General features: G+C 71.7%; 54 protein-coding genes, 1 tRNA gene and 1 pseudogene (1 of these 56 running past the window's edge). 24 read left to right on the top strand and 32 right to left on the bottom strand.

Annotation, left to right across the window (positions count from 1 at the left end):
* A protein-coding gene (locus IDM40_RS05590; protein ID WP_193120830.1) for a nuclear transport factor 2 family protein crosses the window boundary here: on the top strand, window positions 1–190 show its 3' portion. The gene continues 167 nt to the left of window position 1, outside the view; 190 of the gene's 357 nt are visible here — the last part of the coding sequence; the start codon falls outside the window, past its left edge; it ends in the stop codon at window positions 188–190.
* A gap of 70 nt (window positions 191–260) precedes the next feature.
* On the opposite strand, the gene IDM40_RS05595 is transcribed toward IDM40_RS05590, so the two are convergent.
* The 4 genes from IDM40_RS05595 to IDM40_RS05610 all read right to left on the bottom strand — a co-directional run bounded on the left by IDM40_RS05595 (window position 261) and on the right by IDM40_RS05610 (window position 4,766).
* Entirely contained in the window at window positions 261–1,565 is a 1,305-nt protein-coding gene (locus IDM40_RS05595) for a pyruvate dehydrogenase complex dihydrolipoamide acetyltransferase (RefSeq protein WP_193120831.1), read from the bottom strand.
* Window positions 1,566–1,576: 11 nt separating this feature from the next.
* A complete protein-coding gene (locus tag IDM40_RS05600; RefSeq protein ID WP_193120832.1) occupies window positions 1,577–2,593 on the bottom strand; it encodes an alpha-ketoacid dehydrogenase subunit beta in 1,017 nt (338 codons plus the stop codon).
* A 15-nt stretch (window positions 2,594–2,608) separates the two neighbouring features.
* The gene (pdhA, locus tag IDM40_RS05605) at window positions 2,609–3,712 is read right to left on the bottom strand and encodes a pyruvate dehydrogenase (acetyl-transferring) E1 component subunit alpha (protein WP_193120833.1); all 1,104 of its coding nucleotides are present in this window, start codon (window positions 3,710–3,712) and stop codon (window positions 2,609–2,611) included.
* Window positions 3,713–4,088: 376 nt separating this feature from the next.
* Window positions 4,089–4,766 carry a GntR family transcriptional regulator gene (locus IDM40_RS05610; RefSeq protein ID WP_193120834.1) on the bottom strand — a complete coding sequence of 226 codons (678 nt, stop codon included), beginning with the start codon at window positions 4,764–4,766 and terminating at the stop codon, window positions 4,089–4,091.
* 725 nt (window positions 4,767–5,491) lie between these two features.
* Between IDM40_RS05610 and IDM40_RS05615 the strand changes: the two genes are divergently transcribed.
* The 9 genes from IDM40_RS05615 to IDM40_RS05655 all read left to right on the top strand — a co-directional run bounded on the left by IDM40_RS05615 (window position 5,492) and on the right by IDM40_RS05655 (window position 16,080).
* Window positions 5,492–6,253, top strand: coding sequence for a phosphatase PAP2 family protein (locus tag IDM40_RS05615; RefSeq protein WP_193120835.1), 762 nt, complete (start codon window positions 5,492–5,494; stop codon window positions 6,251–6,253).
* A gap of 113 nt (window positions 6,254–6,366) precedes the next feature.
* Window positions 6,367–7,251, top strand: a complete 885-nt coding sequence (locus IDM40_RS05620) for a LysR family transcriptional regulator (RefSeq protein WP_193120836.1) — start codon at window positions 6,367–6,369, stop codon at window positions 7,249–7,251.
* 135 nt (window positions 7,252–7,386) lie between these two features.
* Window positions 7,387–7,671: a YciI family protein gene (locus IDM40_RS05625; RefSeq protein ID WP_193120837.1), complete on the top strand. Its 285-nt coding sequence runs from the start codon at window positions 7,387–7,389 to the stop codon at window positions 7,669–7,671.
* The gene (locus tag IDM40_RS05630) at window positions 7,668–8,744 is read left to right on the top strand and encodes an alcohol dehydrogenase catalytic domain-containing protein (RefSeq protein WP_216630389.1); all 1,077 of its coding nucleotides are present in this window, start codon (window positions 7,668–7,670) and stop codon (window positions 8,742–8,744) included. The genes IDM40_RS05625 and IDM40_RS05630 overlap by 4 nt, the downstream gene beginning before the upstream one ends.
* Complete coding sequence (locus tag IDM40_RS05635; protein WP_328806946.1) at window positions 8,741–10,351, top strand: FAD-dependent oxidoreductase; 1,611 nt, start codon at window positions 8,741–8,743, stop codon at window positions 10,349–10,351. The genes IDM40_RS05630 and IDM40_RS05635 overlap by 4 nt, the downstream gene beginning before the upstream one ends.
* Before the next feature lie 27 nt (window positions 10,352–10,378).
* Window positions 10,379–12,355 (top strand): oxidoreductase, encoded by a 1,977-nt coding sequence (locus IDM40_RS05640; RefSeq protein ID WP_216630390.1) that lies wholly within the window; start codon window positions 10,379–10,381, stop codon window positions 12,353–12,355.
* The gene (locus tag IDM40_RS05645; protein ID WP_193120838.1) at window positions 12,352–13,470 is read left to right on the top strand and encodes a Gfo/Idh/MocA family protein; all 1,119 of its coding nucleotides are present in this window, start codon (window positions 12,352–12,354) and stop codon (window positions 13,468–13,470) included. The genes IDM40_RS05640 and IDM40_RS05645 overlap by 4 nt, the downstream gene beginning before the upstream one ends.
* Complete coding sequence (locus IDM40_RS05650; protein ID WP_216630391.1) at window positions 13,460–15,208, top strand: FAD-dependent oxidoreductase; 1,749 nt, start codon at window positions 13,460–13,462, stop codon at window positions 15,206–15,208. The genes IDM40_RS05645 and IDM40_RS05650 overlap by 11 nt, the downstream gene beginning before the upstream one ends.
* 44 nt (window positions 15,209–15,252) lie before the next feature.
* Complete coding sequence (locus tag IDM40_RS05655) at window positions 15,253–16,080, top strand: sugar phosphate isomerase/epimerase family protein (protein WP_193120839.1); 828 nt, start codon at window positions 15,253–15,255, stop codon at window positions 16,078–16,080.
* A gap of 80 nt (window positions 16,081–16,160) precedes the next feature.
* Here the strand turns inward: IDM40_RS05655 and IDM40_RS05660 are convergent, their stop codons facing one another.
* Genes IDM40_RS05660 through IDM40_RS05670 form a run of 3 tightly spaced genes read right to left on the bottom strand, consistent with a single transcriptional unit; the run spans window position 16,161 to window position 19,230 of the window.
* Window positions 16,161–17,759 carry a tripartite tricarboxylate transporter permease gene (locus tag IDM40_RS05660; protein WP_193120840.1) on the bottom strand — a complete coding sequence of 533 codons (1,599 nt, stop codon included), beginning with the start codon at window positions 17,757–17,759 and terminating at the stop codon, window positions 16,161–16,163.
* Window positions 17,756–18,232: a tripartite tricarboxylate transporter TctB family protein gene (locus tag IDM40_RS05665; protein ID WP_193120841.1), complete on the bottom strand. Its 477-nt coding sequence runs from the start codon at window positions 18,230–18,232 to the stop codon at window positions 17,756–17,758. Before IDM40_RS05665 ends, IDM40_RS05660 begins: the two co-directional genes overlap by 4 nt.
* Window positions 18,229–19,230 carry a tripartite tricarboxylate transporter substrate binding protein gene (locus tag IDM40_RS05670; protein ID WP_193120842.1) on the bottom strand — a complete coding sequence of 334 codons (1,002 nt, stop codon included), beginning with the start codon at window positions 19,228–19,230 and terminating at the stop codon, window positions 18,229–18,231. The genes IDM40_RS05665 and IDM40_RS05670 overlap by 4 nt, the downstream gene beginning before the upstream one ends.
* Window positions 19,231–19,609: 379 nt before the next feature.
* Between IDM40_RS05670 and IDM40_RS05675 the strand changes: the two genes are divergently transcribed.
* On the top strand, window positions 19,610–21,670 hold the full coding sequence (locus IDM40_RS05675) for a heavy metal translocating P-type ATPase (RefSeq protein ID WP_193120843.1): 2,061 nt from the start codon (window positions 19,610–19,612) through the stop codon (window positions 21,668–21,670).
* A gap of 160 nt (window positions 21,671–21,830) precedes the next feature.
* Here IDM40_RS05675 and IDM40_RS05680 read toward each other — a convergent pair whose 3' ends face one another.
* From IDM40_RS05680 to IDM40_RS05720, 9 genes and pseudogenes are all read right to left on the bottom strand, one after another.
* Complete coding sequence (locus tag IDM40_RS05680; protein ID WP_193120844.1) at window positions 21,831–22,625, bottom strand: polyphosphate polymerase domain-containing protein; 795 nt, start codon at window positions 22,623–22,625, stop codon at window positions 21,831–21,833.
* The gene (locus tag IDM40_RS05685; protein WP_193120845.1) at window positions 22,622–23,230 is read right to left on the bottom strand and encodes a DUF4956 domain-containing protein; all 609 of its coding nucleotides are present in this window, start codon (window positions 23,228–23,230) and stop codon (window positions 22,622–22,624) included. Before IDM40_RS05685 ends, IDM40_RS05680 begins: the two co-directional genes overlap by 4 nt.
* A gap of 126 nt (window positions 23,231–23,356) precedes the next feature.
* Complete coding sequence (locus IDM40_RS05690) at window positions 23,357–24,016, bottom strand: response regulator transcription factor (RefSeq protein ID WP_193120846.1); 660 nt, start codon at window positions 24,014–24,016, stop codon at window positions 23,357–23,359.
* Window positions 24,013–25,623, bottom strand: a complete 1,611-nt coding sequence (locus IDM40_RS05695; RefSeq protein WP_193120847.1) for a sensor histidine kinase — start codon at window positions 25,621–25,623, stop codon at window positions 24,013–24,015. Before IDM40_RS05695 ends, IDM40_RS05690 begins: the two co-directional genes overlap by 4 nt.
* A complete protein-coding gene (locus tag IDM40_RS05700) occupies window positions 25,613–25,981 on the bottom strand; it encodes a hypothetical protein (RefSeq protein ID WP_193120848.1) in 369 nt (122 codons plus the stop codon). The genes IDM40_RS05695 and IDM40_RS05700 overlap by 11 nt, the downstream gene beginning before the upstream one ends.
* A gap of 74 nt (window positions 25,982–26,055) precedes the next feature.
* Window positions 26,056–26,940: a DMT family transporter gene (locus IDM40_RS05705; protein ID WP_235997351.1), complete on the bottom strand. Its 885-nt coding sequence runs from the start codon at window positions 26,938–26,940 to the stop codon at window positions 26,056–26,058.
* 178 nt (window positions 26,941–27,118) lie between these two features.
* Window positions 27,119–27,862, bottom strand: a pseudogene (locus IDM40_RS05710) (ABC transporter ATP-binding protein); the annotation flags it as partial.
* Window positions 27,863–27,864: 2 nt separating this feature from the next.
* The gene (locus IDM40_RS05715; RefSeq protein ID WP_407939931.1) at window positions 27,865–28,707 is read right to left on the bottom strand and encodes an ABC transporter permease; all 843 of its coding nucleotides are present in this window, start codon (window positions 28,705–28,707) and stop codon (window positions 27,865–27,867) included.
* Window positions 28,700–29,494 (bottom strand): ABC transporter permease, encoded by a 795-nt coding sequence (locus IDM40_RS05720; RefSeq protein WP_193120851.1) that lies wholly within the window; start codon window positions 29,492–29,494, stop codon window positions 28,700–28,702. Before IDM40_RS05720 ends, IDM40_RS05715 begins: the two co-directional genes overlap by 8 nt.
* Before the next feature lie 361 nt (window positions 29,495–29,855).
* Here IDM40_RS05720 and IDM40_RS05725 point away from each other — a divergent pair, with 361 nt between their 5' ends.
* The 6 genes from IDM40_RS05725 to IDM40_RS05750 all read left to right on the top strand — a co-directional run bounded on the left by IDM40_RS05725 (window position 29,856) and on the right by IDM40_RS05750 (window position 35,722).
* On the top strand, window positions 29,856–30,848 hold the full coding sequence (locus IDM40_RS05725; RefSeq protein ID WP_193120852.1) for a dihydroxyacetone kinase subunit DhaK: 993 nt from the start codon (window positions 29,856–29,858) through the stop codon (window positions 30,846–30,848).
* A 38-nt stretch (window positions 30,849–30,886) separates the two neighbouring features.
* Window positions 30,887–31,516: a dihydroxyacetone kinase subunit DhaL gene (dhaL, locus tag IDM40_RS05730; protein ID WP_193120853.1), complete on the top strand. Its 630-nt coding sequence runs from the start codon at window positions 30,887–30,889 to the stop codon at window positions 31,514–31,516.
* A 123-nt stretch (window positions 31,517–31,639) separates the two neighbouring features.
* Complete coding sequence (locus IDM40_RS05735; RefSeq protein WP_193120854.1) at window positions 31,640–32,815, top strand: DUF418 domain-containing protein; 1,176 nt, start codon at window positions 31,640–31,642, stop codon at window positions 32,813–32,815.
* Window positions 32,816–32,931: 116 nt separating this feature from the next.
* Window positions 32,932–33,771, top strand: coding sequence for a L,D-transpeptidase family protein (locus IDM40_RS05740; RefSeq protein WP_193120855.1), 840 nt, complete (start codon window positions 32,932–32,934; stop codon window positions 33,769–33,771).
* 393 nt (window positions 33,772–34,164) lie between these two features.
* Entirely contained in the window at window positions 34,165–34,986 is an 822-nt protein-coding gene (locus tag IDM40_RS05745) for a hypothetical protein (RefSeq protein WP_193120856.1), read from the top strand.
* Between the two features lie 388 nt (window positions 34,987–35,374).
* A complete protein-coding gene (locus tag IDM40_RS05750) occupies window positions 35,375–35,722 on the top strand; it encodes a hypothetical protein (RefSeq protein ID WP_193120857.1) in 348 nt (115 codons plus the stop codon).
* Between the two features lie 39 nt (window positions 35,723–35,761).
* On the opposite strand, the gene IDM40_RS05755 is transcribed toward IDM40_RS05750, so the two are convergent.
* The 4 genes from IDM40_RS05755 to IDM40_RS05770 form a co-directional block, all read right to left on the bottom strand.
* Window positions 35,762–36,199, bottom strand: a complete 438-nt coding sequence (locus IDM40_RS05755) for a thioesterase family protein (RefSeq protein WP_193120858.1) — start codon at window positions 36,197–36,199, stop codon at window positions 35,762–35,764.
* Window positions 36,196–37,185 carry a 3-hydroxyacyl-CoA dehydrogenase NAD-binding domain-containing protein gene (locus IDM40_RS05760; RefSeq protein ID WP_193120859.1) on the bottom strand — a complete coding sequence of 330 codons (990 nt, stop codon included), beginning with the start codon at window positions 37,183–37,185 and terminating at the stop codon, window positions 36,196–36,198. Before IDM40_RS05760 ends, IDM40_RS05755 begins: the two co-directional genes overlap by 4 nt.
* A 31-nt stretch (window positions 37,186–37,216) precedes the next feature.
* A complete protein-coding gene (locus IDM40_RS05765) occupies window positions 37,217–38,119 on the bottom strand; it encodes a BKACE family enzyme (protein ID WP_193120860.1) in 903 nt (300 codons plus the stop codon).
* A gap of 154 nt (window positions 38,120–38,273) precedes the next feature.
* The gene (locus IDM40_RS05770; RefSeq protein WP_193120861.1) at window positions 38,274–39,158 is read right to left on the bottom strand and encodes a TetR family transcriptional regulator C-terminal domain-containing protein; all 885 of its coding nucleotides are present in this window, start codon (window positions 39,156–39,158) and stop codon (window positions 38,274–38,276) included.
* Between the two features lie 294 nt (window positions 39,159–39,452).
* On the opposite strand from IDM40_RS05770, the gene IDM40_RS05775 reads away from it, so the two are divergent.
* A complete protein-coding gene (locus IDM40_RS05775) occupies window positions 39,453–41,039 on the top strand; it encodes a BCCT family transporter (RefSeq protein ID WP_407939932.1) in 1,587 nt (528 codons plus the stop codon).
* A 207-nt stretch (window positions 41,040–41,246) separates the two neighbouring features.
* Here the strand turns inward: IDM40_RS05775 and IDM40_RS05780 are convergent, their stop codons facing one another.
* From IDM40_RS05780 to IDM40_RS05790, 3 genes are read right to left on the bottom strand one after another with little or no spacing between them, the layout of a single operon-like run.
* The gene (locus IDM40_RS05780) at window positions 41,247–41,492 is read right to left on the bottom strand and encodes a hypothetical protein (protein WP_193120862.1); all 246 of its coding nucleotides are present in this window, start codon (window positions 41,490–41,492) and stop codon (window positions 41,247–41,249) included.
* A gap of 36 nt (window positions 41,493–41,528) precedes the next feature.
* Window positions 41,529–42,338, bottom strand: a complete 810-nt coding sequence (locus tag IDM40_RS05785; protein ID WP_328806947.1) for a MerR family transcriptional regulator — start codon at window positions 42,336–42,338, stop codon at window positions 41,529–41,531.
* 20 nt (window positions 42,339–42,358) lie between these two features.
* A complete protein-coding gene (locus IDM40_RS05790; RefSeq protein ID WP_193120864.1) occupies window positions 42,359–42,889 on the bottom strand; it encodes a VOC family protein in 531 nt (176 codons plus the stop codon).
* A 194-nt stretch (window positions 42,890–43,083) separates the two neighbouring features.
* Between IDM40_RS05790 and IDM40_RS05795 the strand changes: the two genes are divergently transcribed.
* A complete protein-coding gene (locus IDM40_RS05795; protein ID WP_193120865.1) occupies window positions 43,084–43,425 on the top strand; it encodes a hypothetical protein in 342 nt (113 codons plus the stop codon).
* Window positions 43,426–43,562: 137 nt separating this feature from the next.
* Window positions 43,563–44,066 (top strand): GNAT family N-acetyltransferase, encoded by a 504-nt coding sequence (locus IDM40_RS05800; protein WP_235997353.1) that lies wholly within the window; start codon window positions 43,563–43,565, stop codon window positions 44,064–44,066.
* 31 nt (window positions 44,067–44,097) lie between these two features.
* Here IDM40_RS05800 and IDM40_RS05805 read toward each other — a convergent pair whose 3' ends face one another.
* Window positions 44,098–44,412: an ArsR/SmtB family transcription factor gene (locus IDM40_RS05805; protein ID WP_235997355.1), complete on the bottom strand. Its 315-nt coding sequence runs from the start codon at window positions 44,410–44,412 to the stop codon at window positions 44,098–44,100.
* A 169-nt stretch (window positions 44,413–44,581) separates the two neighbouring features.
* Here IDM40_RS05805 and IDM40_RS05810 point away from each other — a divergent pair, with 169 nt between their 5' ends.
* Genes IDM40_RS05810 through IDM40_RS05825 form a run of 4 tightly spaced genes read left to right on the top strand, consistent with a single transcriptional unit; the run spans window position 44,582 to window position 49,583 of the window.
* The gene (locus tag IDM40_RS05810) at window positions 44,582–46,186 is read left to right on the top strand and encodes an ABC transporter substrate-binding protein (RefSeq protein ID WP_193120868.1); all 1,605 of its coding nucleotides are present in this window, start codon (window positions 44,582–44,584) and stop codon (window positions 46,184–46,186) included.
* Window positions 46,183–47,214 carry an ABC transporter permease gene (locus IDM40_RS05815; RefSeq protein WP_193120869.1) on the top strand — a complete coding sequence of 344 codons (1,032 nt, stop codon included), beginning with the start codon at window positions 46,183–46,185 and terminating at the stop codon, window positions 47,212–47,214. The genes IDM40_RS05810 and IDM40_RS05815 overlap by 4 nt, the downstream gene beginning before the upstream one ends.
* Window positions 47,207–48,946, top strand: coding sequence for an ATP-binding cassette domain-containing protein (locus IDM40_RS05820; RefSeq protein ID WP_193120870.1), 1,740 nt, complete (start codon window positions 47,207–47,209; stop codon window positions 48,944–48,946). Before IDM40_RS05815 ends, IDM40_RS05820 begins: the two co-directional genes overlap by 8 nt.
* Window positions 48,930–49,583, top strand: coding sequence for an ABC transporter ATP-binding protein (locus IDM40_RS05825; protein WP_193120871.1), 654 nt, complete (start codon window positions 48,930–48,932; stop codon window positions 49,581–49,583). The genes IDM40_RS05820 and IDM40_RS05825 overlap by 17 nt, the downstream gene beginning before the upstream one ends.
* Here the strand turns inward: IDM40_RS05825 and IDM40_RS05830 are convergent.
* From IDM40_RS05830 to IDM40_RS05865, 8 genes are all read right to left on the bottom strand, one after another.
* Window positions 49,530–50,369 carry an urease accessory protein UreD gene (locus IDM40_RS05830; RefSeq protein WP_235997357.1) on the bottom strand — a complete coding sequence of 280 codons (840 nt, stop codon included), beginning with the start codon at window positions 50,367–50,369 and terminating at the stop codon, window positions 49,530–49,532. The genes IDM40_RS05825 and IDM40_RS05830 overlap by 54 nt on opposite strands.
* 10 nt (window positions 50,370–50,379) lie before the next feature.
* Window positions 50,380–51,081: an urease accessory protein UreG gene (gene ureG, locus IDM40_RS05835; protein WP_193121022.1), complete on the bottom strand. Its 702-nt coding sequence runs from the start codon at window positions 51,079–51,081 to the stop codon at window positions 50,380–50,382.
* A gap of 52 nt (window positions 51,082–51,133) precedes the next feature.
* Window positions 51,134–51,829, bottom strand: coding sequence for an urease accessory UreF family protein (locus IDM40_RS05840; RefSeq protein ID WP_193120872.1), 696 nt, complete (start codon window positions 51,827–51,829; stop codon window positions 51,134–51,136).
* Between the two features lie 8 nt (window positions 51,830–51,837).
* Window positions 51,838–53,547 (bottom strand): urease subunit alpha, encoded by a 1,710-nt coding sequence (locus IDM40_RS05845; protein ID WP_193120873.1) that lies wholly within the window; start codon window positions 53,545–53,547, stop codon window positions 51,838–51,840.
* Window positions 53,544–54,062: an urease subunit beta gene (locus IDM40_RS29000; RefSeq protein WP_193120874.1), complete on the bottom strand. Its 519-nt coding sequence runs from the start codon at window positions 54,060–54,062 to the stop codon at window positions 53,544–53,546. The genes IDM40_RS05845 and IDM40_RS29000 overlap by 4 nt, the downstream gene beginning before the upstream one ends.
* Entirely contained in the window at window positions 54,059–54,361 is a 303-nt protein-coding gene (locus IDM40_RS05855; protein WP_193120875.1) for an urease subunit gamma, read from the bottom strand. The genes IDM40_RS29000 and IDM40_RS05855 overlap by 4 nt, the downstream gene beginning before the upstream one ends.
* A 389-nt stretch (window positions 54,362–54,750) precedes the next feature.
* On the bottom strand, window positions 54,751–55,491 hold the full coding sequence (locus IDM40_RS05860) for a MerR family transcriptional regulator (protein WP_193120876.1): 741 nt from the start codon (window positions 55,489–55,491) through the stop codon (window positions 54,751–54,753).
* 156 nt (window positions 55,492–55,647) lie between these two features.
* Window positions 55,648–55,723, bottom strand: a tRNA-Arg gene (locus tag IDM40_RS05865).
* Between the last annotated feature and the right edge of the window lie 194 nt (window positions 55,724–55,917).

Here is a 55,917-nt window from a genome sequence, read left to right on the forward strand (position 1 = left end):
GATCGCCGACGGCCGCCACGAGATCATCGAACTGGTGGAGGACGACGGGGCCGTGGCCGTCCGGGGCACCTTCGAGGGAACCCTCAAGGACGGCAGCGCGGCGACCGCGGAGTTCGCGGACTTCTTCACGCCCTCACCCGACGGGCTGTTCCACCGCCGGACCTCCTACTTCCACGCCCCCCTGATCTGACGTCCCCCGCCCCGAACACGACGGACGCCCCGGCCGCGGTGGCCGGGGCGTCCGTGTGCACAGGCAGGACCTACAGAATGATGCGCATCGGCTGCTCGAGGATCTCCGCGAGTTCCTTCAGGAACGCGGCACCCACGGCACCGTCCACGGCGCGGTGGTCCACCGACAGCTCCACCGAGATGCGGTTGCGCACCTCGACCTCGCCGTCGACCACGACCGGCTCCTGGCGCATCGCACCGACGGCCAGGATCGCGGCCTCCGGCGGGTTGATGACCGCCGAGAAGCTGTCCACGCCGAACATGCCCAGGTTGGACACGCTGAACGTTCCGCCGCTCATCTCCTGCGGCTTGAGCTTGCCGTCACGGGCCTTGCCGGCCAGCTCACGCGTGTTCGTGGAGATGTCGGACAGCGTCGCCTTGTCGGTGTCGTGCAGCACCGGGACGACCAGGCCGGCGTCCACGGCCACGGCGACACCCACGTTGATGCGGTTGTGCTGCAGCAGCTTGTCGTCGACCCAGGAGGAGTTGACGGCCGGGTGCAGCTTCAGCGCCGTCGCGCAGGCCTTGACGATGAGGTCGTTGAAGCTGACCTTCACGCCGGTGTCGGCCAGCTGGCCGTTGATCTGCGTACGGAACGCCTTGAGCGCCTCGGCGTCGATCGTGCGGCGCAGGTAGAAGTGCGGCACGGTCTGCTTGCTCTCGGTCAGGCGGCGCGCGATGACCTTGCGCATGTTGCTGACCTTGAGCTCCTCGGAGTCGCGGCCGTCGTCGAACGACTGGCTCGCGGCCGGGGCAGCGGCCGGCTTGCTCTCCTGCGGGGCGGCCGGGGCCTGCTCCTCGGCGGGCTGACCCTCCTTGGCGGCCGCCTCGATGTCGGCGCGCACGATACGGCCCTTGGGGCCGGAACCCTGGATCGCGTTGATGTCCAGGCCGTACTCCTTGGCCAGGCGCCGGGCCAGCGGCGAGGTGCGCGGGCGGTCGGCCGGGCCGGACCCGCTCGGGGCCGGGGCCGCCTCGGTCTCCGCCTTGTCCTCGGCCGGCTCCTCGGCCTTCGGCTCCTCGGCGGGCTCCTCCGCCTTCTCCTCGGCCTTGTCCTCGGAGGGCTGGGCGCCGCCGCCGGACTCCTCGGGAACCGCGTCCGGGGAGTCGCCCAGGATGCCGATGACCTCACCGATGGGGACGGTGTCGCCCTCGGAGACGTTCTGCTTGATCAGGTAGCCGTCGTCGAAGGCCTCGTACTCCATGACGGCCTTGTCGGTCTCGATCTCGACCAGCACGTCACCGGACTCGACCTTGTCGCCGACCTTCTTGACCCAGCTGCTGATGACGCCTTCCTCCATGGTGTCGGAGAGGCGCGGCATGTGGATCTCGCTCATTGGTACTCCCTCTACCCGACCCGTTTGCCGACGGCGCTCAGGGTCTCCTTGATGGCGGTGCTGATCGACTCCACGCCCGGCAGCGCGGCGGTCTCCAGCGGCTTGGCGTACGGCATGGGCACCTCGGCCATGGCGACCCGGCGCACCGGGGCGTCCAGGTAGTCGAAGGCGCCCTCCTGGATCGACGCGGCGATCTCGGCACCGATGCCGTAGGTCAGCCAGTCGTCCTCGCAGATCACCGCGGAACCGGTCTTCTTCACCGAGTCCACGAAGGTCTGTCGGTCGAGGGGGCGGAGGCTGCGCAGGTCGACGACCTCGACGCTGATGTCCTCCTCTTCCTGGAGCTTCTCGGCGACCTGGTTGGCCACCGTCGCCATGCGGGAGTAACCGATGAGGGTGATGTCGGAACCCTCGCGCGCGATCCCGGCGCAGCCGATGGTGGCGACGTTGTCGTTCTCCGGCTCGGCGTAGTCGTCGGGGACCTCGCCCTTGGAGTTGTACAGCCCCAGGTTCTCCAGGAACAGCACCGGGTCGTCGTCGCGGATGGCCGCGCGCAGCATCGAGGAGGCCTCGGCCGGCGTGCTGGGCGCCATCACCTTGAGGCCGGGGATGAAGGAGTAGAACAGCTCGATGTTCTGCGAGTGCGTCGCACCGAGCTGCTGGCCGCCGCCGCCCGGGGTACGGATGACCATCGGCACGCTGGTCTGCCCGCCGAACATGCCGTAGATCTTGGCGGCGTGGTTGATGATCTGGTCGATCGCGATGAGCGAGAAGTTGATCGTCATCAGCTCGACGACCGGGCGCAGGCCGAGCATGGCCGAACCGACGGCCGCGCCGACGAAGCCCTCCTCGGCGATCGGGGTGTCGCGCACCCGCTTGGGGCCGAACTCGTTGAGCAGGCCCTCGGTGATCTTGTAGGAGCCCTCGAAGAGACCGATCTCCTCACCGACGACGTAGACGCTGTCGTCGCGGACCATCTCGGCGCGGAGCGTGTCCCGTAGAGCCTGGCGATAAGTGATCACAGACATGTGTTGTTCTCTCTCCTAGTCCGCGAACACCGGGTCGGCCGGCATGCGCCGCGACTCGTTGGGCACCGGGGTGGCGTACGTGTAGTCGAAGAGCGTGGAGACGTCCGGGTGGGGGCTGTTCTCCGCGAAGTCGGCGGCCTCGGCGACGCGCTCCTTGACGGAGGCGGCGATCTCCTCGCGGCCCTCCTCGCTGAGCACGCCGGCCTTGGTGAGCTCGTCGCCGAAGATCGCGACCGGGTCGTTCTCCTTGGCCCGGGCCTCGTCCTTCTGCTCCTGCGTGCGGTACTTGGCAGGGTCCACGACGGAGTGGCCCTTCATGCGGTAGCTCCAGGCCTCCAGCAGGAACGGCGTCTGCTCCTCGCGGGCGCGCTCGACCAGCCGGGTGGCGGCGTCGCGCACGGCCAGGACGTCGCGGCCGTCGACGCGCTCGCCCTCGATGCGGAACGCGGAGCCGCGCTTGTACAGCTCGGGCTCGGCGGAGGACATGTCGACGGTGGTGCCCATACCGGTGAAGTTGTTGATCACCACGAACACGACCGGCAGGTTCCAGAGCTTGGCGATGTTGAGCGTCTCGTGCCAGGCGCCGATGTTGGTGGTGCCGTCGCCCATCTGGCACATGACGACGTCGTCGCTCTCCCGGTAGGAGACGGCCAGCGCCGCACCGGCGGCCAGGGGCACCTGCCCGCCGACGATGCCGTAGCCGCCGAGCATCCGGGTCTCGGTGTCGTACATGTGCATGGAGCCGCCCCAACCCCGGGCGACACCGTCCTGGCGACCGTAGAGCTCGGCCATGACCCGCTTGGGGTCCATGCCCTTCTCGATGGCGTAACCGTGGTCGCGGTAGTTGGTGTAGAGGTAGTCGGTCTGCCGCAGGGCCGACATCAGGCCGACGACGGTGGCTTCCTCGCCCAGGTTGAGGTGGCAGTAACCACCGATCCGGGCCTGGGTGTAGGCCTGGGAGGTGCGCTCCTCGAACCGGCGGATGAACAGCATCCGGCGGTAGTAGTCGAGCAGGACGTCTGGGTTCTCGTTGGCGATGCCGGAGGTGTCCTTGCGACTGCGCCGCTTGGACCCGGAGGCCTTGGCGGAGCCGCCCTTCGGCTTGGCCGTGTCAGCCATGGTGTGCCTTTCTTCGTACGAGAAGACCTGGTGCCCCGTCCTGTGGGCCGGGGGTCCAGGTTCGCCGTGGCCCGCGGTCGTACGTGGCCGTGGCGTGTGCCGCCGCCTGGCTCAGATGGAAGCGGCACGATGTGGCTGGTGCGGGCACGCGCCGTGGGAACCGTGGCCGGTGTCTTCCCCGGCGCGGCGATCGCGGGTCGGTGTGTTCTTGTCTCGACCGGACCCGTGACCGCATTGCTTCCCGGTCTCCGGTGCCCTATTCAGTGTGACGTGCGTCGCGCACACTCTAATGACTGATCGATGATCGATCAATACGAGTTTACGGCAGATGACCGATTTTCGGGTGACGGGGCAGGTCAGAGCGCGGTGCCCCAGGTCACGGTGTCTTCTCCGTGGAGCGCATGGCCGCCTCGACGTAGTTGAGGACGTGGTCGCTGAGCATCTGGCCCACCTCGGGGTCCCGGTTCCGGAAGGCCTCGGCGATCTGTGCGTGGTCGACGGCCTTGGCGTGCAGCTCCATGTCGAGCCAGCGCACCGACAGGGCGGTCCACACCTCCACGCCCAGCGACTCCCAGGTGTGCATGAGCACGCTGTTGTCGGCGGCGCGCACGACCTCCCGGTGGAACTCCACGCTGTGCCGGATCTGCTCGGCGACGTCACCGCGCGCCGTTGCGGCCTGGAGAGCCTCGACCTCGCGCTCGAGGGGGGTGGGGTCGCCGGCGAGGGTGTCGGCGGCCAACTGTGCGGCGACCAGCTCTAGACCGGCGCGCACGGGGTAGATCTCCGCCATGTCCTGCACACCGAAGGCGCGTACACGTGCGCCCTTGTTCGGCACGGTCTCGATGAGGCGCAGGGTCTCCAGCTCGCGCAGAGCCTCGCGGACCGGTGCCTGGCTGACCTTGAGCTCCGTGGCCACGCGGCGTTCGACGATGCGCTCACCCGGTTTCCAGCGGCCGGACAGCAACCCCTCGACCAGAACCTGCCGGATCTGTTCCCGCAACGGCTCCCGCGCCAGTTTCGAGGGGTCCTCCGGCAACTGTGGGAGGTCGACCATCCAGGTCCCTTCCGTCGCTCGGTCCGCCCGCGGTCGACGCGGGGGCCGGTTGGGTGAGTGTCGTACAAGCTCTCTGAAGAGTGCCACACGGCCGTGTGGTGAGGAGACGTCCGGGTGTGCTGCGCTCACGAAAGCATCACGGAAAGGTATCGTGGGGGTCAACATGGTGCCGTGGTGCGGTGCTTCCCGGTCCGCCCGCGGGGGGTGGCGGGCGGGGTGTGGCGCACGACGCCGCCTCGGAGCGGAGGGCCCGGGTAGTCTCGACTGTCGGCAATATCCACACAATGCCGTGCGAAATGTGACCAACGCTACGGCGATGCAACAGGCGAGAACGCGTTGACCTGCGCGTACGGAACAGGTGTGTCAGGTGCGCACGCGGGCGCGACTCGGCACCAGAGAAGGCCTCGGAAGGCCGCGGCGACGGGCAGTCACGAACCACGTGAACCGGTCGCCGGGTCCGGTCGTCGAAGAAGAGGGAACGGGTGTTCGGCCCGCATCCCCGTGCGGTCGGCCACCCCGAGGACGTCAGATCAGGATCGAAAGCCGCGGCTAGCCCGTCCCCCACACGCTTGCGCCACAGGCCAGCCCACGACGTGTGAGACAGCACCGAGTACATGACGCATTCTTCGCGGACCCGACATTCGCGGTCCCCACAAGCCACCCGACCACGTGACGGGGCCAGACGCCGCCCCGCCCCGGGGCCCTACAGCGGACCCATCCCGGTCGTGCGGACCAACGAGTTCGCCCCCGGGCCCCCGATCGTGCGCACGGTCAAGTGGCCCAGCGTCAGTGAGATCGCCTGGGGCATGGCCTCGGACCGCATCGCGATCATCCTGGCCGTGGGGCTCATCGTCATGACGATGCTGGCCGCCGGGCCTCTGCACCCGGTCGACCACTTCCTCAACAGTTTCGAACGGCCGCTCTGGGACCACATACGTGAGCCGCTCATCTACTCGCTGGACAACCTGGCCTCGCGTTACAGCGCGCTGCCGGTCCTGGGCGTGGTGGCGCTGCAACTGGCTTACTGGCATCGCAGCTGGCGGCCGATCGTGCTGGCCGCGGTCGGCGTCGTGGGCATGATGTCGCTGGTGTCGGTGATGAAGCTGGCCATCCACCGGGGCCACGCCAAGTACGGGGAGGCGGAGTTCTTCTCGGGCCCGGGCAACGTGGCGTTCCCGTCGGGGCACGGGGCGAACGCCATCCTCATCTACGGGCTGGTGCTGTTCCTCATCATCCGGTTCGGGGCGGCGAGGCCGCACGTGATCCGGCGCCTGGCGTACGCGATCGTGGTCATCGCCCTGGTCCAGTCGACGGTCTCGATCTACCTGACCTTCCACTGGTTCTCCGACCTGGTCACCGGCATGGTCGCCGGCGGGTTGGCGCTGAGGTTGACCATCCGGCTCGACCGGATGATCCCGCACGGCCGCACCGTGGAGTGGTGGCCCTGGTACGGGCGCAGACCCGAGAACGAACCCGTCGAGAACTGACGAGCGGCGCAGCAACGGTGCCCGTCCGGCCCCAGGGCCGGGCGGGCACCGTCGTGTGAGCTGGAGTACTGTTGCGCCGGTCCGGCACGGGAGCGACCCTGCGAGGTGGGGACATGGAGATTCGCTGGATCGAGGCCTTCATCACCGTGGCCGAGGAGTTGCATTTCGGCAGGGCCGCGGACCGCATGCACATGGCACAGTCCCCGCTGAGCCAGACCATCAAGAAGCTGGAACGCCACCTGGGCGCCGTGCTGTTCGAACGCAACACCCGGTCGGTGGCGCTGACCTCGGCCGGGCACGCGTTCCTGCCGCACGCCAAACGGGTCGTGCGGGAGATCGACCTGGCGCACCGGGCCACCCGTTCGCTGGAGGGCGAGGTCTACGGCCGGGTCACCATCGGGTTCTCCGGGGCGCTGAACCACCGCACCCTGCCGCCGCTCACCCGTGCCCTGCGGGCCCGCTACCCGCGCATCGACCTGCGGCTCGTCGACCGGGTCGTCACCCACGACGCCATGCAGCTGCTGCACCAGGGCCGTATCGACCTGGCGTTCGTGGGCATGCCGCTGGCCGAGGACGGCATGGAGGTCAGGGCGATCAGCGAGGAGGAGTTCGGTGCGGTGCTGCCGACCGATCACCCCTTGGCCGGCGAGGACAGCATCGACCTGGCCGATCTGGCCGGGGAGGACTTCATCATGCTGCCCCCGCAGGCGGTCTCGCGTGAGCTGGTGGTCAGCGCCTGCCTCGACGCGGGGTTCCGTCCCAGGCAGGGCCAGGAGGTCGTGGATCCGTACCTGATCCTGTCGTTCGTCGCTGCGGGGCTCGGGGTCTCCCTGGCGCCGAGCTGCCTGAGTCTGATCATGCCGGAGGGTTCGGTCTTCCGCCCCCTGCGAGGGAAGGCACCGCGGTTGCGCAGTGGGATCGCGTGGAACCCGGAGCACCCGACGGAAGGGCTGCGCGCGCTGCTGTCGGTGGCCGATGACGTGCTCCCCACGCCGTGAAGCACGCACCTCCCCAAGATAAAGAGCGATCAGCGCTTAGTTCATGACGAATTGAGTGTTGGACACACATGATCTCCCGGGGTCACGATCAGTGCGACGTGACCGGCTCCACACGGACCCAACGGGAGAGCACCGATGAACACCTACGCGGTCGTCTACACCTACGGCGGGGACCCCTCCGCACGCGACCAGCACCGCCCCCGGCACAAGGACTTCCTGGCCCGGCTGCACGAGGACGGCCGGCTGCGGGTCTCCGGCCCCCTCGCCTCCGAGGGCAGCCCCGGCGCCCTGCTGATCATCGAGGGAGAGTCGGCCGAGGACGTCGCCCGCCTCATGGACGGTGACCCCTTCCAGCGGGAAGGGCTCATCGCCTCACGCAGCATCGACGAGTGGACCATCGTCTTCGGGGGGATCCGTTGACCTCCCCCGCGACCACACCCGCCCCCGTCCCCACCTCCACGATGCGGGTGGCCCGCACGGTCACCGGCGAACAGGTCGAGATCCAGGAGGCCCCCGTTCCCGCCCCCGGGCCCGGTGAGGCCCTGGTGCGGGTCCACACCGTCACCCTGTGCGGCACCGACCTGCACATCTGGGAGGACGACTACGCCACGGAACTGCCCATCGTCCAGGGGCACGAGTTCGTCGGCACCGTGGAGTCCCTGCACGACCCCGGCAGCGGGCCGAACCCCGGAACCCGTGTGGCCGTCTCCCCGATGGTCACCTGCGGCACCTGCCATGCCTGCACCATCGGGCGCCGTAACGCCTGCGCGCACTTCTCCGCCCTCGGCTGTTACCAGGACGGTGCCCTCGCCGAGTACATCGCGGTACCGGTCCAGGACCTGCACCCCGTTCCCGACGGCCTGCCCACGGAGCTCGCACCGCTGGCCGAGCCCCTCAGCATCGCCCTGCAGGCCGTGCGCCGCGGGCGCCCCGAGAGCGGCGAGCGGGCCCTGGTCCTGGGTTGCGGCCCCATCGGCCTGCTCAGCACCCTCTGTCTGACCTCCCTCGGCGTGGAGGTCGTCGCCGCCGACACCCACCCCGGGCGCCAGGCCTTCGCCCGCGAGTTCGGTGCCACCGACACCCTGCTCGTCGACCCGGACCGCGGACTCGACACCGACGCCGTCCGCGCCTGGGCCGGACGCTACGGCCCTCCGCTGGTCATCGAGGCAACCGGCGCCCCGTCGAGCCTGGACTCCGCGCTCGACGCCGTCGCCAACGCCGGCCGTGTCGTCGCCGTCGGCATCTCGGACCGCACCACCGAACTGTCGCTGCGTGTCCTGCCCGCCAAGGACCTCGACCTCCTCGGCAGCCGCAACAGCCAGGACCTCATCGGGGAGGCACTCGAGCTGCTGACCCGGCACACCGGGGCGGCCCGCGCCCTGGTCACCCACTCCTTCCCCCTCGACCGGATCTCCGAGGGGTTCGAGGCGATGCGCTCGCGCACGGAGCTCGTCGGCAAGGTCGTGATCCGCATGCCCGGGGGTGAGCGGTGATCACCGAGCACCGGAACCTGGACACCGCCTACGACACGGTCGTGCTCGGCAGTGGCGCCTCGGGCCTGGTCGCAGCGGTTCGCGCCGCGCGGGGCGGACGCCGGGTGCTGGTCCTGGAGAAGGACGAGCGCCTCGGCGGGACCTCGGCCGTCGGAGGCGGTGTCATGTGGGTGCCCGGAAACCACCTCATGTCCGAGGGCGGATGGCACGACACCCGCGAGGGCGCCGCCGCATACCTGCACGCCGCCACCGACGGGTACATGGACGCCGAGTGGATCGACTGGTACCTGGACACCGCGCCCCGCGCCGTCCGGTTCCTCACCGAGGAGGCGGGGATCCGGCTGCGCGCGCTCGGCCGCCCCGACTACCACCAGCATCTGCCCGGTGCGGCGAGCGGGGGCCGAGGTCTGGACAACGACCCCTTCGACCCTGGACCGTACGAAGGCCTGGTCGAGCTGGTGCGGCCGCCCACGTACCTCCCGCCGATCAGCATGGCCGAGCGCGACGCCCTCCAGGGCGAACCCGTCGACCCCGGCCTGCTCGAACAGCGCCGCCGAGACGGCCTGCGCACCATGGGCGGCGCCCTGGTGGGGCGGCTCCTGGTCGCCGCCGCCGAGGCCGGGGTTCACGTGGCCAACCGCGCCCGTGTGACCGGGCTCGAGCGCACGGACGGAGGGGACTGGCAGGTCGAGAGCGCTGCGGGCACGTTCACCGCTCCCGACGTGGTGCTGGCCTCGGGCGGTTTCGAGTGGAACCCCCGGTTGCGGGCGGCCTTCCTCGCCTTCCCCGTCACCCCCATCAGCGCACCCAGCAACGAGGGCGACGGCCTGGAACTGGGGATGGGCGCCGGAGCCTCCCTCGACCTCGTGCGCGCGGTCTGGGGCGTGCCGGTCATCACCCCGCCCGATGCGCGCTACGACGGCAGGCCCTCGGGGCGCATGGGCAACGTCGAGATGACCCTCCCCGGTTCGGTGACCGTCAACGCCGCCGGTCGGCGCTTCGTGAACGAGGCGGTCAACTACCACGACGCCAACCGGGTCTTCGGCAACGTCGAACCCGGGACCGGCAAGCTCGCCAACCAGCCCGCCTGGCTCGTCATGGACCACGAGTACCTGCGCCGCTACTCCGTGGCCGGGTCCGTACCTGGCCGGGTCGAGGACTGGATGACCACCGCCGACACCCCGCGCGGGCTCGCCGAGGCGTGTGGCATCGACCCCGCAGGGTTGGAAGCGACGCTCGAGCGGTTCAACGCCGACGCACGTGCGGGTGTGGACACCGAGTTCGGACGCGGGGGCAGCCCGCAGGACCGCCACCTGGGCGACCCCGACAACACCCCCAACCCCTGCCTGCGCCCCGTGGAGCACGGCCCCTTCCACGCCGTCCCGATCTCGGCCGGCGTGCTCGGAACCGCGGGCGGCCTCGCCGTGGACACCAGGGGTCGTGTGCTCGGCGCCGACGGACACCCCCTCGAAGGGCTGCACGCCGCCGGCAACGTGTCCGCCTCCGTCTTCCGCGACGCCTACCCGGGCGGTGGGGCCACGCTCGGTTCCGCCGTCACCAGGGGGTTCGCCGTCGGGGAGCACCTCGCTTCCCGCGCACGTGTGTGAACCCGCCCCCGGACCCCGAGGAGAGCCTTGAGCCCCACACCCCTCACACCGGCACCGCTCCGCCTCGGCTCCGTGACCCTGCGCAACCGCCTGGTCTCGGCGCCGATGGAACGCAACTACTGCACCCCGGAGGGGCACGCCACCGATCAGTACGTGCACTACCTCGCCGCCCGCGCCCGCGCCGGCGTCGCGATGGTGACCACGGAGGCCACCTTCGTGCGCCAGGACGGAAAGGGCCGCACACACCAGCTCGGCGCCCACGACGACCTCTGTGTCCCAGGTCTGCGCCGCATCGCCGACGCCCTTCACGCCGAGGGCGCGCTGATGTGCTGCGAGCTCAACCACGGTGGGCGGACCGCGCAGTCGGCCCTGACCGGCCGGCCCAACGTCGCGCCCTCCCCGGTACCGTGCCTGCCCGCGGGCGGTGAGACCCCGCGGGAACTGACCGCCGACGAGTGCCGCGAACTCGCGCGCGACTACGGGCGCGCCGCCGAACGCTGCGTGCGCGCCGGCGTCGACGTGCTCAGCATCCACGCCGCGCACGGGTACCTCGTCCACCAGTTCATGTCCCCGATCAGCAACCACCGCACGGACGAGTTCGCCGCGCCCGAACGCTTCCTCGACCTTGTCGTCGACGAGGTGCGCGCCGCCGCTCCCGGCATCACCCTGGGGATCCGGGTCTCGGTGCTGGAAGGGCCCGAGGACGGGCTCGGCGCCGAGGACACCCTGGCGGTCCTGCGCCGCGCCAGCCTGGACCGCGTCGATTTCCTCGACCTGTCCGCAGGCAGTTACGAGGCCGGCGAGTGGATCGTCCAGTCGGGGGAGTGGCGCCCCGGGCTGCTCACCGAGTACCTGGAGCCCTACCGCGAGTTCGGCCTCCCGCTGGGTCTTGCCGGGCGTCTGAACAGTCCCGGGGCGGTCGAGGAGGCGCTTGCCGCGGGCGCGGACTTCGTCAGCCTCGCCCGTGCCCTGCACGCCGACCCCGGCTTCGCGACCGCCTGTCTGGAGGGCACCCCTTACCGCCCCTGTATCGCCTGCAACGTCTGCATCGACAACCTCGGCCTCGGCCAGGTGGCCTGCTCGGTCAACCCCGAGGTCGGGCGCGGCGGGGTTCCGCTCCCCTTCCCCGAACCCGCGGCGCCCGCCGCGGCCACGGTGGTCGGGGGAGGACCGGCCGGGATCACGGCCGCTCGTGAACTCGCCCGCGCCGGTCTGCGTGTCACGCTCCTGGAGCACCACGAGGACCTGGGCGGCGACCTCACACTGGCCGCCCGGATGAAGTCCCTCCCGGACTTCGGCAGGTTCCTGGAGTGGGCCCCGGCCGAACTCGACCGGCTCGGCGTCGACGTGCGTCTCGGCCGGACGGCCGACCCCCGCGGAGTAGCCGACACCGCCCCGGACCTGGTCGTCGTGGCCACCGGGGGCCGCCCCCGCGCAGCCGACACCGACCACGGGACGGACGTGCGCGATTGGCTGCGCGGCCACCAGGATCGGGAACTGCCCGGCCATGTCACCGTGTGGGGCACCGACGCGGTGGCCATGAGCACCGCGGACACCCTCGCCGACCGGGGATGCCGGGTGTTGCTCCTGGGCGAGGGCGACGAGATCGCGCCCGAGGCCGGCCGCAGGGCCAAGATCCTCGCCCTGCCACGCCTGACCTCCGCGCCGGAGGTCGGTATCCACCTGCGCACCCGCCTCCTGGCCGCCGACGGTGAGCACGTGGAGGCGGAGGGCGAGGACGGCCGTGTCCTGCGTCTGCCCGCCCCGGGCCCGCTGTTGCGATCCCGCGGCCTCGCCCCCGACGAGGACGCCGTCGCCCTGGTGCCCGAGGGGATCCCGTACGCCCGAGTGGGGGCCGCGGACGGGCGGGGCGCGACCCTGCGCGAGGCCGTGTGGAGCGGGCACGACGCCGCGCACTCCCTGCTCGGCCTCCTCGGCTCCCGGCCCACCGCGGGCACCGGGGCCGACCCCGACGACACAGCCCGGAGAGGGGCCCTGCGATGAACCACGGAACACCACTGCGTTTCGGCATCATCGGCTGCGGCCGGATCGCCGCGAACCACGCCCTCGCGCTCGCCGGACACCCCGGTGCTGAGGCCGTGGCCTGTCTCGACGCGGACCTCGCACGCGCGGACGGGTTCGCCCGCGAGCACGGTATCGGGCACGCCGTCTCCACCCCGGAGGAGCTGTACGGGCTCGGCCTCGACGCAGTGGTCGTGTGCACCCCGCACCCCCACCACGAGGAGGCGGTCGTCCGCGCCGCCGGCCACGGCGTCCACGCCCTGTGCGAGAAACCGATCGCGGTCGACCCTGCGGCCGCCGACCGCATGATCGCGGCGGCCGGCGCGGCCGGGACCACCCTCGGTGTGGTCTTCCAACGCCGTCTGTGGCCCGCGGCGCGGCGCATCCGCGATGCCGTCGACGACGGGACCCTCGGCCGTCCATTGGCCGGCGAGGTCCGGGTACGCCTGCACCGCCCGGCCGAGTACTACTCCGCCGACCCGTGGCGCGGACGTTGGGACACCGACGGAGGGGGTGTGCTGATGACCCAGGCCGTCCACCAGATCGACCTGCTGTGCTGGTACATGGGCACACCCGTCGCCGTCGCCGGGCTCACCGCCACACAGAAACACGGGGACCACATCGAGGTGGAGGACACCGCCGCGGCGGCCCTCTCCTTCGCCTCCGGTGCCGTCGCCACCGTGCACGCCCACACCGTGGGGTCCGAGAACCTCGGCAATCTCGTCTCGGTCACCGGCGAGTCCGGCGCGACCGCGTCCCTGCTCGAGTACCCCGAGGGCGGAGAGGGTGCCATCGACCTGTGGACCGCCCCGGGGCAGCGCCACACCGCCGACGGGTACGCAGACGCCTCCGCCGCCACACCGGACCTCGCAAGCATCAACGCGGGGCTGCGCCCGTTCCACTCCCTCCAGATCGCCGACTTCGTCTCCGCCCTGAGGGAAGGCCGTGACCCCGCGGTGACCGGCCGCGAAGCACGCGACTCGCTCGCCGTCGTCGACGCCGTCTACACCTCCTGCCGCACCGGCAGGACCGTGCACCTGGACCGGGGCGGGCCCGACCCGCTGCCCCGGACCGCAGAGGAGGACCGTGAGTACTGACATCACCGCCGAACAGCAGGAACGGGACTGTGACGTCCTCGTCGTCGGCTCCGGTGCGGGCGGGCTCGCCGCCGCCGTCACCGCCGCCTGGCACGGGCGCGACGTCGTGGTGGCCGAGAAGGAACCGGTCCTCGGCGGGGCGACGGCGTGGTCCGGCGGCTGGATGTGGGCGCCCGGGAACCCGGTCTCCCGCGAGGGAGGCAACACCGAGTCCGCCGACGGTCCCCGCACCTACCTGCGCCACGAACTCGGCGATTACTACGACGAGGAGCGGGTGGAGGCCTTCCTGGAGGCCGCACCCCGCATGGTCTCCTTCTTCCGCGACCACACCGAGCTGCAGTTCGTGGACGGCGCCGCGATCGCCGACTTCCACGGCCACACACCGGGTGCGGGCACCGGCGGGCGTTCCGTCGGCCCCGCTCCCTACAGCTCACGCCGGATGCCCCGACACCTCGTGCGCCGGATGCGTCCTCAGCTGTACGCGACGTCCTTCCTGGGCATGGGCATCATGGCCGGGTCCGACCTCCAGTCCTTCCTGCACTTCCGGCGTTCGCCCGAGGCGTTCCTGCACGTGGCCCGCCGGGTGACCCGGCACGTGTTCGATCTGCTGCTGCGCGGGCGCGGTACCCAGCTCGTCAACGGACCCGCCCTCGTCGGCCGGCTGCTGACCTCCGCCGACCGGCTCGGTGTGCGCCTGCTGACCGGGTCCCCGGTCATCGAGCTCACCACCGCGCCCGACGGCCGGGTCACCGGCGCGGTCGTCGCCGGCCCCGAGGGGAAGACCCGGTACCGGGCCCGCCACGGTGTGGTCCTGGCCTCCGGCGGGTTCCCGCAGGACCCCGCGCGCCGCCGGGAGCACTTCCCGCGTACCCCTACCGGCGAGGAGCACTGGAGCATGGCTCCCGCGTCGGCCTCGGGCGACGGTGCGGACCTGGCCGGTACGGTCGGCGGCCGGTTGCGCACCGACGTCCGGTCGGCCGTGGCCTGGTGCCCGGTCTCGCTCGTGCGCTACCCCAACGGGGCCGTGGGCCGGTTCCCGCACATCGTCGACCGCGGCAAGCCCGGGCTCATCGGGGTGCTCGCGAACGGCCGCCGCTTCGTCAACGAGGCCGACGGTTACCACGACTACGTGGCCGCGATGGTCGACGCCGTCCCCGAGGGCGAGGAGGTCGCGTCCTGGCTCGTGTGCGACCACCGGTTCCAGCGCCGCTACCCCTTCGGGATGAGCAAACCCTTCCCGGTCCCGGTCGCGCCCTACGTGCGCTCGGGCTACCTGCGCAAGGGCCGCACCGTGGAGGAACTGGCCGAACGCTGCGGCATCGACCCCGAGGGCCTGCGGCGCACCGTCGACGCGTTCAACACCCACGCACGCAAGGGTGAGGACCCCGAGTTCGGACGCGGCGGGACCCCGTTCAACCAGCGCTCGGGCGACCCGGAAGTGGGGCCCAACCCCAGCCTGGCGCCGCTCGACCGAGGCCCCTTCTACGCGATCAAGGTCCTGCCGGGCAGCTTCGGGACCTTCGCCGGCCTGGACGTCGACACCCGCACCCGGGTGCTCGACGGTTCCGGAACGCCGGTCCCCGGGCTGTACGCCGCCGGGAACGACCAGGTCAGCGTCATGGGCGGTGCTTATCCCACCGGTGGTATCAACCTCGGCCCGGCGATGGCCTCCGGGTACACGGCCGGAACCGCGGTGGCCGCCGACGAAGCGGCACACACGGACGGGGGCGCAGGGTGAGCGCACAGGCGGACACAGGGGCGACGGGCGAGAGAGGGCGAACGATGGAGCAGTGGACGAAGGAACTGACCCTGGCCGGTTACGGTATCCACTCCTCGGTGGACTTCGGTGAACGCGTGCGTGCTGCGGCGGCGGCCGGCTTCACCGGTCTGGGCCTGCGCGCCGAGGACTACCGGAGCGCCCTGGCGCAGGGTTGGACCGACGACGGCATCGCCGCACACCTGGCCGAGCACGATCTCGCCCTGACCGAGGTCGAGTACGTGACCGGGTGGGGGAGCGACACCGAGCGGGACGCTGCCCAGCGGGAGAAGGAAAGCACGGTCTTCCACATGGCCCGCCGGTTCGGGGTGGCCCACGTCAACGTCGGGCTCCTGGAGAGCTTCGACGAGGACACCGTCGCGCGGGCCCTGCGGGACCTGTGCGACCGGGCGGGCGAGTTGGTCGTCGGCGTGGAGTTCATGCCCTACAGCGGGATCCCGGACGTGCCCTCGGCGCTGCGGGCCATGGACCGCAGCGGACGGGAGAACACGGGGCTCATCGTCGACGCGTGGCACTGGGCCCGGTCCGGTTCCACCGCGGCGTCGTTGGAGGGACTGGACCCCGGACGTGTGGTGTCCGTTCAGCTCTGCGACGTCCTGGCAACGCCCATGGAACCGATGCGCACCGAGTCCCTGCACCACCGTGTGCTGCCGGGGCAGGGCCACGGCGACGTCGCGGGCATGCTGCGCGCCCTCGACGCCCATGGGATCGACCCGGGGCTGGTGAGCGTGGAGGTCATCTCCGACGAGCTGGCCTCGCACGGTCCCCGGGAGGCGGCCCGCGCCGCGCACGGGGCGGCGCTGGCGGTCCTGAGGGAGACCGTGCACCGGTGACCCGGTGAGGGATGCCGGAAGGGGCGCCGCGGCCGTACCGGTCGCGGCGCCCCTTCCGTGTGCGGGCCGTGCGGGGTCGGTCAGGCCGGGTCCCGGCCCGAGCCGGGTTCGTGCCCGGTGCCTTCCGTGTCCTGGAGCCCGTCCACGGTCCGGGTCTCCTCCTGGGCCGGCGGTTCGTGCCCGTCCCCCTCGGCCTCGGTGCCGCTGGGAGAGCGGACCGCGCGGCGAACGGCGAAGCCCACCGACAGCACGATGAGCGCGCTCAGCACCAGGGGGATCGGTTCGAGCAGCCACCCGAAGCCGCCGTCGTGGATGATCATGGTGCGCCGGTACCCGCTCTCTGCGATCGGCCCGACAATGAGCCCGATGACCATGGGCGCCAGCGGGAACCCGAACTTGGTCATGAGGTAGCCGATCACCCCGAAGACCACCATGACGAGTACGTCGAAGGGGTTCGAACGCACGGCGAACGCACCGATCATCGACAGCACCAAGACCGTCGGCCACAGGTAACGCGTGGGGATCCCGGTGATGAGCCGCGACCACAGCCCCGTCCCGAGCAGGCCGATGACGAGCATGACGAGGTAGGTCAGCAGGAAACCCACGAAGATCCCGTAGACCAGCTCGGGGCTGCCGGTGAAGAGCTCCGGTCCTGGACGCAGCCCGTGCACGGTGATGGCGCCGATGAGCACGGCGGTGGTGACGTCGCCGGGGATGCCGAGCGTGAGCATGGGGACCAGCGCCCCGGCCGTACCGGCGTTCTTCGCGGTCTCGGCGGCGGCGATCCCGCGGGGTTCGCCCTTGCCGAACCGGCGCTTGTCGCGGGCGGCGCGCTTGGCCTCGTTGTAGGCGACGAACGCCGAGATGTCCCCTCCGGTGCCCGGGATGATCCCGATGATGAAGCCGATGGGCGAGGACAGAAGGATCGGCGGGGTGATACCTCGAAGCCAGGACAGGGTCGGCCGGAACTTCTGCACGGCCGCCTGCCCCAGGGTGCGTCCCCGGGAGCGTTCGAACTGCACGAAGGCCTCGGAGACCGCGAAGAGCCCGATGAGGACCGGGATGAACCCGATACCTGCGGCCAGGTTCGGGTCGTCGAAGCTCAACCGCGGGTAGGCCTGGATGGTGTCGAGGCCGATCAGGGCCAGACCGACGCCGAGCACACCGCTGATCAACCCCTTGACCAGGCGGTTCTCCGAGACCGAGGCGACAACGGTCAGGGCGAGCACGGCCAGCAGGAAGTACTCGGCCGGGCCGAAGGCCAGCGCGATCCCGGCGAGCAGGGGCGCGAACAGGCCCAGGGCGACCACCCCGGCCAGACCGCCCAGCGACGAGGCCACCACGGAGATGCTCAGCGCCTCCGCGGCCCGGCCCTGTTTGGCCATGGCGTTGCCGTCCTCCACGGTCGCCGCCGAGGCGGGCGTGCCGGGCGAACGGATGAGGATCGCCGGGATCGACCCCGCGTAGACCGCACCGCCGTAGATACCGAGCAGGAGCATCATGCCGGGAAGCGGATCGAGCGAGAACGTGAACGGCAGCAGGACCGCGACCCCGACCGTGGCCGAGATCCCGGGCAGGGCACCCACCACGATGCCGACGAGGCAGCCCAGCACGATGAAGATCAGGACACCGGGGTCGAGGACCGCGTCGATGCCGATGAGCCAGTTCTCGATGTTCATGCGGCCCCCAGGAGAGGAAGCCCGCTCAGGAGGCCGGTGGGCAGGAAGACCTCCAGGAGCTGGGCGAAGAGCAGGTGCAGGCCCACGGCGACCCCGGCCGACACGGCGGCGATCGCGACGGGGCGGCGGACGCCGATGAGCAGGAGTGCGGCGGCCATGAACCCGGTACTGGCGAGCACGAACCCGATCGGTTCCAGCAGCAGCGCGTAGACCAGGGACAGCAGGGCGATCGCACCGACCTGGACCAGCCCGCCGGTGTCAGGCAGCGGGCCGGAGCGTTCCGGACGCCAGATCAGGGCGAGGGAGAGCAGACCGAGGACGACCGCGACGATGCGCGGAAGTGCGGCCGTTCCTGGGTCGTGTTCCTGGCCTGGCGGCGGGAAACCGAAGCTGAGGGCGAGGAGGGTCGCGGACAGGGCCAGCAGGATCACCCCGATGACCCGGTCGCCCCGGGTGGTCGCGGCGGCGTTCACAGATGCTCCTCCTCCGGCGCGAGGCCGAGCTCCTGGACGGTGCGGCCGTAGAGTTCGTGCTGGTCGTCGAGGTAGGAGTCGAAGTCCGGGCCGTCCCGGAACTCCTGGTCGAGGTTCTGGGCGGCCATCCACGCGGAGAAGTCCTCGGCCCCCTGCGCCTGTCCCAGGCATTCGGTGAGGAACCCGACGCGTTCGTCGGGGGTGCCGTTGGGGGCGACCACGCCGAGGATGGCGCCGCTGTCCCACTCCAGTCCCTGATCGGCAAGGGTCGGGGTGCCGGGGAAGACCTCCTCCTGGCCTGTCGTGGCGAGGGCGCGCAGGTCACCGGACTCGATGTAGGGGGCGATCTCGGCGGCGCCGACCGCGACCATGTCGGTCTGGTCGCCGAGGGCGGCGGTGATGGCCGGCGCGGAACCGTCGAAGGGGACGTTGTCCATGCCCTCCTCCACGCCCGCCTCCATGGCCATGCCGGAGAAGGAGACGTGGTAGACCGACCCCGTTCCGGCGGTGGCGATCTTGACGCCGTCGTCGCCTGCCGCGTCGAAGACCTCGTCCAGGTTCTCCAGGGGCGAATCGGCGGGCACGGCGAAGACGTCGGGTTGGTAGCTGTACTGCATGACGCCGCGCAGGTCCTCGGGCCCGATGTCGGAGACGCCCAGGTGGCCGAGGATCGCCAGTTCCATGCCGATGATCCCGAGGGTGTGGCCGTCGGGTTCGGCCTCGGACATCGCCTGGTAACCGACGGCCCCGATGCTGCCTTCCTGGTTGCGGACGATGATGTCGGTCCCGCAGGTCTCGCGCGCCTCGGCCACGAGCAGGCGGGCGGTCTGGTCGCCGCTTCCTCCCGGGGGCCAGGGGACGATGAGCTCGATGCTGCGGTCGGGGAAAGCGCCCTCGTTCTGCGGGACGGTGCAGGCGGTCGCGGCCAGGCCGAGGGCGAGGAGCGCGGCCGCGAAGGACCGTGGTGTGCGCCGGGGAGGGCGGGGGTGTGGGCTCATACCGTCCTTTCGCCGGTGACGGCGGGGATCGTGCTGGTGGACGAGGGGTCGCGCGACGTCTCGCTGGACTGTAAGGCGCGTCACATCACATGACAAGGGCGTGAATTCCCGGAAACGTGGCTGGTGAGAGCGGTTCTCGGGGTCCGTGTGCGGCGAAAGAGCAGGTCGCGGGGCCCAGTTGTGCGTTTTACGCATGACCGTGCGGAATATGAACTCAGTGCAAGACCGGAAGTGAATCGCGGCGGGTTCAGTTGTCCCGGGGCTTGTGGGGGGAATACCCCTTGGGGGTATATTGCTCAAGGTGGCGGCACGCCGGACAGGCCGACGTCCGATCGCCGGATACCCCCTATGGGTACGTTGACGCCGGAGGGAGACACCCATGAGCGCAGGCGAACACGGGACACACCAGCCCCACGACCACGGAGAACACGACCACGCCGGTCACTCGGGGCACGAGGGGCACGGACACGGAGGGCACGGGGACCACGCCGCGATGTTCCGCGTGCGGTTCTGGTGGAGCCTCGTGCTCGCCCTCCCCGTGGTCCTCACCAGCCACATGATCGCCGGGTGGGCCGGATACGAGGTCCCCGGATCCCTGGAGTGGGTGCCGCCGGTGCTCGGCACCGTCGTCTACCTCTACGGCGGATGGCCGTTCCTCTCCGGGGTGTGGCCCGAACTCAAGGACCGCCGGCCCGGGATGATGACCCTGGTCGCGATGGCCATCACCGTCGCGTTCGGCTCCAGCCTCCTCGCGAGCTTCGGCGTCGTCGGCATGCAGCTCGACTTCTGGTGGGAGCTCGTCCTGCTCGTGGTCGTCATGCTCCTCGGCCACTGGCTCGAGATGCGCGCCCTCGGGCAGGCCTCCGGCGCGCTGGAGGCGCTCGCCGCGCTCCTGCCCGACCGGGCCGAACGCCTGGGCGACGACGGTGAGGTCACCGAGGTCGCCGTCGCCGACCTGCAGCTGGGCGACACCGTCCTGGTGCGCTCCGGCGGCCGGGTCCCCGCCGACGGAACCGTCGTCAGCGGGCGCGCCGCCTTCGACGAGTCCATGATCACCGGCGAGTCCGCCACCGTCACCCGCACCGACGGCGACCGGGTCGTCGCCGGCACCGTGGCCACCGACTCCGCCGTGCGTGTGCGCATCGACGCCGTCGGCGACGACACCACGCTCGCCGGGATCCAGCGCCTGGTGAGCGAGGCCCAGAGCTCGCGCTCCCGCTCCCAGGCCCTGGCCGACCGCGCCGCCGCGCTCCTTTTCTGGTTCGCGCTCGGCGCCGCCGTCGTCACCTCGGTGGTGTGGACCTCGCTCGGGGAGGTCGGATCGGCCGTCGAACGCACCGTCACCGTGCTCGTCATCGCCTGCCCCCACGCCCTCGGGCTGGCGATCCCGCTGGTGATCGCGATCTCCACGACGATGTCCGCGCGCAACGGGATCCTGGTCAAGGACCGTCTGGCGCTCGAACGCACCCGCCTCGTCGACACCGTGCTCTTCGACAAGACCGGCACGCTCACCAAGGGCACCCCGGCGGTCAACGGCACCGCCGCCGTCGCCGGACACACCGAAGAAGCCGTGCTGGCCCTGGCCGGTGCGGTCGAGTCCGACTCCGAGCACCCGCTCGCCCGGGCCGTGGTCCGCGCCGCGGGTGAGGCGGGCGGCGTTCCGCGTGCGAGCGGGTTCGAGTCCCTGACCGGACGCGGCGTACGCGCCACCGTCGACGGGCGCACCGTGCACGTGGGCGGCCCGTCCCTGCTGGCGTCGATGGACCTGAACGAACCCGCCGACCTCGTCGAACGCACCGACACCTGGCGCTCGCAGGGCTCCACGGTGCTGCACGTGGTCGACGACGGCGCCGTCGTGGGCGCCCTGGCCCTGGCCGACGAGGTGCGCCCCGAGTCGGCCTCCGCCGTCCGGCAACTCCAGGAACAGGGCGTGCGCGTGGCCATGGTCACCGGCGACGCCCGCAACGTCGCCGACGCCGTCGCTGCCCGCCTGGGCCTGGACGAGGTCTTCGCGCAGGTCCTGCCCGACCAGAAGGACGCCGTCGTGCGCGACCTGCAGGACCGCGGGAACCGGGTCGCCATGGTCGGGGACGGGGTCAACGACGCGCCCGCCCTGGCCCGTGCCGACGTCGGTATCGCCATCGGTGCCGGCACTGACGTGGCGATCGAGTCCGCCGGGGTGGTGCTCGCCTCCGACGACCCGCGCGGGGTCGTGTCGGTGCGCACCCTGTCCCGGGCCGGTTACCGGAAGATGCTGCAGAACCTCGTCTGGGCCGCCGGGTACAACCTCGCGGCGGTGCCGTTGGCCGCCGGTGTGCTCGCCCCGATCGGCTTCGTGCTCGCGCCGGCCGTCGGTGCGGTGCTCATGAGCCTGTCCACGATCATCGTGGCGCTCAACGCCCAGCTGCTGCGCCGAGTGGACCTGCGTCCGGCCGACTGATCCGGGCCGCCCGCGCGTGATCGTCCGCACAGCGGGAAGACCGTTGCCGTCGCGGGGCGCCCTTCGTGGCGGGAGGCGTTCCCCGCGGCCGGGCCACCGTCCCGATCGGATACGGGACGGTGGTCCCCATGTGCGCCGGACCTGCGGCGTGAACCGGGTTTCACGTGAAACACGCGGAGGGCGTGCGTTCGATCGGGCCGGCCGGCTCCAGGCAGGAGGCCGCGGCCCGGCCCCAGCGGTTCCCGCGCATCCGGGGTTCGAGCGCGGCCACGGTCGCCGCGTACTTGCTGAAGGAGACCTCCCGGAACCCGTGTGCGTGCAGACGCCGTTCGGTCGAGGTGAGCCCGCCGCGCGTCTTGACCTCCAGCAGCACCACCCCGGGGCGCATCCGCACCTCGCGGCCGCCCCGGCGCCCCACGAGCTCGGTGTCCAGGGTCAACCGTTCCGTGCCGGAGAGCGTGACCAGGGTCGTGCGCCGGTAGTCGGTGACCGCGGTCGGCGCCACGGTCTCCGGTACCCCCAGCCCGTACCCGCCCAGCGTCGTGTCGAGGAAGGCCCTGGAGGCACGGGGCAGCACGTGGGTCGGCCCGTCGTGGTCGACCCGCACCTTGTCGGTGAGGCCCCGCACGCCCTTGAGCTTGACCTCGAACAACCGGGTGTCGGTGTCGACGTAGGAGCGCACGCGTGCCTTGTAGCGGCGGCGCCGTCCCTGCCGGTGGTCGCGGAAACTGCGCAGGTCGGGGGTGTCGAAGTAGGTGGAGGAGTAACGGAAGGAGTCAGCGCCGCCGATGGTCAGGACGCCGATCTCCTCACCGTTCTCGGCCAGGACCGCGGGCAGTGCGTCGGCCGGGACCAGGTACTTGCGGCAGACCCGGGTGACCAGGGAGGCGTGGGTGTTGATCTCGTCGAGGGAGAGCGGGGTGGGGGAGAGGTCCCCGAGCAGTCCGGTGTTCATCGACCGCCCATCCAGGCCGGGAGCGACAGGGTCAGGGTGGAGCCGGTCGAGGGCACCGGCGCGGAGCGGGGTTCCTGGTAACGCGCGTCCACGACCATCAGGTCGCGCACGTAGTCGACCTCCGTGACGAGCACGTGCTGGACCTTGCCGCGCAGCCGCCGTTCCAGCTCCTGGCGCAGCGCGGTCTCGTCCTCGATCACCACGTCGAGGGTGACGACCCGGCGCCGCGACCGTGCGATCAGGCCCGGGTGGTCGGCGACGTACATGACGCCGAGCATGAGCGCGTTCAGGCCCAGCATCGTCCAGGGCGCGGGCGCGGCCACCGCGTTGATGAGGCCGAGGGCGATCGCGGTGAAGTAGTAGCCGATCTCGCCCTGGCTGATCGTGTCCGAGCGCAGCCGCAGGATCGACAGGACACCGAACAGGCCGAACCCGACGGCGAGGCCGACCTCCTTCATGGTCAGCATCGCCACGACGGAGAAGATGCCCACGTTCAGGGCGACGTAGGCGAGCACGAGGTCCCGCCGGCCGTGGCGCCGGAAGTACAGGACGTAGGACAGGACGAAGATCGCGGTCAGGTCGACCGCCAGAGCGAACCAGATCATGGCCACCATCATGCGAACGCCCGGTGAGCGGTCCATGAGCCCCACATGAGGGGACCTTCATCTTCTCCGGGCGGTCCTGTCACGCACGTCATCGCCCCGGGGCGGAGCGGGTCGCGGCCGTGCCCCTCACCCGGTGAGGCGGTATCCCATCCCTCGTACGGTGCTGATGCGCTCGGCCCCGACCTTGCGCCGCAGCGCGCGCACGAACACGTCCACCACGTTCGAACCCGGGTCGTGGTCGTAACCCCACACGTGGGAGAGCATCTGCTGGCGCGAGAGCACCTGGCCCTCGTGCCGCATGAGCAGCTCCAACAGCGCGAACTCGCGTGCGGTCAGGTCCACCGTGCGCTCCTGCACCGAGACCCGGCGGGTGCGCAGGTCGAGCGAGAGTCCGCCCGCCTCGATCACGGTCAGGTCGGTGGTGCGTTCGGCACGCATGCGCAGGCGCACACGCGCGAGGAGCTCCTCGAACCGGAACGGCTTGGTGACGTAGTCGTCCGCGCCGATCTCCAGCCCCGTCACCGTGTCGTGCACCCCGTCGCGGGCGGTCAGGATCACCACGGGAACGTCCGTTCCCAGCGCCCGGATGCGCCGCAGCACGTCGAACCCGTCGGTGTCGGGCAGCCCGAGGTCGAGCAGCACCAGGTCGAAACCGCCGGTGACGGTGTAGTCGACCGCCGCCGCCCCGGTGCCCACCACGGTGGTGGTGAACCCGCTGGCGGTCAGGCCCTTGCGGACGAACGAGGCGATGCGCTCCTCGTCCTCCACGATGAGGATGCGGCTCACACGTGCTCCCTTCGGGACTGGGTGGTGTCGGGCACGACCAGGGTGAACGTCGACCCGGACCCGGGCGCCGAGCGCAGGTCCACGCGCCCGTGGTGGGCCTCGGCGATGGCACGGACGATGGCGAGCCCCAGGCCCGCGCCGCGTTCCCCGCGGGGGGTACCGCCGCGTGAGAACCGCTGGAAGATGCGGCCGTGCTCGGCGTGCGGGATCCCGGGGCCGTCGTCGGTGATCCAGAACAGCGCGCTGCCTTGGTGCACGGTCGACCCGATGCTGATCGTGCCGCCAGGCTGCGTGTGGCGCACCGCGTTGGCGGCCAGCTGCACCATCGCCTGGGTGATGCGCTGCGGGTCCAGGTGCCAGGTGGCGTCGCCGATCGCCTCCAGGCGCCAGTCGCGGTCGCCCAGACCGCGGATCTTGGCGTCGATGTCGCTGGTCAGTTCGGCCAACGACACCGTGGCCGGGTGCAGGAAGTCGGGTTGCTGGGCCTTGGCGAGCAGCAGGAGGTCCTCGACGATCCGGCCCATGCGGTCGAGCTCGTCGGTGACCAGCCGCACGACCTCGCGGCGTTCCTCGGGGTCGTCGCCCATGAGCTCGAGGTGCCCGCGCACGATCGTGATGGGTGTGCGCAGCTCGTGCCCCGCGTCGTCGACGAACCGGCGCTGCTCGGTGAAGGCGCCCTCCAACCGGTCGAGCATGCTGTTGAACTGCTCGGCGAGGGAGGCGATGTCGTCGCGTCCGCCGGTCACGTCGATGCGCCGGGTGAGGTCCTCCTCGGTGATCTGCGCCGCCGCCTGCCGTACCTGCTGGGCCGGCTGCAGGATGCGTCCGGCCACCCACCAGGCGGCGGTGGCCGCGAACACCAGGCCGAACAGGCTGACCAGCGTGACCGTGGCCATGGTCGAGGCGACGGTCTCGCGGTCCTCTGCGGTGAAGTAACCGATGACGAACCAGCCCGCGGAGCCGTCCTGGCCGTCCGGGGGATGCACGCGGATCTTCTCCCACTCGACCGGGCCCTCCTCGGTGTCGAGGGTGCCGCGGGCGTCGGGTGAGTTCAGGATCTGCGCGGCCGCCTCCGGGTCGGCCGACAGGTCCAGCGGCGGTTCCGAACCCTGGCGGAACCGCCCCGAGTCGGTCTCCGTGCCCGGTGCGCTGCCGCCGCCCGGGACCGCGGAGGGTTCGTCGACCCAGCCGAACAGGATCTCCTGGTCGTCGGGGTACTGGCGTTCCAGGTGCACTCGCATGAGCTCGCCGACGTCGGTGAAGTCGTTGCCGGTCTCGGGGTCGGTGCCGACCGCCGCGAACTCCTCGAACTCGCCGATCTCCTGCGACAGCGCCTGGTCGACCCGTTCGTCGGTGCGCGAGGTCAGGGCGCTCCAGGTGACGAGGTTGACCAGCACCAGGACGAGCCCCATGAGGGAGGCCACCCACACGGTGATGACCAGGCGCGCCGACACCCGGCGGCGCTGGGGCGGCTCGGGCATGGGCTCGCGCATGACGACGGTCGGGTACAGGAGCGTGTGCCCCGAACCCCGTCCGGCCGCGGCGGCCCGGTGCGAGCCGAGGTCCTCGGTGGTGGCCTCGCTGCCGCGCGGTCCGTCAGTCGTCATCGTCGTCCTCGTCGCAGTCGTCGTCCCCGTCGTCGTCATCATCATCGGCGCAGTCGCCGCCGGTGCCGGGAGGGGGCGCTTGAGGGGTCGTGCTCGGGGACGGCGTCGGGCTCGGCTCGGCCGCGGGGGCCTCCTCGTCGTCGTGCACTCCGTCGCCGTCGCGGTCCACGACCGGGGGAGGCGGCGCCACGGAGTCCTCCTCCGACGGCGGGGCCGGCGCGGTCTCGGGCGACTCGCCGACCACGACCTCCACCGGTGGCGAGACCCGGGCCTCACCGCTCCACAGGAACCACACCAGGGCCCCGGCGGCCAGTACGGCCAGGGCCCCGGCGACGACGAGGACGACGCGTGATCTCATGACAGGAATCCTTCCCGACCGAGACGCACACAGGATGAAGTGCACATGAGGAACACTTCATCTTCGCTGGTCCGTCAAGGGGCGGGCGCCGTCTCCGGCTCGCTGTCGCGCTCCGGGCGGCGGGGTTCCGGGGTGTCGCCGACCGTGAGGAGGCGGATCCCGTACGCGGCCCCGAGCCCGCACACCACGGCGACCGCGATGCCGATCCACCCGCCCGCGTAGGCCTCGCCCATGAAGGCGACGCCCACCACGGACGCCGCGACCGGGTTGACCAGGGTGGTGATGCCGAGCGGGGCGCCCAGGTCCATGCCCTGGTAGGCGCCCTGGGCCAGGAACAGGCCGGAGACCGCGATGACGGCGGTGGCCGGGAGCGACGGGTCCAGGAGCCCGGACATGCCTGTCTCCGGGATCACCAGGACCGCGGTCTTGGCGGTCGCGGCCGAGACCCCGAACGCCACCCCCGCCGCGGCCGACAGCAGGTAACAGCGCCAGGCGGCGGAGTTGAAGCGGTGCGCGATCCACGCGGTGGCCGACAGCAGTGCCACGGTGCCCACGGACAGCACCACGGTGTCGGCAGGGTCGAGCACGCCGCCCTCACCCGAGGTGACCGTCACCGCGAGCAGCAGCCCGAGTGCGATCACGGTCAGCCCAGCCCCGCGCCACTCGCGGCGGGTGACCCCGCGTCCGCCCAGCCGCGCCGACCAGGGGACCCCGATGACCAGGGTCAGCACGCCCAGCGGCTGCACCACCGTCAGCGGGGCGAACGCCACCGACGCGACCTGGAAGACCGCACGTCCCGCGTTGAAGACGATGGAGATCCACCACAGCGGGTGCCGCAACAGCGCGGCCAACCGTCCCTCGCCCAGTCCGGTCAGCCGGACGGCGAGCCTGCGCTGCGCCACGGCCGCCGCCGCGTAGGAGACACAGGACAGGACACCGAAGAAGACACCGATCCACATCGCCCAAGCCATATCCGGTGGGAGGGACCGGCCGAACCGTCCGGTTCGTCCCGAGCACGTCTCGTCACCGGATCGGTATCAACCGGGCATGGGTGCGGCGGTCACGGGCGTACCGCGGTCACGGGCGTGCGGCGCCGTCGCGGTACAGGCCCGCCACCACCGTCTCGATGTCCGAGCCCGGGTCGCGTGCCCTCAACCCGTCGAGGCCGCCGTCGAAGGCCACGGACCCGCGGTCGATGACCACGACCCGCTCGCACAGGCGTTCCACGTCGCCGAGGTCGTGTGTGGTCAGCAGGATCGTCGTGCCCTCCTCCCGGTTGAGGCGGGCGAGGAACGACCGGATCGTGGCCTTGCTGACCACGTCGAGCCCGATGGTGGGCTCGTCCAGCACCAGCAGGCGCGGGTTGTGCAGCAGCGCCGCGGTGAGGTCGCCGCGCATGCGCTGTCCCAGGCTGAGCTGGCGCACCGGGGTGGACAGGAACGGGCCGAGTTCCAACAGTTCGGTGAGTTCGGCGTACCGGTGGGCGTGCTCGGCGGCCGGGACCCGGTACAGGTGGCGGGTGAGCTCCAGGCTGTCGCGCAGGGGCAGGTCCCACCACAGGCCGGTGCGCTGTCCGAAGACCACACCGATGCGGCGGGCCAGGGTCGTGCGGCGGCGCGACGGTTCCAGACCCGCCACACGCAGGCTTCCGCGCGTGGGGGAGAGGATCCCGGTGAGCATCTTCATCGTGCTGCTCTTGCCCGCGCCGTTGGGGCCCAGGCAGGCGACGATCTCCCCCGGCCGCACCGTCAGGTCGATGCTGCGCACGGCGGGCACCACACGCTTGACGCGGCGGGGGAACCGTCCCTCGGCCACGGTGAAGTCGCGGCCGATCCCGACCGCCTCGACCATCGCTCGGGCGGTGTGTTCTTCGGTCGTCATGGTCAGCTCCCGGTGGATCGGTAGTGGCGCAGGCCGGTGCGCCAGGCCAGGGCCGCGACGGCCGCGGCGAGCACGGCCACGGCGGGGCCCGCGAAACGCAGTGCGTCGGGAAGGCCGGTGGGGTCGGGGCGGTCGAGCACGTACAGGACGGGCTGCCAGCTCACGAACGCCAGCGGAACGGTGAAGGTCACGGCCCGCACGATGCCCTGCCCGTAGACCGCCAGGGGGTACTCGGTCAGGGCCTGGCCGCCGTAGGTGACGGAGTTCGCGGCCTCGCGGGCGTCGGCGACGAAGAACTGCAGGCACGCGCCCACGAGCCACACCGACGCACAGATCACCACCCCCGAGACCATCAGGACGGCGAACACGAGGGCCTTGCCGGCGGTCCACTCGGGTGCGGCCCACCAGAGACCGGCCGCGAGGATCCCCAGGGCGGGGAGGATCTTGCCGAGGCGCCGCGGGGAGAAGTCGTCGGTCGCCATCTGCACGAGCGGGGAGACCGGGCGCACCAGCATGGTGTCCAGCTCCCCCGAGCGGATGCGTTCGCCGAGGCGTTCGACGTTGCCCATGAGCAGGTCGGCGGTGCCGAACGCCGCCGCGGCGAGCCCGTAGACCACCATGCCCTCGGCCATGGAGAAGCCGGCGAGCTCTCCGGCCCGCCAGAAGACCACGAGCACGGCCCCGAACTCCGCGACCACCGAGAGGACGACGCCCGTGGTCATCAGGGCCAGACCGGCCGGGTACTGGAACGCGGTGCGCGTCCAGGTCCACGCGAGTCGGGCGTAGTCCTGCACCGGGCGCGGCACGAGGTGCGGGACGCGTCGCGGGGCGATGGGGTCAGCCACCCTGGACCACCACCTTCCTGGTGGCGCGGCCGGTCACCCACGCGCCCAGCCCGAGCAGCACGGTGGCCCAACCCGCCTGGAGGGCCAGGCCGCCCAGGGCCGACCCGCCGGGCAGGGTGTCCTTGCCCAGATAGATCTCGGCGGGGATCTGTACGAGCGAGGCCCACGGCAGGAGCCGCAGGACGTCGGCGACGGGTGCCGGGAACAGCGCCAGCGGCAGCATCATGCCCGCGGCGACCGGACCGACGAAGCCCATGAGTGTCCACAGGCCGCGCACGTCGAGGATCCAGAAACCCGACAGTGTGTACAGGTAACGCAGGGCGAAGCCGAGCACGGCGACGAGCAGGAGCGAGACCACCGTGGCCAGGGGTGCGTCGGGGGCGGCCAGGTCGAACAGCAGTGCTCCGACGGCGAAGGTGGGAAGGCCGCGCCAGGCGAACGCGAAGGTCGCGCGGCCGAGGTCCTGCGCCAGCCACCAGCTCTGCAAGGGGACGGGCCGCAGGAGGTCCATGGCCACGTCGCCGGTGCGGATGCGTGTGCTCAGGTCGAGAGAGGGGCCCGAGATGATGAGGGTGACGCCGATGAGCGCCTGGCCGATGAAGACCTGTGTGACGGCGTCGGTCGCGTCGTAGCCGTTGATCTCGGGGCGGGCGCCGAAGAGCGCCAGCAGGACCATGGCGTTGATGGCGCCGAAGACGGAGTTGGTGAGGACACCGGCCAGGGTGGCGGCGCGATAGGTGGAGTAGCGGCGCAGCCCTCGGGCATACACCGCGCCGTGGACCAGCAAGGAGCGGCTCCGGACGGGGCGGACGGACAGGACGTGGCCGGGTCCGGTGCCGCGCTGAAGGCCTGCACCGGTTCCGGGGGTTCGGCACGTCCCTGATGCCGTGCGTGTCAGGTCCGGGTCGCCGCGAAGGACCGAACCTAACACGTTCGGCGGCGCCGTGTTCGGTGATCCCGTGGTTGTCCACAGGCTGTGCACAAGGTCTTGCCACGGCCACCGGAGCCCGGGAACCTCGAAGTCACCGCTCTCCTCCGGCTGAGGTGCATCTCTCGGTCGGAGCGCGCGGCGGGACACCGGACCGGGACTGGGTATGCCACCCGGATGTCCGGGCCACCGAGGCCACGAACCAGGAGGGAGGCGCCGGATGGGCGGTCACGTCATGAACGCGCGGGAGAATTTGGTGCGGCAGGCGCTGGAGGGGCTGGAGGTCTCCGACGGCGACCTCGTCCGCCTCCACCGCGATCCGGACTTCGTCACCCGCGCCGAACCGGCACGGGACAAGGTCGCGCTGGTCTCCGGCGGGGGATCGGGGCACGAACCCCTGCACACCGGGTTCGTCGGCCGGGGCATGCTCGACGCCGCCGTGCCCGGGGACGTCTTCGCCAGCCCCAACGCCCTGCAGGTGCGCGCGGCGATCGAGGCGGCCGACACCGGGCGCGGCACCGTCCTGGTCATCAAGAACTACACGGGCGACGTGCTGAACTTCAACATCGCCGCCGACCTGCTGTCGAAGACCCACACCGTCGAGACCGTGCTGGTCGACGACGACCTGGCCACCCGGAGCGAGGACGAGGGCGGCCCCGGCCGGCGCGGGACGGCCGCGGTCGTGGTCACCGAGAAGGTGTGCGGGGCGGCGGCCGAGGCCGGAGCACCCGTCGAACGCGTCCGCGACCTGGGCCGGGAGGTCGTCTCCCGCTCGGCCACGCTCGGGATGTCCTTCCAGGCGCCGGTCAACCCGCTCACCGGGCTGCGCTCCTTCGACCTGGAGGAGGGCGAGATCGAGTTCGGTGTCGGTATCCACGGCGAGCGCGGTATCGAGACCCGTCCGGCCCCCGGGGCCGCCGACCTCGTGGAGAGCCTGGCCGCCCCGCTGGTGGAGTCGCTCGGCCTCGGCCGCGGTGCACCGGTCCTGGCCGTGGTCAACGGGCTCGGCGCCACCCACGGCCTCGAACTGTCGGTGGCCGCGCTCGAGCTCCGCCGGTACCTGGAGGGGCAGGGCCTGCGCCTCGAACGCACCCTGGTCGGCCCCTACGTGACCTCGCTCGACATGAAGGGCGTCTCCATCACACTCACCGCCCTGAACGACGAGCTGGCCGAACTCTGGGACGCACCGGTGCACACGCCGGCGCTGCGTTGATCCACGACGGGCTGATCCACCACGGGAAGAGGGAACACATGACCGACACAGGTGACGCCGCCCGGCTGAGCGGCCCGGAGACGAAGGCCTGGTTCCTCGCCTTCGCCGACCGGGTCTCCCGGGGCGCCGACGACCTCACCGACCTCGACCGCAGGGCCGGCGACGGCGACTTCGGCTGGAACATCGACACCTCCCTCGGGCGTGCGCGCTCGGCCCTGGAGGGTATCGACCCCGGCCACCCGGCCGAGGTCTTCCGGACGGTCTCCGACACCTTCCTCGCCTCGGGCGGCACCAGCGGGCCCCTGTTCGGGCTCTGGTTCGGCCGCGTGGCGCACGGGCCGGAGGCCCCCTGGGCCGTCGCCGACCTGGCCTCGGTCTTCGACACCGCCACGGCCGCGGTCCAGCGGCTGGGCGGCGCGCAGGTCGGCCAGAAGACCATGGTCGACGCGATGGCCCCGGCCGTGCAGGCGCTCGCCGGCAGCGCCTCGACCGGGTGGCGCGACGCCCTGCGCGAGGCGGCCGAGGCCGCCTACGCCGGCGCCGAGAGCACCGGCGGCATGGTCGCCCGCAAGGGCCGGGCCAGCTACCTGGGTGAACGCGCCGCCGACGTGGTCGACCCCGGTGCGCTGTCCATCGCCTGGTTCTTCGCGAGCGCCGCCGACGTGTGACCGGGGGAGCCCGGCACGGACCTGGCCGGTCGGAGGACCCGCTCCGACCGATCGGCCGATCCGTGTCCGGGCCCGTCCGCGGGAGTCTGGGGACCGACCGATGCACCACCTGAGGAGACCCAGATGTCCACACCGGACGCTCGGACACGGAAGGAACGTGTACTCGCGCCCGACCTCGCGCGCGGGTTCATGCTGCTGCTCATCGCCATGGCCTACGCGGGGGTGTACGCGGGTGTCGGCTTCAGCACCGACGCCTCGGGGGAGGGCCCGCTCGACCGCACCGCCTCGGCCCTGACCCACCTGTTCCTGGACAACCGCGCCTTCCCGATGTTCGCGATCCTCTTCGGGTACGGGATGGCGTGGATGGTGAGCCGCCAGGCCGACCGCGGGACCGGTGACCGCGAGATCCGGCGCCTGCTGCGCCGCCGCGGATGGTTCCTGCTGCTCTTCGGGTTCGTGCACGCCCTGTTCGTCTTCCCCGGGGAGATCCTGACCTCCTACGGCCTGGCCGCCCTGGTCACCGGGTGGCTGCTGCTGCGGTCGAACCGGGCGATCGTGCGCGCCGCGGTGGTCTTCGCGGTCTTCTACGTGGTCACCGTGCCGCTCGCCATGATCGGCATGCAGGCCGGCATGGAGATGGAGGGCGCCGAGGGGTCCTTCGCGGTGCCCGGGTACCTCACGTCGGCGGACTGGTTCGAGCGGCTGTTCGGCCTGCCCTTCGGCCCCGTGTTCATCGGTGTGGCCTACCCGCTGTTCCTGCTGGTCGTGCTCGGATACCGGGCCGGTCGCGCCCGTATCCTCGACGACCCGCAGGCGCACCGCCCGCTGCTGGTGCGCATCGCCGTGGTCGGCATCGCGGTGTCGGTGGCCGGCGCGGTGCCCTCGGCGCTCATGGCGCTCGGTGTGCTCGCACCCGGGGTGGTCGAGGGAGGCCTGCTGCTCGCCCTGCAGGTGCTGACCGGGGTGTTCGGCGGTGCCGGGTACGCGGCGGCCTTCACCTTGCTCGCGATCCGGCTGGAACGCCGCAAGGGCCCCGCCACCCGCGCCATCGCCGCGATGGGGGAGCGCTCGCTGACCTTCTACATCCTCAACTCGGTGCTGGTCGCCGTTGCTCTGCACCCCGATCTCGTGGGGCTCGGAACCACCGTGGGCGGTTTCGGCGCGCTGGTGACCGCGGCCCTGGCCTGGTCCGTGTCGCTGGCCCTGGCGGCCTGGCTCGGGAGCACCGGGCGCCCCGGGCCGCTGGACGCCCTCATGCGCAGGTGCGTGTACGGGGGGCGGGCACGCGCCCGCACGTGAGGAACGGTGGTGCCGGGTGCCGCGCGTGGACGGCGCGGCACCCGGCACCCCACCCGGTGGGACGTTCGTCCACAGATTCGGTCCCGGGGGCGCGCGGATCCCGCCTTCGGGGCACAATGGTGGATATGGCTACCCCTCTGTCATCCCCCGTACGGATCCCCGACAGATTCTCCGCCAGGTCCGCCCTGATCGCCGTGGCCACCGCCGGTGTCCTGGCGGTCGGCACGGCTCTGGTATCCGCACCCGCCACCGCTGCGCCTGCCCCCGCGGCCCCGGCGGCCTCGGCCCCCGCGGTCTCCTCCGCGCCCGCTTCCCCGGCCCCGGCCGTGTCGCAGGCGCCCGCCGAGACCGGGATCACCGAGGAGCTGCGTTCCGGTGACAGCGGTGCCCAGGTCGAGGCGCTCCAGGAGCGTCTGGCCGAGCTCGGGTACTGGATCGACGGCGCCGACGGCGAGTTCGGTCTGCACACGGAGCACGCCGTGATCGCGCTCCAGAAGGCAGGCGGTCTCGACCGCGACGGCATCGTCGGCCCCGCGACCCTCGAGGCCCTCGAGGACGGCGTGGTGCCCTCGGCGACCACGTCCGAGGGCGCGGTGGTGGAGATCGACCTCGACAACCAGCTGCTCCTGGTCGTCTCCGACGGCGAGGTGCAGCAGACCATCCACACGTCCACCGGTTCCGGCGAGCCCTACGAGGGCGACGACGGCAGCGAGCGTGTGGCGACCACACCCACGGGCACCTACGACGTCTTCCGCGAGGTCGACGCCTGGGACCCGGGCCCCTACGGTTCGCTGTACAAGCCCAAGTACTTCAACGGCGGTATCGCGGTGCACGGCTACCCGAGCGTGCCCGCCGAGCCCGCGTCCAAGGGCTGCGCCCGGGTGAGCCTGGCCGCGATGGACTGGCTCTGGGAGAACGGACACCTGGACATCCACGCCACCGTCGTCGTGCACTGACCCGCACCGACGCACACACGGCAGGGGCCGGGGGCATCGCCCCCGGCCCCGCGCGCGTCCCGGCCCGGTTGCCCTCTGCCTCCGGCCGAGAAGCCCGATGGCGGGGTCCGCAAGCACGCTGGTTCCGGGCGCCTGCATGTGTGGCCGGGCCACGGCACCGGTGGGTGCCTGCGGCATGCCTGTGCCCTGGGCAGGGCTGGACGCGGGGCCTTCGGCCCTGCATGTGAGCGTCCGCCCTGTGCGGGTGTGCGTGCCTGCGGCACGCCTGACTCTGTTTCCGGGCCACCTCCGCGTCCCGGCCCGGTGTGCGCCCCGGGCGCGTGTGCGTGCGAGCGACTGCGGCAGGATGAACCCGTCGGGCGGAGCCGCCGCCCGCGGGGAGAGGGTGGTGCCGTGCCGTTCCGAATCGCGACCCGTCCCGGGAACAGCGACCGGGACAACGAGGACTTCGCCGCCGCCACCGACCGCACCGCCGTCCTGCTCGACGGGGTGAGCGGCCGGCCCGGCGACGGGTGCGTGCACGGCGTGGCCTGGTACACACGGCGGCTGGGCGCGCTGCTGCTCGCCGGCGTCGAGTCCGGGGCGCCGCTCCGCGAGGCCCTCGCGGGCGCGATCGAGCAGGCCTCCTCCCTGCACGCCGACACCTGCGACCTCACCCGGCAGGAGACCCCCTCGGCCACCGTGGTCGCGGCCCGGATCAACGGGGACCGGTTCGAGTACCTGGTGCTCTCCGACTCCGTGCTGGTCGTGGCAGGGAGGGAGGGCGCACGCCTTCTTGCGGAGACCCGCCTGGACGACCTGCGCGCCGAACTGGCCCGTGCCCCCTACGAGACGGAGCCGGGGACCCCCGCCCGCGCGGAGGAAGAGCACCGGCGCCGCCACACGATCCGCGCGTACCGCAACGTCGACGGCGGGTTCTGGACGGCCGGGGCCGATCCCCGCGCGGCCGGTGCCGCCGTTTCCGGTTCACTTCCGCTCGACGGGGTACTCGGGTTCGTGGCGATGACCGACGGGGCCTCCCGCGCCGTCGACGTTTTCGGCGCCCACGACTGGGACTCCGCGGCCGGACTGGCGCTCAAGAGCGGCCCACTCGCCCTGATCGACCAGGTCAGGTCGTTGGAGGCAGACGACCCGGACGGGCTCCGGTACCCCCGTGGCAAACGCAGTGACGATGCGACCGTGCTGACCTGGGAACCGGGTTCCGGTCAAGGCTGAAAAACAGTTTCGGTTCGGCTTTTACGGCGCCCTGAGAACGTGATCTATACAAAAATCCGGCCGTGGGACGTGTGACCGAGAAAGAGAGGGCCTCCGCGCGTTTCTCCCGGTGGCCGCGCCGTCACACGCAGAACAACACCGGCGCCGAACATGAAACGTTCACGTTCCCCCTCCCGTTGTGGGACAGGGCTTCCCGTGTCCGGGAGGTAAGAAGCTTTCGCGGGTCCGAAGCGTCCGGTAGATTTCACCCAGGACGAACAGCCGGGGATCTTCTGCACCCGGCACGATCCACCCCGCTCCAGGCGATCTTCTCGCCCCGGTGCCCCCTGCCCGAAACGTCGGAGGGCACCACCGAAACCCGCAGCAGTTTCGCGAAGGGAGCCTTTCCTTGTCCCCCACGGGCGTCCTCGAACCGACCGGGCCCAACCGATCCCTGGCCGCGGCGGCCCGCCCCGACCCTCTGCACGCGCGCACGCCCGCAGAGTTCACGCTCACCATGCGGCGCTGCCTCGCCTGGGCCGGAGGCCCCAGCTACCAGGAGCTGGAGTACCGCAGCGGAGGCACGGTCAGCGCATCGGCCTTCCGCGCCGCGCTCGAGACCGAAGACCTGCCCCGCTACGTCATGCTGCTGGCCTTCGTCACCGCCTGTGTCGGCGAGGACGAGGCCGAGTGCCAGCGCTGGATCGCAGCCTGGCGCGCCCTGCGCCGCGAGACGGACGACCAGCTCGCGAGCTGACCGGCCCCTCCGGCGCAGGGCGGCCGTAGGCCACACGCCTCAGCCGGAGATGGAACGCCCCGCGTACTCCGGCGCCTGCTCCAACTCGGCGGCGATGCGCTCGGCGACCTGGTCGGGGAAGGCCACGGCCCGCCCCTGCTCCTGGTCGACGTGGAGCGCCAGGATCTCCTCGGTCGCCACCAACGCGCCGTCCACCCGCATCTCGTGGCACAGGCGCAGCTTCTTCGTGCCCGCACCCACGACCCGGGTCAGCACCTCGAGCCCGGCGTCGGCGCCCACCTCGTCGAGGTAACGCACGTGCGCCTCCACCGTGTACAGCGAGCACCCGGATCCCTCGCGGTACTCGGGTCCCAGCCCGACGTGCTCCATGAGCGCGTCCGTGGCGTAACCGAAGACGAAGACGTACCCGCCCTCGGTCAGGTGGCCGTTGTAGTCGATCCACTCCGGGCGCACCCGCTCGGTCAGGGTCGTGCTCATGCCTGCCCCTCCCCGCGCTCGGCGGCCTCCTCGCGCTCGACCTCCTCGAGCGCGCGCATGATCGCGATCATGCGGCGGTCGCGCTGCGCGATGAGCTCGGCCGTGGAACGCCCGTCCACGACCTCGTCGGTCTGCTCCACCATCCGGTCCCGCAACTCGGTGGTGAGCTCCGGCGCCTCCAGACGGGTCCACGGGGCCTTCAGCGACGGACCGAAGTGGTCGAGCATGTGCGCCATGCCTCCCTCGCCCCCGGCCAGGTGGAACGTGGTGCACGGACCGTGGAAGGCCCACCGCAGGCCGGGACCGTCGGTCATGGCCTGGTCGATCTGCGCCACGGTCGCCTCACCCTCGGCGACCATGTGCAGCGCCTCGCGCCACGCGGCCTCCTGGATGCGGTTGCCGATGAAACCGGGCAGCTCCTGGTCCATCGTGATCACGGACTTGCCGGCCAGGCGGTAGAACTCCGAGGCCCAGTCCACGGCCCACTGCTCGCTCTTCTCACCGCCCACGACCTCGACCAGCGGAACCAGGTACGGCGGGTTGAAGGGGTGCCCGACGACCAGGCGCGACGGGTCGGCCGCCTTCACCTGCATTTCGGACATGCTGTATCCGGACGTGGAGGAGCCCACCACGACCCCCTCGGGGAGGGCCGCGTCGATCTCCGCCAGCAGGTCGGCCTTGAGATCCAGGCGCTCGGGCGCGCTCTCCTGCACGAAGTCGGCGCCGGCGACCGCCTCGGCCAGCGTCGGGGCGACCGTCAGGTTGTCCTTGGAAGCGCCCTCGGCCAGGCCGAGCCGCTCCAGCGCCGGCCAGGCCGAGTCCACCAGGGAACGCAGCTTCTGCTCGGCGTCGGGTGCCGGGTCCCAGGCCACGACCTGGTAACCGCGGCCGAGGAAGTGGGCGACCCAGCCCCCGCCGATCACGCCGGCGCCGATGCAGGCGACCGTGCGCACGGACTCGGGGGAGGTCTTGGCGATCTTTGTCATGTCGGGCCTCTCGGGGTGCGTCGGTCGGGGATCAGGCGTTCAGGCTGCGCAGGTTCAGCTGCTTGCGCGCCTCGTCGGGGGTGGCCACGCGGGCGCCGAGCTGCTCGATGATGTTCACGGCCTTCTCGGTGAGCTGGCCGTTCGTGGCCTTCACGCCCTTGCTCAGGTAGAGGTTGTCCTCCAGGCCCACGCGGGCGTGCCCGCCCATGAGCACGGACTGCGCCAGCCACGGCATCTGCTTGCGGCCGATCGAGAAGCTGGCCCACTGGGCGCCCTCGGGCAGCATGTTCACCATCGACTGCAGCACCGCCGGGTCGGACGGGGCGCCGTAGGGGATGCCCGTGCACAGCTGGAACAGCGACGGGTCGTCGATGAGGCCCTCGGCGTGCATCGTCTTGGCGAACCAGAGCTGGCCGGTGTCGAAGATCTCCAGCTCGGGGCGCACGCCCAGCTCCTGGATGCGCTTGGCGCCGGCGCGCAGCATGTCCGGGGTGGAGATGTAGACGTTGCTGCCGTCGCCGAAGTTGAGGGTGCCGCAGTCGAGGGTGCAGATGTCGGGCAGGATCTGCTCGACGTGCGGCAGGCGGTCGAGCCCGTTGACCAGGTCGGTGCCCTCCTCGAACTTCAGCGGGTCGTCCTGGCCGATGACCAGGTCGCCGCCCATGCCCGCGGTCAGGTTGATGACCACGTCGATGCCGGTCTGGCGGATGCGGTCGACGACCTCGCGGTAGAGGGCGTTGTCGCGCGAGGGGGCGCCGGTCTCGGGGTCGCGCACGTGGATGTGCACCACGCTGGCGCCCGCCTCTGCGGCCTCCACCGCGGAGGCGGCGATCTGCGCGGGCGTCACGGGCACGTGCTCGCTGCGCCCCACGGTGTCACCGGCCCCGGTCAGGGCAGTGGTGAGGATGACGTTCTGGTTCAGGGTGTCGCTCACGAAGGATCTCGCCTTTCTCTGGGCGTGGCTGATCGCCCCCGGGCGGGATCCCCGCCGGGGTCGGATGCTCTGGGAGTGTCGGGCGTGCTCGAGGGCCGCGTCGGGGCCGGTCGGACGTGTCCGGGGGCCGGTTCGGTCCTGCTCCGGTCCCGCGTCAGTCCCGTTTCAGGAAGTCGCGCTCGATGAGTTCGTGCAGGGTGCGCCGCATGTGGCCGACGGAGCGCCCGGGCATGCCGGTCATGACCTGGATGCCCATGCCGTCGATCAGCGCGGTCAGCCGTTTGGTCATCTCCTCGGCGCCGTGGTCGGCGAAGACCCCGGTGTCGATCCCCTCGGTGAGGGTGCGGGCGATGGTCTCGTGCCAGCGCCGGTAGGAGTGTGCGTGGATCTCGCGCATCTCCGGGTCGAGCGCTGCTGAGGTCCACACCTGCATCCAGATCGACCACTCCAGCTGGAGCCGCTCCGAGGCGGGCAGCTGGAGCTCGATCAGGCTGAGCAGGCGTTCGTGTGCGTCCTCGATCTCGTGCAGCCCGGCGACCTGTCGGTCGAAGGCCTGCTTGACCGAGTGGCGCAACGCCTCCTCGAGCAGGTGGTTGAGGGTCGGGAAGTGGTAGTGCACGGTCGCGCTGGAGGTCCCGCACGCCCGGGCGACCTGGGCCACCCGCACCGAGTGGAACCCGCGCTCGGCGATGAGCGTCCACGCGGCCTCGATGATCTGCAGTCTTCGGTTGTGTTCCTTCACGGCCAGCGGGCGGTCGGCCGGGCCCGCCGGAGGCGCCGCCACGGCTGTGTCCCGCGGCGCCGCCGCCACCGTGACCGCGTCGTCGTCGCCGTTGAGCAGCCAGTTCACGGTCACGCCGGCCTCGAGGGCGATGGCCGCCAGTTCCTCCGGGGTGAACCGCCGCCGGCCCGTCAGGGACTTGGACAGTTTGGTGGGGTCGATGCCGAGCCGGTCCGCGAACTCCCGCTGGGAGATCCCCGACCTGTGGATCGCCGCACGGGCCCTGTCGCGCACATCGTCGGTTGCTTCGCCGTTCACGGCAGCGAACGTAGCAGTGTCGTAGCGATTATCGCAACGGAAGTGGTTTGCTGCTTCGTTATGAACAGCGCTCCCACGGAGGCGTTGCGATGGCTCAACCCCTGGAACTGGGGGATTTTCGCCGTTTCCGGATCTTGATCCTTCACTCAGGATCGCAACGATGCGATGTTTGACTGGTTGATTAGTCAAGCGCAAGGGAGTAGCACTGGGGAAGTTGTGACCCCGGCGTCGGAGGTGACTTGAGTCATCCGTTGGAACATCGATCCCAAAGTCTTCTGGCCATCGCTGATCCTCGTGGTCGGCTTCACCGCACCGTTCGTGTTCGCCCCGGAAACGGGTGAACGTCTGCTCGGGAGCGTGTTATCGCGTCTCGAGTCGGACTTCGGTTGGGTCTACATCTGGTTCGTCCTGGGCCTGGCCGTCCTGCTGATCTGGCTCGCGTTCAGCCGTTTCGGCAACATCAAGATGGGCAAGCCGGAGGACCGCCCCGAGTTCTCCACCCCCACCTGGCTCGCCATGCTCTTCACCGCCGCGATCGGCGGTGGCCTCATGTACTGGGGCATCATCGAGTGGGCGCACTACTACACCGAGCCGCCCTACGGCCTCGAACCTCGCGGCACCGAGGCCGCGGAGTGGGCGGCCACCTATCCCCTCTTCCACTGGGGCCTGACCGCGTGGGCGGTCTTCTGCGTCCCGTCCCTCGCGCTGGCCTACGCCTACCACGTGCGCAAGGTCCGCAGGCTGCGGCTCAGTGAGGCCTGCCGCGGCGTGCTCGGCGACCGCGTCGACGGTTGGGCCGGGCGCCTCATCGACGTCCTCTTCGTCCTCGGCATGATCGGCGCCGCCGGTACCTCACTCGGACTGGCCGTGCCCGCCGTCTCCGAGGGCGCTTCCCGCATGCTCGGCGTCGATGCGACCGTCGGTCTGAACACCGTGGTCATCGGGCTCTGGACCCTGCTGTTCGGTGTCAGTGTCTTCTTCGGCCTGCACAAGGGCCTGAAGCGGCTGGCCAACCTCAACCTGTACCTGGCCGCCGCACTGGGCCTGCTCATCCTCGTCGTGGGGCCGGCGGTGTTCATCCTGGACACCTTCACCAACAGTGTCGGCATGCTCGCGCAGAACATCGTGCGCATGAGCACCTACATGGACCCCGTCGGCGGTTCCGGCTTCGAGGAGGTCTGGACGGTCTTCTACTGGGGCTGGTGGATCTCCTACGGCCCGTTCGTCGGCATGTTCTGCGCGAAGATCTCCAAGGGCCGCACGGTCCGGCAGATCATCATCGGCATGTGCGGGTTCGGCAGCCTCGGCTGCTGGCTGGCGTTCGCGCTGCTCGGCAACTCCGGCCTGGCCTTCGAGCTGCAGGGCACCGCGGCCATCGCCGACACCCTGGAGGCGGAGGGCGCCGTACCGGCGATCTTCGCGACGCTCGAGGCGTTCCCGCTCAGCGGCCTCATCACGGTGCTGTTCCTGGTGCTGCTGATGATCTTCCTGGCCACGACGCTGGACTCGGCCTCCTACATCATGGGTTCGGCCACCTCCAAGGACCTGCCCAACGAGGTCGAGCCGGCCCGCGCCAACCGTGTGCTGTGGGCGCTCGTCCTGGCCGGGGTGTCGGTGTCGGTCATGTCGGCCGGCGGAACCGACGCGTTGCAGACCCTGTCGGTCGTGACGGCGTTCCCGTTGATCGCCGTGCTGACCCTGGTCGCGTTCTCCCTGGTGCGCTGGCTGCGCGACCACGAAAGCGCCACCGCCGTGGTGCCCGCGAGCGCCACGGAGGCCCACGACCCCGAGGCCGAGGACCCGGGGATCACCGCCTCCGAGGACAGCGGAGCCCCGGACGACGACGGTCGCGGACGGCCCCCGGCCGAGCCCGTCGGCTGACTCACCCCCCGCCGCCGGGCGCGCCCGGAACCGGAGGGCGCCGGACCACGGTCCGGCGCCCTCCGGTCGTGTGCGGGTGAGATCGCGCTCCTGGCCGGGGCGGGCGCGGGGGCGGTCGTCGTGGCGACCCTGGTCACCGTGCCGCTGCTGCTGCGCACGATGCGCCCCGACGGCCTGCGCTCGGAGTGACGGACCCGGGGCCCGGGTTCAAACGCCGGGCTCCGGGACGGGCCCCGGCTCGCGGGGTTCGCGCGGTTCACGGCGCACGTACTGGGTGACGAGCCCGGACAGCAGTGCGCCCGCCGGCACCGCGACCGCCACACACGCCCACACCGGCCACTCTGTGAACGCGCCGAGGAGGGCGCTCGCGAGCAGGCACAGCACGATCGCTCGCGGCAGGCGCGACGCGGGGCGAGGCCGGACCGGATGCATCGGCTGGGGCGGGGTGTCCATGGTGGCGGCTCCTTCGCCGTCGGGGTGCTCCCACCATCATCCCCAGGTCGCGGTGTCGGGGTCCAATCCGTGGTGGCGGGCGTTGGCGTCGATGGCCGTGCGCAGCCAGTCCGCGGTCCCGGGTTCCAGCGACTCGAGGTGGTCCCGGAACCCGGGGTCCTCGGCGTACATGCGCCCGATGATCACGTGCATCGACCGTGTGCAGTCGAAGTACTCCGCGATCGAGGCCCGGTGGCGTTCGGCCAGCGTGTGTGCCCGTTCGCTGCCGGGGTCGATACCGGAACGCACCGCCTCGGCCAGGTCCGCGTTGAACGCCTCCACCCCGGCGGTGATGCGGCGCCAGTCGTCGGCGGTGCGTTCGGCCGCACGCTCGGTGTACTGCGCCCACTGCTCGGTGTGGCCCCACCTGGTGCGTGCCTGCTGGGCCCAGTCCGGGTTCCAGTCCCGGCCGAAGACCGCGACCTGGTCCTCGGCGGACAGCAGGAGCCCGGACTCGCGGGCCTCGGCGAGCCGGTCGAGCGCGTCGGCCATGCCCTGGAGGCGGTCGATGCGGGCACGGAGGCGGTCGCGTTGGTGCAGGAGTGCGTCGGCGGACTCCTCCGGAGGGGCGTCCAACAGGCGTGCGGTCTCCTCGAGGGAGAGGCCGAGTTCCCGGTGGACGACCACCCGGTGCAGGCGCGACAGGTCGGCGGCGGTGTAGAGGCGGTACCCGGCGGGCGAGCGACCGGAGGGGTGAACGAGGCCGATCTCGTCCCAGTGGTGCAGGGTGCGCACGGTCACGCCGGCCAGGGACGCCGCCCTGCCCACGGTCACCGGTTCCTGCGCCGGGTCGGATCGTTCGCTCACGCCCTCCAGTGTGCCCGCGCTCATGCCTCGGGCGCCTCGATCCCCATCGCACGCAGGTTCCGGGCCTGCTCGCCGTCGGGGTCGGGGTCGTACGGCCGGGCCGCGGTCATGATCACCCGGACGCCCTCGGGGGTGCGCACCTCGACGTCGACGGTGTTCCACGGGGTCTTCGCCGGGCCGGACGTGCACCCGGGGCGCAGGGCCTCGCAGGCCTTCACGGCCGACTCGACCTGGTCGAGCACGCACGAGAAGCTGACCGTCACCCCGGTGGCGCCGCCCGCCGTCCCGGGCTCGCGCTCGGGGACCAGGAGGACGTCCTGGAACGCCCACCGCCGCAGGTGGACGATCTGTCCCGGGAGGGAGAAGAAGTCGAAGAAGCCCAGACCCCGCGTCCAGAACTCCGTGGACGCGGCGAGGTCGGCCGACTCGACGGTGACGAAGGCGGGCATGCCGTAGATGCCTTGGAAGAGCTCCGGCGGTGCGACGCCGGGGACCGGTTCGGGGACAGGGCTCAGGCTGAAGGCCGGGAAGCGGCCGGTTTCGTTGCTCATGGGTTCAGGCTCGGGCCTCACGCCGCGTGAGGGTCAAGCCCTGTTCCACAGGTGTGCGCCATGATGGGCGGATGCGCGCAACATCCCCCTGGGCCGCTCCTGCTTGTGCCCTCGCTCTCACGCTCACCACCGCATGTACCGGACAGGACGAACCCGCTCCCGAACGGCCCGCGGGATGGGGTCACACGGTCGCCGTGCCGCACCCGGTCGGGGCCTACGAACACGAGTTCACCGGCGAGGAGGCCGACGCCTTCTACCGCGTGGAGGACGTGACCGGGCACGCCCCCGACATTGCCGGGTTCACCCTGGTGGCCGACCTGCCCGAGCTGGGCAGGCCCCTGGGTTTCAACAGCTTCTCCGTCACGTGCACGGCGGGGGGAGAGGTCTCGGCCGCGGAGTACGAGGACCTCCCTGGCGAAGTCTTCGGTGGCCTGTTCGAGATCCTGATGGAGTGTTCGGTGCCCGAGGGGGCCGCTTTCCTCACCGTGACCATGGAGCACGCAGGGGAGACGGTCGTGTTCTCGGGTCCCATGTGATGGACCGAAACTCTCCGCCACAGTACCGACGCGAGTGAACCCGCGGGGGCGGGGAACCACTCCGTGTGGCGCACCGATCCCCATACGGCGGCCTTCCCCACGGGCCGGGCCCGCCTGGAGAGCAGGACATGTTCCGCATGCGCAAGGCGACCGCCGACGACACCCCCGCCGTGGCCGACATGATCCGTGCGCGCTGTTCCTGGCTGGAACACCGCGGCCTGCCGTCCCTGAGAGAGGACGCCGACGACCTGGCCGGCCAGGCCCGGCACGGGTTCATGTGGCTCCTGTGCACCGACCCCGGCAACTCCGCCGAACCGGAGGACGTCGTCGGCTGCACGACGGTGCTCGACCGCCCGACCACCGAGGGCTGGGCGGAGGCGGGGCGTGCCGGGGACGACGCGCTCCACCTCTTCTCCACCGTCACGCACCCCGAGTACCGGGGCCTGCGCCCGGGCGCCGTCATCTCCCGCTGGGTCGCACGCCAGGCCGCGCACCAGGGGCGGGCGTGGCTGCGGTTGAGCTGTGTGGGCCCGGAGCTGGCTCGTTACTACCGGGACCAGGGGTTCGAGACGGTGCGCGAGCTCCCCGACGGGGGCGACACCTTGTTCCTGATGGAGCGCCGCACCGTGGACGCCCCCTGACACGGGGCCGTGCCCGGCCTCCGGTGCCTGCTCAGTGGTCGTCGCCCATCGTGTGGAGCAACGCGTGCACGGTCGGGTCGGTGAGGGTGTAGCGCACCGACCGCCCGTCCCGCTCGTCCTGGACCCACCCCTGCAGCCGCAGGGTCCGCAGCGCCTGGGACGCCGCGGTGTCGGAGATCCCGGCGGCCGACGCGAGGTCACCGACGGAGGCCGTGCCCGGCCCGGCCTGGTGCATCGCGCTCAGCAACCGCAGCCGGGTCGGGTCCCCGAGCATCCGGAACCGGTCGGCCCAGGCGCTGATGTCGGGTCGGTCGTCCGGTCGGAGCTGATCACTGTGGGAAGTCATCGGTCCCATTCTCACAGGTTCGCGGAGACGTGGTGATGGTTGTCTCCACACCTTCTGGGCCGAGGCGCCCGGAACGTCTGGTTACTCGGAACCGGAAGTCTTATTGTCTGATCGACTGATCAGATGATCAGATGATCAGGTGTACACCGATTCCGACAGGAAGAGCTGAATGCCCAGATCCGTCCGAGAACGCCTCCTCGTCAGCGCCCTGCTCACCCCGGTCCTCCTCCTCACCGCCTGCTCCGCCCCGGACCCCGGTTCCACGGACACCCCGACCCGTATCGTGCTCGCCGACGCCCAACCCCTGGGCGAGTTCGACCCGGTCGGCGGATACGGCGAACTCGGTGTCTCCCCGATCTTCGAGGGCCTCCTGCGCCCCGAGTCCAGCGGCGACGACCAGCTGCCCGACCTCGTTCCGGCCCTGGCCGCCTCGCCCCCCGAAGCCAACGCGGACCACACCGTGTGGGACGTGGAGCTGCGCACCGACGTGTCCTTCTCTGACGGTTCCGAACTCGACGCCGACGACGTCGTGGCCACCTACGAAGCCGTGCTCGACCCGGGGACCGCATCCGAGGTCGCCGGTTCCTACTCCATGATCGAGTCGGTCACCGCCACCGGCGACCACGGCGTGCGCTTCACCCTGAGCCACCCCTACTACGCGATGCCCGCACGGATGACCCTCGGCATCACCCCCGCTGAGGAGATCACCCCCGGGCCCGCGGCCGACTCCGAACGCAACCGGGCTCCGGTCGGCACCGGCCCCTACGTGCTCTCCGAACTCAGCGGCGACGAGGCCGTGTTCGAGCCCAACCCCCACTACCACGGGCCGCAGCCCCAGGTCACCGAGCTGGTCACCCAGTACCTGCCCGACGACGGCACCAGGGCCCAGCGCATGCGCGGGGGCAGCATCGACGGGACCGTGCTCCCGCCCACCACCGCCGAGACCTTCGAGGGCGTCGACGGAGTCGAGCTCCAGCCCGTGCGCACCGCCGAATGGCGCGGCCTGTCCCTGCCGTCGGAGAACCCCTTCACCTCCGACGCCGAGGCCCGCACCGCGATGAACCTGGCCGTGGACCGCGACGGCATCGTCGAACACGTGCTCGCCGGCCACGGAACCCCCGCGCACACACCCGTCGCGGCCGTCTACGGCGACGCCCACGACCCCGGGGCCGCCTTCGAGCACGACCCGGACGAGGCCGCCCGGATCCTCGACGAAGCGGGGTGGACGGACGGCCCGGACGGCGTGCGCACCCGCGACGGCGAGCGCGCGTCCTTCACCCTCCGCTACCTCGCCTCGGACCACATGCGCCGGGACCTGGCGACGGCGTTCGCGGCCGAGATGGAACCCCTGGGCATCGAGGTCGAGCTCGAGGGCGGTTCCTGGGACGACATCGAGGAGCACACGGCCGACTCCGCGATCCTGCTCGGCGGCGGCGACAAGCCCTACGACCTGGACACGCAGGTGTACGCGACCCTGCACTCCCGCGAGGACGACACACCCACGTACGAGAACCCGGCCGACCTCTCCGTCCCCGGGGTCGACGAACACCTCGAACGGGCCAGGAGCTCCCCGGACGAGGACGAGCGCGCCGAGGCCTACCGCGAGGTGCAGCGGGCCTACGTCGAGCAGCCGACCTACGTCTTCCTCGCCTTCGCCGACCACACCTACGTCGCTGCCGAGGACGGCTGGGACCGCGGGCCGCTCGTCCTCGAACCCCACGCCCACGGGGTCTCCTGGGGGCCGTGGTGGAACATCGCCGGATGGCGTGAATGAGCGCAGTTCCGGGCGGCCGGACACACGCCGGCCGCCGCACACTGTGGCGCGACCGCCGCGGTGACCTCCTCCGCCTCCTCCTGCGCCGCGCCGCCGTCGCGGTACCCGTGCTGGCGGGGTTGAGCGTGCTGGTGTTCCTGCTCGCCGACCGTTCGCCCTTCGATCCCCTCGCCGCCCACCTCGGGGCCGGGTACCAACAGAGCTCGGCCGGTCAGCGCGAGGAACTGAGCAGCGCCCTGGGGCTCGACGCCCCGTGGTGGCAGGCGTGGGGCGCGTGGGTCGTCGACCTGTTCCGGGGCGACGCCGGCTGGTCCCGGGTGTACGCGATGCCGGTCGCCGAGGTCTTCGCCGGCCGCCTTCCGTGGACCCTGTTGCTCTCGGGGACCGCGATGGCCGTCGCGGTCCCGGCGGCCCTGGCGTGCGGAACGGCGGCGGGCCTGGCCCCCGGCGGCCGGACCGACCGGGCCATCACCCGCATGGGCGTGTTCGTGCAGGCCGTGCCCCCGTTCGTGGTCGCCCTGGGCGCGGTCACCGTCTTCGCGGTGCTGTTGCGCTGGGCCCCGGTGGCGGGTGCCGCGGAACCGGGGGAGGGGTACACGGCCGCCGGGGTACTGAGCCACCTCGTGCTGCCGGCCACCACCCTCGCCCTCACCCAGCTGCCCTGGATGCTGCTGGCCGTGCGCACCGCCGTCGCCCGTGCCGTGGCCTCCGAACCGGTGCGGGCGGCCCGGGCGCGAGGGCTCTCGCGCCGCAGGACGGTCACCGGGCACGTTCTGCCGATGTCGCTCGCGCCGCTGGTGACGATCGTCGGCGCCCGGCTCCCCGAACTCGTGGTGGGGGCCGTGCTGGTGGAGGAGGTCTTCGCCTGGCCGGGCATCGCGAGCGCGCTGGTCGCCTCGGCGCAGGCGCTCGACTTCCCGCTCCTGGCGGCCCTCACGGTGGCCACCGCCGCCGTGGTCCTGGCGGGTTCCCTCGCCGCCGACACGGCCTACCTCCTCCTGGACCCGAGAGTGAGCTCCGATGTCTGACCCCGCCGAGCGGGGCGCACGCCGCCCGACCGGCCGGTACCTGCCGGCGGCCGTGCTGGCGCTCCTGGTCGTGTACGCCGTCGCCGTCTCGTGGTGGGCCGGCCCGCAGTCGGCCGACTTCTCGCAGGCGCTCCTGCCGCCCGGGCCGCAGCACTGGTTCGGCACGGACCACTCCGGCCACGACCTGTTCGTACGGTCGGCGGAGGGCCTGCGTGTGTCGTTGCTCGTCGCCTCGGTCTGTGCCGTGGCCGCCACAGCCATCGGGGTGGCGGTCGGGGCGCTCGCCGTGACGGCGGGCGGGTGGGCCGACCGGGTGGCGATGCGGGTGACCGACGGGGTCAACGCCCTGCCGCACCTGCTCGTGGGGGTGGTCGTGGTGGCCATGTTCCCCGGGTCGCTCCCGGCGATCATCGCGTCGGTCGCGCTCACCCACTGGCCCCAGATCGCGCGTGTGGTGCGGGCCGAGATGCTCACGGTGCGCGAGTCCGAGTACGTCGAGGCCGCCTACCTGTGGGGTGCCCGCCGAAGCCAGGTCCTGTGGCGGCACCTGGTGCCCGCGGCCGCGCCGCAGGCCCTGGTGGGGCTGGTGATGCTCGTCCCGCACGCCGTCTGGCACGAGTCCACGCTCAGTTTCCTGGGACTGGGGCTCTCGCCGGACCGGGCGAGCCTGGGCACGTTGCTCGAGGTGGCCAGGGGCGACGTGCTCACGGGTGCGTGGTGGACCCTGGCCGCCCCGGCCGGCGTGCTCGTCGCGGTCGCGCTGGCCGTCGCCGGGGTGAGCGGGGTGCTGCGGGCCGGCGGTCGTGGAGAGGAGGGCGCGCACGCACCCGCGGCAGGGGCCGGTCCGGTGGACGGGCCCGGGACCGCGGAGGCCGCCCCGGTCGTGGCACTGCGTTCCCTGGACCTGCGGTACCCCGCGGGCGCAGGACCCCGGACGTATGCGGTGACCGGTGTCGGGCTCGACCTGCGGCCCGGCCGGGTGACCGCCCTGGTCGGGGAGTCGGGGTGCGGCAAGTCCACGCTCGCGTCCACCCTGTGCGGGCTCCTGCCCCCGGGCACGGAATGCTCGGGCAGCATGCGGATCGCGGGCCGGGAGGTGCTCGGCGCCGGGGAACGCACGTGGCGCGGGCTCCGAGGGCGCGTGGTCGGGCTCGCCGCGCAGTCACCGGCCGACACGTTCACGCCCGTCCGGAGGATCGGACCGCAGATCGCCGAGGCCGCGGCGGCGCTGGGCGGGCGTGCCTCCGCCGAGGAGCTCATGGCGCGCGTGGGGCTGGAGAGCTCCGCGGCCGAGAAGTACCCGCACGAACTCTCCGGCGGGATGGCGGCCCGCGCGGCCCTGGCGGCGGCGCTCGCCGGGGACCCCGACGTCCTGGTCGCCGACGAGCCCACCTCCGGGCTGGACCCCGAACTGGCCGGGCAGGTCCTCGCCCTGCTGCGCGCCACCGCCGACGCCGGCACCGCGGTCCTGCTCATCACCCACGACCTTCAGGCCCTGGAGAAGTCTGGGACAGCGGACACCGTCGCGGTGATGCGCGCGGGACGGATCGCCGAGCACGGACCGGCCGGCCGGGTCCTCACCGAGCCGAGCCACCCCTACACCCGGGCCCTGCTCGCCGCCCTGCCCTCGCGAGGGCTGAACCCGGTCACCGAACCGCCCTCGGGGACCGCCGCCGCCCAGGAATCGACACTCGCACCGAACGGGAAGGATCACGATGGCTCTGACCGCTGAGGGTGTGGTGTTCCGCCATGGGAACGAGACGGTCCTGGACAGGGCGGGCCTCAGGCTCGAGCCGGGGCAGATCCTGGGGCTGACCGGCCCGTCCGGCAGCGGCAAGACCACCCTCGCCCGGGTCCTCACCGGCCTGCGCGTGCCCGACGCCGGGCGTGTACGGGCCGACGGCACACCCGTGGGCACCACGCGGGGACGGATGGACGGCCGTGTGGGGCTGTTGCACCAGTCGCCCCGGTCGGCCACCGATCCGCGCATGAGCCTGCGCCGGATCATCGCCGAACCGCTCCTGTCCCGCGGCCGAGGCCGCGGCGGGCGAGGGGAGACGGCCGCGCGTGCGGCGGAGTTCGCCGCACGCGCCGGGCTCCCGGAGGACCTGCTCGACCGCTACGGCCGGCAGGTCTCCGTGGGGCAACTGCAGCGGGCCTGTGTGGCCCGTGCGCTGGCCGCCTCCCCGCGTTACCTCGTCTGCGACGAACCCACCGCCATGCTCGACGCGGTCTCCACGGCAGGCATCGCGGCCCTGCTGTCGTCACTCGCACACGGCGGGACGGGCCTCCTCGTGATCAGCCACGACCACGCGCTACTGGAGGCCTGGGCCGACCGGGTCCGCGGGATCGGGGACCTCGCCGGTTGAGGTCCGGGCCCCCGCCGCGGGTCCGGGTTCCGACGTCGTCTCGTACCGGGACGGGTCCATGAACGCCGCCTTCCAGTTCTCCCAGGTAACGGCGACCGCGGACTCCGCCTCGTGCGCCTGGCCGGCCAGCGCCCGCGCGAGGGCGCCCGGGCCGTGCAGAAGGGTCTCTCCTGCACCCGTGGCCCGTTCCGGCCGGGCGCCGAGCAGGAACGTGGAGGACAGGACCCGGTGCCCGCCCATGACCCCCGGGACCTCGCCCGAGCCCGGACCGCGCAGGTCCAGGTCCTCGACCAGCACCGGACGCCCGCCGACACGGCCCGACACCGTCGACCGCAGCGGGCCGCCGCCGGCCTCGTAACTGCGGCCGAGCACCAGCGTCTCGTGGACCAGTGCCCGGCCGCTGCCGGCCACGTCGATCCGGGTCCGCCTGGTCACGTCGGCCCCGGCCGAGACCACGAACGGGGCGCTCCGCCACACCAGGCACGCCCCGTCGCCCACCCGCAGGTCGGCCTGCCAGCTCGCCGGACCGGCGCCCCGGGTGTCGTAGGCGACCATCCCGGACGGTTCGACCAGCTCCAACCACACACCCGGGCCGACCGTGATCTCCATCCGCAGACGGTCCCCGGTCAGCAACAGCGCGTAGGTGCCCACCAGGGCCACGCGTGCGGTGTCACCGCGTACCCCGAGAGGCTGGGCACGCAGGTAGGTGCCGCCGGACAGATCGGTCAGGCGGACCCGGCCGCCCACGCGCTCGACAGTGATGCGGGCCGGAACCGATTCCTTCATCGACGACCACTCACCCGTGCTCGTGGCCGTGGTCGGCGTCCTCGTGGGTGTGGGTCGTGCCGTCGGCGTGCGTGTGCGGCGCCATCGGACCGGGGTCGCGCGGCACGTGGATCCCCGCCCGGTGGTCCTCCAGCACCTGAAGCACCCACGACGCGAGGGCCTTGATCGACACGTCGTCCTGCTGGCTCAGGGCCAGCACGGGCAGCCCGCCCCGGGACTCCGTGGCGTCGGCGACCATACGTTCGGCGTCCACACCCACGTGCGGGGCCAGGTCGGTCTTGTTCACCACGAGCAGGTCGGCGCGTTCGATGCCCGGCCCGCCCTTGCGGGCCACGTCGCCGCCGCCGGCCACGTCCAGGCAGAAGATCTGCGCGTCGGCCAGCGCCGGGCTGAACGTGGCGGTGAGGTTGTCGCCGCCGCTCTCCACGACGACCAGGTCCAGCGGGGCGAAGTCCGCCTCCATGTCCTCCACCGCGAGCAGGTTCGGGGTGACGTCGTCACGGATCGCGGTGTGGGGGCAGGCCCCGGTCTCCACCGCGTGGATGCGCTCCACCGGCAGCACACCGGCCGCGCGCAGCAGCCGGGCGTCCTCGTCGGTGTAGATGTCGTTGGTGACCACCGCCATGCTGATCTGCTCCGCGAGTTCGCGGCACAGGGTGGCGATGAGCGTGCTCTTGCCGGTTCCGACCGGTCCCGCCACACCCAGGCGCATGGCCCGGCGCCCCTCGGACGTGTTGGCAGCGGCGGTGTCGGTGTTCTGCTGTTCAGGCAACGAAGATCCTCCTGGTCCTGTTCTGTTGTTCGAGGGACCACCCCTCGATCTGTGGTGCGGTCCGGGCCGGCATGTCGTCGGCGTCGCGGACCGCGAGCGCCTCGGCGGCGACCTCGGCGATGACCCCCTCGGATCCCAGGACCCACCCGGCGGCGTCCACCGGGTCCACGGGGGCGAGCTTGAGGGCGGCCGAGGCCACCGTCTGGGCGTCGTCGTACAGCGCCACCCGGGCCGTCTCGTCCTCCGACGAACCCATGACCGCGGCGACGACCCCGAGCGCGACCGGCCGCTGCGGGGAGCGGTCCAGGTTGCGCAAGGCCTTCACCGCCGGGTGCTCCGGCCAGAGCCGGGAGGCCAGGCGCACCAACCCGCGCCCGAGGAGCCCCGAGATGTCGCGCAGGGGAGCGCTCGGCGACCGCGCCAGGAGCGCGTCGTGCACGTCGGCCAACGCCCCCGCGTCGATGCCGAGGCCGTCGGGGCCGGACGCGCCCCCGGCGGCCCGGTGCGCGAGAACCGAGGCGGCCGTCTCCGTCAGCCCCACCGTGCGCAGGCGCGCGGCGATGTAGTCCGGGATCCGGTCGACCGTGAGACCGTCCGCGAGCGCCGGTTCCAGACCCGCCGAGTACGTGTGGCCTCCCACCGGCAGACGCGCGTCGGCCAGCAGAAGGGTGCCCAGTCGTGTGGTCACACGGCGTCCTAGAACATCGTGTACCGCTGCGCGAGCGGTACCCGGGCGGCGGGCTGGGGACGGACCGGCTCGCCGTCGATGCTGATCGCGAACGTCTCCGGATCCACGTCGATGCGGGGCAGCGCCGTGTTGTTGGGCATGTCAGCCTTGGTGAGGTGCCGGGTCGGCCGGACCCCCACCAGACGGCGCCGCAGCTCCAGGCGCTCGGCCAGGCCGTCCTCGATCGCCATCGGCGACACGAAACTCACCGCGAGGTCGGCCGCCGACGACGCACGCGCGGCCAGTGCCGGGCGCATCAGCACCGGCTGCGGAGCCGGAACCGCGCCGTTCGGGTCGCCCAGCGGGGCCGCGACGACCGCGCCGCTCTTGATCACCGCCGTCGGGCGGATCCCGAAGAAGGCCGGGTCCCACAGCACGAGGTCGGCCATCTTGCCCGCCTCCACCGACCCGATCACGTGGTCGACGCCGTGCGCCGCGGCCGGGCAGACCGTGTACTTGGCGACGTACCTGCGCGCGCGGGCGTTGTCGGCGGGCAGGTCCGACGACAACCGTCCGAAGCGGTTCTTCATCACGTGCGCCACCTGCCACGTGCGGCAGATGAGCTCGCCGATACGGCCCATGGCCTGGGCGTCGGTCGAGGTGATCGAGATGGCGCCCATGTCCTGGAGGACGTCCTCGGCCGCCATCGTGGAGGCCCGGATCCGGGACTCGGCGAAGGCGAGGTCCTCGGGGACCCTGGGGTTCAGGTGGTGCACCACCAGGAGCATGTCCAGGTGCTCGTCCACCGTGTTCACCGTGTGCGGCAGGGTCGGGTTGGTGGAGGCCGGGAGCACGTTCGCCTCGCTCGCCGTGACGATGATGTCCGGCGCGTGGCCGCCGCCGGCACCCTCGGCGTGGAACACGTGGATCCCGCGCCCGGCGATCGCGTCCAGGGTGTGCTGGACGTATCCCGTCTCGTTGAGCGAGTCGGCGTGCAGCGCGACCTGGAGGCCGAACTCGTCGGCGCCGCGCAGGGCCGCGTCGATCGCCGCCGGGGTGGCGCCCCAGTCCTCGTGCACCTTGTACCCGCCGGCGCCGGCCAGGGCGTCCTCGGCGAGGGACTCACGGGAGACGGTGCTCCCCTTGCTGAACAGCAGAACGTTCAGCGGGAACCGGTCCAGGGCGCGGTGCATCATCGTCAGCGCGTGGGCCCCCGGCGTCACCGTCGTGGCCTTCGACCCCTCCGTGGGGCCGGTGCCGCCGCCGATCACCGTGGTGGTGCCGGTGGTCAGCGCCTCGTGCATCTCGATCTCGCTGAGGAAGTGCACGTGGGTGTCGACCGCGCCCGCGGTGAGGATCTTGCCCTCCCCGGCGATCACGTCGGTGCCGGGGCCCACGAGCAGGTCCGGGTGGACCCCGTCCATGGTGTCCGGGTTCCCGGCCTTGCCGACGGCGACGATGTTCCCGTCACGGATCCCCACGTCACCGCGGACGATGCCCCAGTGGTCCAGGACCACCACGTTGGTGATCACCAGGTCCAGGGCGCCTTGGGAACGGGTGGTCATGCCCTGGCCCATCGACTCCCTGATGGTCTTGCCTCCGCCGAAGACGGTCTCGTCGCCGCCGGCGGTGAGGTCCTGTTCGACCTCGATCCACAGGTCGGTGTCGGCGAGGCGGATCTGGTCACCCACCGTGGGCCCGTACAGCTGGGCGTACTCACGGCGGTCGATGTGGCTCACGGCTGCTCCTCCGTCCCTTCGGGGTTGATGTCCTCGTCGGTCGTGCCGGCGGGCGGATCCTCCGTCGGCACGACCTCGGCCGGGTCGCCGTCGTGCGCCCCGGCCCCGCTGACCCGGACGGGTGCGCCGGAGGCCCGGAGCGGCTCCTCGACGTCCGTGCCGGGCGTACCGAACGGCACCACGGGGCGCGGCGGCCGCTGTCCGGTGCCGGAGAGCTCGCTCGGGTCGGCCAGCTGCAGGCCGGGGACGTGGCGCCGCCCGCCCAGCGCGACCAGGTGAACGGTGCGGCTCACCCCGGGTTCCAGGCGCACCGAGGTGCCGGCGGGAACGTCGAGACGGAACCCCCGTGCCTGTTCGCGGTCGAAGTCGAGCACCGGGTTGGCGTCGGGGAAGTGCAGATGGGACCCCACCTGGACGGGGCGGTCCCCGGTGTTGACCACCACGAGGGACAGCTGTTCACGGCCTTCGTTGAGGTCGAGCGGCGTGGAACGTGTGCGGATCTCACCGGGGATCATTGGATCGGCTCCGTGATCGTGACGAGCTTGCGCCCGTCGGGGAAGGTGGCCTCCACCTGCACGTTCGGGATCATCTCCGGAACGCCGTCCATGACCTCCTCGCGCCGGAGCACGGTGCGGCCCTCGTTCATCAGCTCGGCGACGGTGGCGCCCTCGCGGGCCCGCTCGATCACCCAGCAGGAGAGCAGCGCGACCGATTCGGGATGGTTGAGTTCGACCCCGCGGTCGCGGCGGTCCCGGGCGATCATTCCGGCGACCGACAAAAGCAGTTTTTCTGTATCGGACGGGAGTAGATGCACGAATCACCTCTCACAGTTCTGAACGAACTTATTGTAGGAGCAGATTCGTGCGAGCAGAACGCCCTGAGAGCTTTGTCTCCAATTCTGCGCGTCCCCGGATCCCGTCCGTGCGGGCGGGGGTGGCATCCGTTGGTGAGTGTGCGGTTGCGCCTCGTACAGGGGCAGGTCAGGATTTTCGCATACGTGACACATCGGCTACCGGCTGTCGCCGCGAACGGAGCGGAAGTTCGCCCCCGTGCCGTTCTTCTGTCCCGTTCACCTTGGCCCCGAATTCCTGCCGAAGCGCCGGTGGAGAGCTTTTTCTCTTTCGTTTTCTGAGCGGTGGGCGGCCCGGAATGCGAACTGCCCGGCCCGCGGGCGCGGACCGGGCAGTGGTGGGATCACCGGGGTCAGAGGTTGCGCTCGGCCCAGAGCGCCATCGCGTCGCGCACCCGGCGGGCGCCCTCGACGCCCCCGTAGTTCGCGGCGAAGCGCTCGTCGGACACGTACATCTCACCGAGCGCCGGGTAGCTCTCGCGGTTCCACTCCGGCCCGGGGAACGCACCGAGCCACGTGTGGTGGTCGGCCACCGCGCCCTGGAACCCCTCGGAGCCCGGTTCCAGCCCGGCCTCCGCCGCCTGTCGCAGCGCACCGTTGACCTCGGCCGAGCGTGCGGTCAGCTCCTGCCGTTCGGTGTCGCTCAGCCCGTTCCACCAGTCGTTGCTGTGCTCCCACGCGCGGTCGCCCCAGCGCTCGCGCACCTCGTCCTCGTACCGGGTGTGGTCGAACCCGTCGAACATCGTCTCCATCGTCGGTTCCCTTCCGTCGTCCAGCGCGGTCAGCGTGCGCTCGACGGAGTCCGCCTGACGGCCGATCCGGCCCTGCTCCTGCCGCAGCCGCCGCACGTGTTCCCGGAGGGCCGACCGCACGTCGGTCTGTTCTCCGAGCACGTCGGCGATCGCGGGGAGTCCGAGCCCGAGCTCACGCAGCAGGAGGATGCGTTGGAGCCGTACGAGGGCGTCGCGGTCGTAGTGCCGAACCCCGCCGGGGCCCACCCGCGAGGGCTTCAGCAACCCGATGCGGTCGTAGTGCCGCAGTGTGCGGCTGGTCGTGCCCGTGGCGGCCACGACCTCCTGGATCGGCCGGTCCATGCTGCGCACCCCTTTCCACCTGCACCGACGACGGTAGGGCTTGACGCAACGTCAACCGCAAGCCCTCAATTCCGGGCGAGGGGGTGTGGCCAGCACAAAAGAAAAAGCCGGGCCCGTGTGGTGTCCGGGACCGGCTTTTTCTTCACTGTCTCAAGGTGGCGCACTCGGGAGGACTCGAACCCCCAACCTTCTGATCCGTAGTCAGATGCTCTATCCATTGAGCTACGAGTGCAGATTCTGTTGTGTTGTCTCCGGGGCGGGCTCTCGCTCTCCCCGGCGACGTCTTCGACTCTATCAGAGTCTCGGAGTGCTTTCGTGCCGTTTTCCGGTGTGAACCGGGCCATGTGCACGAAGGCCGTGACGTGCGCAGAACGCCGTCCGCATCGACGGTACCGCACACCGGGAGGTGCCCGGACCACACGCGGC

It is taken from the genome of Nocardiopsis coralli, assembly GCF_014892575.1.
Classification (GTDB): Bacteria; Actinomycetota; Actinomycetes; order Streptosporangiales; family Streptosporangiaceae; genus Nocardiopsis; species Nocardiopsis coralli.

Coding starts and splice junctions, on each gene's coding strand:
- IDM40_RS05595 (WP_193120831.1), bottom strand. CDS start 1,565: ATGAGCGAGATCCACATGCCGCGCCTCTCCGACACCATGGAGGAAGGC.
- IDM40_RS05600 (WP_193120832.1), bottom strand. CDS start 2,593: ATGTCTGTGATCACTTATCGCCAGGCTCTACGGGACACGCTCCGCGCC.
- pdhA (WP_193120833.1), bottom strand. CDS start 3,712: ATGGCTGACACGGCCAAGCCGAAGGGCGGCTCCGCCAAGGCCTCCGGG.
- IDM40_RS05610 (WP_193120834.1), bottom strand. CDS start 4,766: ATGGTCGACCTCCCACAGTTGCCGGAGGACCCCTCGAAACTGGCGCGG.
- IDM40_RS05620 (WP_193120836.1), top strand. CDS start 6,367: ATGGAGATTCGCTGGATCGAGGCCTTCATCACCGTGGCCGAGGAGTTG.
- IDM40_RS05625 (WP_193120837.1), top strand. CDS start 7,387: ATGAACACCTACGCGGTCGTCTACACCTACGGCGGGGACCCCTCCGCA.
- IDM40_RS05645 (WP_193120838.1), top strand. CDS start 12,352: ATGAACCACGGAACACCACTGCGTTTCGGCATCATCGGCTGCGGCCGG.
- IDM40_RS05655 (WP_193120839.1), top strand. CDS start 15,253: ATGGAGCAGTGGACGAAGGAACTGACCCTGGCCGGTTACGGTATCCAC.
- IDM40_RS05660 (WP_193120840.1), bottom strand. CDS start 17,759: ATGAACATCGAGAACTGGCTCATCGGCATCGACGCGGTCCTCGACCCC.
- IDM40_RS05670 (WP_193120842.1), bottom strand. CDS start 19,230: ATGAGCCCACACCCCCGCCCTCCCCGGCGCACACCACGGTCCTTCGCG.
- IDM40_RS05675 (WP_193120843.1), top strand. CDS start 19,610: ATGAGCGCAGGCGAACACGGGACACACCAGCCCCACGACCACGGAGAA.
- IDM40_RS05680 (WP_193120844.1), bottom strand. CDS start 22,625: ATGAACACCGGACTGCTCGGGGACCTCTCCCCCACCCCGCTCTCCCTC.
- IDM40_RS05685 (WP_193120845.1), bottom strand. CDS start 23,230: ATGATCTGGTTCGCTCTGGCGGTCGACCTGACCGCGATCTTCGTCCTG.
- IDM40_RS05695 (WP_193120847.1), bottom strand. CDS start 25,623: ATGACGACTGACGGACCGCGCGGCAGCGAGGCCACCACCGAGGACCTC.
- IDM40_RS05700 (WP_193120848.1), bottom strand. CDS start 25,981: ATGAGATCACGCGTCGTCCTCGTCGTCGCCGGGGCCCTGGCCGTACTG.
- IDM40_RS05705 (WP_235997351.1), bottom strand. CDS start 26,940: ATGTGGATCGGTGTCTTCTTCGGTGTCCTGTCCTGTGTCTCCTACGCG.
- IDM40_RS05725 (WP_193120852.1), top strand. CDS start 29,856: ATGGGCGGTCACGTCATGAACGCGCGGGAGAATTTGGTGCGGCAGGCG.
- dhaL (WP_193120853.1), top strand. CDS start 30,887: ATGACCGACACAGGTGACGCCGCCCGGCTGAGCGGCCCGGAGACGAAG.
- IDM40_RS05735 (WP_193120854.1), top strand. CDS start 31,640: ATGTCCACACCGGACGCTCGGACACGGAAGGAACGTGTACTCGCGCCC.
- IDM40_RS05740 (WP_193120855.1), top strand. CDS start 32,932: ATGGTGGATATGGCTACCCCTCTGTCATCCCCCGTACGGATCCCCGAC.
- IDM40_RS05755 (WP_193120858.1), bottom strand. CDS start 36,199: ATGAGCACGACCCTGACCGAGCGGGTGCGCCCGGAGTGGATCGACTAC.
- IDM40_RS05760 (WP_193120859.1), bottom strand. CDS start 37,185: ATGACAAAGATCGCCAAGACCTCCCCCGAGTCCGTGCGCACGGTCGCC.
- IDM40_RS05780 (WP_193120862.1), bottom strand. CDS start 41,492: ATGGACACCCCGCCCCAGCCGATGCATCCGGTCCGGCCTCGCCCCGCG.
- IDM40_RS05790 (WP_193120864.1), bottom strand. CDS start 42,889: ATGAGCAACGAAACCGGCCGCTTCCCGGCCTTCAGCCTGAGCCCTGTC.
- IDM40_RS05800 (WP_235997353.1), top strand. CDS start 43,563: ATGCGCAAGGCGACCGCCGACGACACCCCCGCCGTGGCCGACATGATC.
- IDM40_RS05805 (WP_235997355.1), bottom strand. CDS start 44,412: ATGACTTCCCACAGTGATCAGCTCCGACCGGACGACCGACCCGACATC.
- IDM40_RS05810 (WP_193120868.1), top strand. CDS start 44,582: ATGCCCAGATCCGTCCGAGAACGCCTCCTCGTCAGCGCCCTGCTCACC.
- IDM40_RS05815 (WP_193120869.1), top strand. CDS start 46,183: ATGAGCGCAGTTCCGGGCGGCCGGACACACGCCGGCCGCCGCACACTG.
- IDM40_RS05820 (WP_193120870.1), top strand. CDS start 47,207: ATGTCTGACCCCGCCGAGCGGGGCGCACGCCGCCCGACCGGCCGGTAC.
- IDM40_RS05825 (WP_193120871.1), top strand. CDS start 48,930: ATGGCTCTGACCGCTGAGGGTGTGGTGTTCCGCCATGGGAACGAGACG.
- IDM40_RS05830 (WP_235997357.1), bottom strand. CDS start 50,369: ATGAAGGAATCGGTTCCGGCCCGCATCACTGTCGAGCGCGTGGGCGGC.
- ureG (WP_193121022.1), bottom strand. CDS start 51,081: ATGCGCCTGGGTGTGGCGGGACCGGTCGGAACCGGCAAGAGCACGCTC.
- IDM40_RS29000 (WP_193120874.1), bottom strand. CDS start 54,062: ATGATCCCCGGTGAGATCCGCACACGTTCCACGCCGCTCGACCTCAAC.
- IDM40_RS05860 (WP_193120876.1), bottom strand. CDS start 55,491: ATGGACCGGCCGATCCAGGAGGTCGTGGCCGCCACGGGCACGACCAGC.